The sequence below is a fragment of the Streptomyces sp. ACA25 genome (genome assembly GCF_028200735.1).
Lineage (GTDB): Bacteria > Actinomycetota > Actinomycetes > Streptomycetales > Streptomycetaceae > Streptomyces.
This window is the reverse complement of the sequence record NZ_JAQKPV010000003.1, coordinates 341011-398681: the sequence shown is the minus strand read 5'-3', so window position 1 is coordinate 398681 and position 57671 is coordinate 341011. Positions and strand designations below refer to the sequence as shown.

The 57671-nt window shown below is 72.3% G+C and carries 50 protein-coding genes (2 of these 50 only partly in view); 46 read left to right on the top strand and 4 right to left on the bottom strand.

Annotated elements, in window-relative coordinates; all coding sequences use genetic code 11:
* From PJ985_RS07965 to PJ985_RS07900, 14 genes are all read left to right on the top strand, one after another.
* Nucleotides 1–550: the end of a DNA-directed RNA polymerase subunit beta' gene (locus PJ985_RS07965; protein ID WP_271682899.1), read on the top strand. It extends 3365 nt beyond the left edge of the window; the window shows 550 of its 3915 coding nt (coding positions 3366–3915); its start codon lies beyond the left edge, outside the window; it ends in the stop codon at nt 548–550.
* A gap of 402 nt (nt 551–952) precedes the next feature.
* Nucleotides 953–1324 (top strand): 30S ribosomal protein S12, encoded by a 372-nt coding sequence (rpsL, locus tag PJ985_RS07960; protein WP_003948652.1) that lies wholly within the window; start codon nt 953–955, stop codon nt 1322–1324.
* A gap of 2 nt (nt 1325–1326) precedes the next feature.
* Nucleotides 1327–1797 carry a 30S ribosomal protein S7 gene (gene rpsG, locus PJ985_RS07955; RefSeq protein ID WP_271682871.1) on the top strand — a complete coding sequence of 157 codons (471 nt, stop codon included), beginning with the start codon at nt 1327–1329 and terminating at the stop codon, nt 1795–1797.
* A 39-nt stretch (nt 1798–1836) separates the two neighbouring features.
* Nucleotides 1837–3960 carry an elongation factor G gene (gene fusA, locus PJ985_RS07950; RefSeq protein WP_271682870.1) on the top strand — a complete coding sequence of 708 codons (2124 nt, stop codon included), beginning with the start codon at nt 1837–1839 and terminating at the stop codon, nt 3958–3960.
* A gap of 236 nt (nt 3961–4196) precedes the next feature.
* Nucleotides 4197–5390: an elongation factor Tu gene (tuf, locus tag PJ985_RS07945; RefSeq protein WP_271682869.1), complete on the top strand. Its 1194-nt coding sequence runs from the start codon at nt 4197–4199 to the stop codon at nt 5388–5390.
* A 148-nt stretch (nt 5391–5538) separates the two neighbouring features.
* Entirely contained in the window at nt 5539–5931 is a 393-nt protein-coding gene (locus PJ985_RS07940) for an ArsR/SmtB family transcription factor (protein ID WP_271682868.1), read from the top strand.
* The gene (locus tag PJ985_RS07935) at nt 5928–7889 is read left to right on the top strand and encodes a heavy metal translocating P-type ATPase (RefSeq protein WP_271682867.1); all 1962 of its coding nucleotides are present in this window, start codon (nt 5928–5930) and stop codon (nt 7887–7889) included. The genes PJ985_RS07940 and PJ985_RS07935 overlap by 4 nt, the downstream gene beginning before the upstream one ends.
* A 196-nt stretch (nt 7890–8085) precedes the next feature.
* Nucleotides 8086–9312 (top strand): class I SAM-dependent methyltransferase, encoded by a 1227-nt coding sequence (locus PJ985_RS07930; RefSeq protein ID WP_271682866.1) that lies wholly within the window; start codon nt 8086–8088, stop codon nt 9310–9312.
* A gap of 108 nt (nt 9313–9420) precedes the next feature.
* Nucleotides 9421–18204, top strand: a complete 8784-nt coding sequence (locus PJ985_RS07925) for a type I polyketide synthase (protein ID WP_271682865.1) — start codon at nt 9421–9423, stop codon at nt 18202–18204.
* Nucleotides 18201–19766 carry an ABC transporter substrate-binding protein gene (locus PJ985_RS07920; protein WP_271682864.1) on the top strand — a complete coding sequence of 522 codons (1566 nt, stop codon included), beginning with the start codon at nt 18201–18203 and terminating at the stop codon, nt 19764–19766. Before PJ985_RS07925 ends, PJ985_RS07920 begins: the two co-directional genes overlap by 4 nt.
* A complete protein-coding gene (locus PJ985_RS07915; RefSeq protein ID WP_271682863.1) occupies nt 19751–20818 on the top strand; it encodes an ABC transporter permease in 1068 nt (355 codons plus the stop codon). Before PJ985_RS07920 ends, PJ985_RS07915 begins: the two co-directional genes overlap by 16 nt.
* Nucleotides 20815–21660: an ABC transporter permease gene (locus tag PJ985_RS07910; RefSeq protein WP_271682862.1), complete on the top strand. Its 846-nt coding sequence runs from the start codon at nt 20815–20817 to the stop codon at nt 21658–21660. The genes PJ985_RS07915 and PJ985_RS07910 overlap by 4 nt, the downstream gene beginning before the upstream one ends.
* A complete protein-coding gene (locus PJ985_RS07905; RefSeq protein WP_271682861.1) occupies nt 21657–23285 on the top strand; it encodes an ABC transporter ATP-binding protein in 1629 nt (542 codons plus the stop codon). The genes PJ985_RS07910 and PJ985_RS07905 overlap by 4 nt, the downstream gene beginning before the upstream one ends.
* Complete coding sequence (locus PJ985_RS07900; RefSeq protein WP_271682860.1) at nt 23285–24340, top strand: ketoacyl-ACP synthase III family protein; 1056 nt, start codon at nt 23285–23287, stop codon at nt 24338–24340. Before PJ985_RS07905 ends, PJ985_RS07900 begins: the two co-directional genes overlap by 1 nt.
* Nucleotides 24341–24393: 53 nt before the next feature.
* Here PJ985_RS07900 and PJ985_RS07895 read toward each other — a convergent pair whose 3' ends face one another.
* The 3 genes from PJ985_RS07895 to PJ985_RS07885 are packed head-to-tail and all read right to left on the bottom strand — an operon-like array spanning nt 24394 to nt 29032.
* Nucleotides 24394–25329, bottom strand: coding sequence for an NAD(P)/FAD-dependent oxidoreductase (locus tag PJ985_RS07895; RefSeq protein WP_271682859.1), 936 nt, complete (start codon nt 25327–25329; stop codon nt 24394–24396).
* A gap of 56 nt (nt 25330–25385) precedes the next feature.
* Nucleotides 25386–27113 carry an ABC transporter ATP-binding protein gene (locus tag PJ985_RS07890; RefSeq protein WP_271682858.1) on the bottom strand — a complete coding sequence of 576 codons (1728 nt, stop codon included), beginning with the start codon at nt 27111–27113 and terminating at the stop codon, nt 25386–25388.
* On the bottom strand, nt 27110–29032 hold the full coding sequence (locus tag PJ985_RS07885) for an ABC transporter ATP-binding protein (protein WP_271682857.1): 1923 nt from the start codon (nt 29030–29032) through the stop codon (nt 27110–27112). The genes PJ985_RS07890 and PJ985_RS07885 overlap by 4 nt, the downstream gene beginning before the upstream one ends.
* Before the next feature lie 174 nt (nt 29033–29206).
* Here PJ985_RS07885 and PJ985_RS07880 point away from each other — a divergent pair, with 174 nt between their 5' ends.
* The 7 genes from PJ985_RS07880 (at nt 29207) to PJ985_RS07850 (ending at nt 42447) form a co-directional block, all read left to right on the top strand.
* On the top strand, nt 29207–35101 hold the full coding sequence (locus PJ985_RS07880) for a non-ribosomal peptide synthetase (protein WP_271682856.1): 5895 nt from the start codon (nt 29207–29209) through the stop codon (nt 35099–35101).
* Nucleotides 35102–35303: 202 nt separating this feature from the next.
* Nucleotides 35304–36554 carry an MFS transporter gene (locus PJ985_RS07875; RefSeq protein WP_271682855.1) on the top strand — a complete coding sequence of 417 codons (1251 nt, stop codon included), beginning with the start codon at nt 35304–35306 and terminating at the stop codon, nt 36552–36554.
* 292 nt (nt 36555–36846) lie between these two features.
* Nucleotides 36847–37230: a DUF485 domain-containing protein gene (locus tag PJ985_RS07870; protein ID WP_271682854.1), complete on the top strand. Its 384-nt coding sequence runs from the start codon at nt 36847–36849 to the stop codon at nt 37228–37230.
* Complete coding sequence (locus PJ985_RS07865) at nt 37227–38933, top strand: solute symporter family protein (protein WP_271682853.1); 1707 nt, start codon at nt 37227–37229, stop codon at nt 38931–38933. Before PJ985_RS07870 ends, PJ985_RS07865 begins: the two co-directional genes overlap by 4 nt.
* Before the next feature lie 248 nt (nt 38934–39181).
* Nucleotides 39182–40168, top strand: a complete 987-nt coding sequence (locus PJ985_RS07860; protein ID WP_271682852.1) for a carbohydrate ABC transporter permease — start codon at nt 39182–39184, stop codon at nt 40166–40168.
* Entirely contained in the window at nt 40165–40983 is an 819-nt protein-coding gene (locus PJ985_RS07855) for a carbohydrate ABC transporter permease (protein ID WP_271682851.1), read from the top strand. Before PJ985_RS07860 ends, PJ985_RS07855 begins: the two co-directional genes overlap by 4 nt.
* A 57-nt stretch (nt 40984–41040) precedes the next feature.
* Nucleotides 41041–42447 (top strand): ABC transporter substrate-binding protein, encoded by a 1407-nt coding sequence (locus tag PJ985_RS07850; protein WP_271682850.1) that lies wholly within the window; start codon nt 41041–41043, stop codon nt 42445–42447.
* A 143-nt stretch (nt 42448–42590) separates the two neighbouring features.
* On the opposite strand, the gene PJ985_RS07845 is transcribed toward PJ985_RS07850, so the two are convergent.
* Nucleotides 42591–43940, bottom strand: coding sequence for an MFS transporter (locus PJ985_RS07845; protein ID WP_271682849.1), 1350 nt, complete (start codon nt 43938–43940; stop codon nt 42591–42593).
* 219 nt (nt 43941–44159) lie between these two features.
* Here PJ985_RS07845 and PJ985_RS07840 point away from each other — a divergent pair, with 219 nt between their 5' ends.
* From PJ985_RS07840 to rplO, 25 genes are all read left to right on the top strand, one after another.
* Nucleotides 44160–45245 carry a sensor histidine kinase gene (locus PJ985_RS07840; RefSeq protein WP_271682848.1) on the top strand — a complete coding sequence of 362 codons (1086 nt, stop codon included), beginning with the start codon at nt 44160–44162 and terminating at the stop codon, nt 45243–45245.
* A gap of 11 nt (nt 45246–45256) precedes the next feature.
* The gene (locus PJ985_RS07835) at nt 45257–45997 is read left to right on the top strand and encodes a LytR/AlgR family response regulator transcription factor (RefSeq protein ID WP_271682847.1); all 741 of its coding nucleotides are present in this window, start codon (nt 45257–45259) and stop codon (nt 45995–45997) included.
* 4 nt (nt 45998–46001) lie between these two features.
* Entirely contained in the window at nt 46002–46373 is a 372-nt protein-coding gene (locus PJ985_RS07830; RefSeq protein ID WP_271682846.1) for a hypothetical protein, read from the top strand.
* Entirely contained in the window at nt 46370–47845 is a 1476-nt protein-coding gene (locus PJ985_RS07825; RefSeq protein WP_271682845.1) for a sodium/solute symporter, read from the top strand. The genes PJ985_RS07830 and PJ985_RS07825 overlap by 4 nt, the downstream gene beginning before the upstream one ends.
* Nucleotides 47846–48319: 474 nt before the next feature.
* Nucleotides 48320–48628 carry a 30S ribosomal protein S10 gene (rpsJ, locus tag PJ985_RS07820; protein WP_016473429.1) on the top strand — a complete coding sequence of 103 codons (309 nt, stop codon included), beginning with the start codon at nt 48320–48322 and terminating at the stop codon, nt 48626–48628.
* Nucleotides 48629–48645: 17 nt separating this feature from the next.
* A complete protein-coding gene (gene rplC / locus PJ985_RS07815) occupies nt 48646–49290 on the top strand; it encodes a 50S ribosomal protein L3 (protein WP_271682844.1) in 645 nt (214 codons plus the stop codon).
* Nucleotides 49291–49297: 7 nt separating this feature from the next.
* Nucleotides 49298–49972 (top strand): 50S ribosomal protein L4, encoded by a 675-nt coding sequence (gene rplD / locus PJ985_RS07810; RefSeq protein WP_271682843.1) that lies wholly within the window; start codon nt 49298–49300, stop codon nt 49970–49972.
* A complete protein-coding gene (gene rplW / locus PJ985_RS07805) occupies nt 49972–50313 on the top strand; it encodes a 50S ribosomal protein L23 (protein WP_271682842.1) in 342 nt (113 codons plus the stop codon). Before rplD ends, rplW begins: the two co-directional genes overlap by 1 nt.
* Nucleotides 50314–50351: 38 nt before the next feature.
* Entirely contained in the window at nt 50352–51188 is an 837-nt protein-coding gene (rplB, locus tag PJ985_RS07800) for a 50S ribosomal protein L2 (RefSeq protein ID WP_271682841.1), read from the top strand.
* 11 nt (nt 51189–51199) lie between these two features.
* Entirely contained in the window at nt 51200–51481 is a 282-nt protein-coding gene (gene rpsS, locus PJ985_RS07795) for a 30S ribosomal protein S19 (protein WP_271682840.1), read from the top strand.
* A 42-nt stretch (nt 51482–51523) separates the two neighbouring features.
* Nucleotides 51524–51871: a 50S ribosomal protein L22 gene (gene rplV / locus PJ985_RS07790; protein WP_271682898.1), complete on the top strand. Its 348-nt coding sequence runs from the start codon at nt 51524–51526 to the stop codon at nt 51869–51871.
* Entirely contained in the window at nt 51871–52719 is an 849-nt protein-coding gene (gene rpsC, locus PJ985_RS07785) for a 30S ribosomal protein S3 (protein WP_271682839.1), read from the top strand. The genes rplV and rpsC overlap by 1 nt, the downstream gene beginning before the upstream one ends.
* A 3-nt stretch (nt 52720–52722) precedes the next feature.
* The gene (gene rplP, locus PJ985_RS07780; RefSeq protein ID WP_271682838.1) at nt 52723–53142 is read left to right on the top strand and encodes a 50S ribosomal protein L16; all 420 of its coding nucleotides are present in this window, start codon (nt 52723–52725) and stop codon (nt 53140–53142) included.
* Nucleotides 53142–53366: a 50S ribosomal protein L29 gene (gene rpmC / locus PJ985_RS07775; protein ID WP_271682837.1), complete on the top strand. Its 225-nt coding sequence runs from the start codon at nt 53142–53144 to the stop codon at nt 53364–53366. Before rplP ends, rpmC begins: the two co-directional genes overlap by 1 nt.
* Nucleotides 53366–53659 (top strand): 30S ribosomal protein S17, encoded by a 294-nt coding sequence (gene rpsQ / locus PJ985_RS07770; protein ID WP_271682836.1) that lies wholly within the window; start codon nt 53366–53368, stop codon nt 53657–53659. The genes rpmC and rpsQ overlap by 1 nt, the downstream gene beginning before the upstream one ends.
* 100 nt (nt 53660–53759) lie before the next feature.
* A complete protein-coding gene (gene rplN / locus PJ985_RS07765; protein WP_019433424.1) occupies nt 53760–54128 on the top strand; it encodes a 50S ribosomal protein L14 in 369 nt (122 codons plus the stop codon).
* A gap of 3 nt (nt 54129–54131) precedes the next feature.
* The gene (gene rplX, locus PJ985_RS07760) at nt 54132–54455 is read left to right on the top strand and encodes a 50S ribosomal protein L24 (protein WP_271682835.1); all 324 of its coding nucleotides are present in this window, start codon (nt 54132–54134) and stop codon (nt 54453–54455) included.
* Nucleotides 54455–55018 (top strand): 50S ribosomal protein L5, encoded by a 564-nt coding sequence (rplE, locus tag PJ985_RS07755; protein WP_271682834.1) that lies wholly within the window; start codon nt 54455–54457, stop codon nt 55016–55018. The genes rplX and rplE overlap by 1 nt, the downstream gene beginning before the upstream one ends.
* Before the next feature lie 3 nt (nt 55019–55021).
* The gene (locus tag PJ985_RS07750; protein WP_271682833.1) at nt 55022–55207 is read left to right on the top strand and encodes a type Z 30S ribosomal protein S14; all 186 of its coding nucleotides are present in this window, start codon (nt 55022–55024) and stop codon (nt 55205–55207) included.
* Nucleotides 55208–55417: 210 nt separating this feature from the next.
* Entirely contained in the window at nt 55418–55816 is a 399-nt protein-coding gene (rpsH, locus tag PJ985_RS07745; protein WP_271682832.1) for a 30S ribosomal protein S8, read from the top strand.
* Between the two features lie 25 nt (nt 55817–55841).
* Nucleotides 55842–56381, top strand: coding sequence for a 50S ribosomal protein L6 (gene rplF / locus PJ985_RS07740; RefSeq protein ID WP_271682831.1), 540 nt, complete (start codon nt 55842–55844; stop codon nt 56379–56381).
* A gap of 3 nt (nt 56382–56384) precedes the next feature.
* A complete protein-coding gene (rplR, locus tag PJ985_RS07735; RefSeq protein ID WP_271682830.1) occupies nt 56385–56768 on the top strand; it encodes a 50S ribosomal protein L18 in 384 nt (127 codons plus the stop codon).
* 43 nt (nt 56769–56811) lie between these two features.
* Nucleotides 56812–57411: a 30S ribosomal protein S5 gene (rpsE, locus tag PJ985_RS07730; RefSeq protein WP_271682829.1), complete on the top strand. Its 600-nt coding sequence runs from the start codon at nt 56812–56814 to the stop codon at nt 57409–57411.
* Nucleotides 57411–57593 carry a 50S ribosomal protein L30 gene (gene rpmD, locus PJ985_RS07725; RefSeq protein ID WP_271682828.1) on the top strand — a complete coding sequence of 61 codons (183 nt, stop codon included), beginning with the start codon at nt 57411–57413 and terminating at the stop codon, nt 57591–57593. Before rpsE ends, rpmD begins: the two co-directional genes overlap by 1 nt.
* 1 nt (nt 57594) lies before the next feature.
* A protein-coding gene (gene rplO / locus PJ985_RS07720) for a 50S ribosomal protein L15 (protein ID WP_271682827.1) crosses the window boundary here: on the top strand, nt 57595–57671 show its beginning. The gene runs 379 nt beyond the window's last position; 77 of the gene's 456 nt are visible here — the first part of the coding sequence; it begins with the start codon at nt 57595–57597; the stop codon falls past the right edge of the window.

Genomic DNA, 57671 nt, shown 5'->3' with positions numbered 1-57671 from the left:
GGTCAACGAGGTGCAGAAGGTCTACAACTCGCAGGGTGTGGCCATCCACGACAAGCACATCGAGATCATCGTCCGGCAGATGCTGCGCCGGGTGACGATCATCGAGTCCGGGGATGCCGAGCTGCTGCCCGGCGAGCTGGTCGAGCGGGCGAAGTTCGAGAGCGAGAACCGCCGTGTGGTGGCGGAGAGCGGTCACCCGGCCTCCGGCCGTCCGCAGCTCATGGGCATCACCAAGGCCTCGCTGGCCACCGAGTCGTGGCTGTCGGCGGCGTCCTTCCAGGAGACCACCAGGGTCCTCACCGACGCGGCCATCAACGCCAAGTCGGACTCCCTGATCGGCCTCAAGGAGAACGTCATCATCGGTAAGCTCATCCCGGCCGGCACGGGCCTGTCCCGGTACCGGAACATCCGGGTGGAGCCCACCGAGGAGGCGAAGGCCGCGATGTACTCGGCCGTCGGATACGACGACATCGACTACTCGCCCTTCGGTACCGGCTCCGGCCAGGCGGTCCCGCTGGAGGACTACGATTACGGCCCGTACCAGGGCTGAGTCACGGATACTCCGGAACTTTCCGGTGTGAAAGGCCGGCGGGCCGGGCAGGTATCTGCTCGGCCCGCCGGCCTTTTCCGGCGCGTCCGACTCGCCCCCGCCGCTGAGGCATTGACGCCTCTGCCCGCAGGCTCCGGCCTCTTCTCCGGCGGTGCTCCCGCCCGGCCGTTTTGACCGGGGGCGCTTGGCCTGGGTACGCTCTGACCTTGTGCCTGGGGTGTCTCCTGCGCGCGTACACCCCGCTTCCGCGGGTGTGATCCGCGTTCGCCGGGACTCCGGAACCTGCATACGCTTCCACGCCTCGCGCGGGAGTGTGCAGCCTTCGACACACCCGACCGCGTGGGTCGGTGGAGTGGCTCAGGTTAGATGTATCGAGATCGGCACACAGAAACCGGAGAAACGGTGCCAACGATCCAGCAACTGGTCCGCAAGGGCCGCCAGGACAAGGTCGAGAAGAACAAGACGCCCGCGCTCGAGGGTTCTCCCCAGCGCCGTGGCGTCTGCACGCGTGTGTTCACGACCACCCCGAAGAAGCCGAACTCGGCCCTGCGTAAGGTCGCGCGTGTGCGTCTGACCAGCGGGATCGAGGTCACTGCTTACATTCCGGGTGAGGGCCACAACCTGCAGGAGCACTCCATCGTGCTCGTGCGTGGCGGCCGTGTGAAGGACCTTCCGGGTGTTCGCTACAAGATCATCCGTGGTTCCCTCGACACGCAGGGCGTCAAGAACCGCAAGCAGGCTCGCAGCCGCTACGGCGCCAAGAAGGAGAAGTAAGCATGCCTCGTAAGGGTCCTGCCCCGAAGCGCCCGGTCCACATCGATCCGGTCTACGGTTCTCCTCTTGTCACCTCGTTGATCAACAAGATCCTGCTGCACGGCAAGCGCTCCACCGCTGAGCGCATTGTCTACGGCGCCATGGAAGGCCTGCGGGAGAAGACCGGCAACGACCCGGTCATCACCCTCAAGCGCGCGCTGGAGAACGTGAAGCCGACCCTCGAGGTCCGCTCCCGCCGTGTGGGTGGCGCCACCTACCAGGTTCCGGTCGAGGTCCGCCCCGGCCGTTCCTCCACCCTCGCGCTGCGCTGGCTGGTGGGCTACTCCCGCGCCCGTCGCGAGAAGACCATGACCGAGCGCCTGATGAACGAGCTGCTCGACGCCTCCAACGGCCTCGGCGCCTCCGTCAAGAAGCGTGAGGACACGCACAAGATGGCCGAGTCCAACAAGGCGTTCGCGCACTACCGCTGGTAGTCGCGACACCTTCGAGACCGAGAGAAGACTGACAGCCTTATGGCTACCACTTCACTTGACCTGGCCAAGGTCCGCAACATCGGAATCATGGCCCACATTGACGCGGGCAAGACGACCACCACCGAGCGGATCCTGTACTACACGGGCGTCAGCTACAAGATCGGTGAGGTCCATGACGGCGCAGCCACCATGGACTGGATGGCGCAGGAGCAGGAGCGCGGCATCACGATCACGTCGGCCGCGACGACCTGCCACTGGCCGCTGGACGACATCGACCACACCATTAACATCATCGACACCCCGGGTCACGTCGACTTCACCGTCGAGGTGGAGCGTTCGCTGCGGGTGCTCGACGGAGCGGTGACGGTCTTCGACGGCGTCGCCGGTGTCGAGCCGCAGTCCGAGACGGTGTGGCGGCAGGCGGACCGGTACGGCGTACCCCGTATCTGTTTCGTCAACAAGCTGGACCGCACGGGCGCGGACTTCTTCCGCTGCGTCGACATGATCGTCGGGCGGCTGAACGCCACCCCGCTGGTCATGCAGCTCCCGATCGGCGCCGAAGCCGACTTCAAGGGCGTGGTGGACCTCGTCCAGATGAAGGCCCTGGTGTGGTCCGAGGACACCAAGCTCGGTGAGATGTACGACACCGTCGAGATCCCCGAGGACCTGCGGGCCGACGCCGACGAGTGGCGCGGCAAGCTGCTCGAGGCCGTCGCGGAGAACGACGAGGAGATGATGGAGCTGTACCTCGAGGGCCAGGAGCCCGCCGAGGAGCAGCTGCGTGCCGCGATCCGCCGGATCACCCTGGCGTCCACGGGCGCCGAGGGCACGACCACGGTCACCCCGGTGTTCTGCGGCACCGCGTTCAAGAACAAGGGCGTCCAGCCGCTGCTCGACTCCGTGGTGCGGTACCTGCCGTCGCCGCTGGACGTCGAGGCCATCGAGGGGCACTCCCCGAAGGACGCGGACGAGGTCATCATCCGCAAGCCGTCGGCGGACGAGCCGATGTCCGCGCTCGCCTTCAAGATTATGAGCGACCCGCACCTGGGCAAGCTCACCTTCATCCGGATCTACTCCGGGTTGCTGCAGACCGGCACCCAGGTGATGAACTCGGTGAAGGGCAAGAAGGAGCGCATCGGCAAGATCTACCGGATGCACGCGAACAAGCGTGAGGAGATCGAGAGCGTGGGTGCCGGCGACATCGTCGCCGTCATGGGTCTGAAGCAGACCACCACGGGCGAGACCCTCTGTGACGCGGGCAGTCAGGTGATCCTGGAGTCGATGGAGTTCCCGGCTCCGGTGATCGAGGTCGCCATCGAGCCCAAGTCGAAGGGCGACCAGGAGAAGCTGGGCATCGCCATCCAGCGGCTGGCCGAGGAGGACCCGTCCTTCCAGGTCAAGTCCGACGAGGAGACCGGCCAGACCATCATCTCGGGCATGGGCGAGCTGCACCTCGATGTGCTGGTCGACCGCATGAAGCGCGAGTTCAAGGTCGAGGCCAACGTCGGCAAGCCGCAGGTCGCCTACCGTGAGACGCTTCGCCGGAACGTCGACCGGGTCGACTACACCCACAAGAAGCAGACCGGTGGGTCCGGACAGTTCGCGAAGGTCCAGATCGCCATCGAGCCGCTCGAGGGTGACGGGTACGAGTTCGTCAACAAGGTCACCGGTGGCCGTATCCCGAGGGAGTACATTCCTTCGGTGGACGCCGGATGCCAGGAAGCGATGGACTTCGGCGTGCTCGCCGGGTACCCGCTGACCGGCGTCAAGGTGACCCTGCTCGACGGCGCCTACCATGACGTCGACTCCTCCGAGATGGCCTTCAAGATCGCCGGATCCATGGCGTTCAAGGAGGCTGCGAGGAAGGCCAGCCCGGCCATCCTCGAACCGCTGATGGCGGTGGAGGTCACCACGCCCGAGGACTACATGGGCGATGTGATCGGTGACATCAACTCCCGCCGTGGCCAGGTACAGGCCATGGAGGACCGGAGCGGTGCCAAGGTCGTCAAGGCCCTGGTCCCGCTGTCGGAGATGTTCGGTTACGTGGGTGACCTGCGCAGCAAGACCTCCGGTCGTGCGAGCTACAGCATGCAGTTCGATTCCTATGGCGAGGTTCCCAAGAGCGTCGCCGAAGAGATCATTGCGAAGGCCAAGGGCGAGTAACTCGGGTATCCCGGGATCTATCACCCCTTAAGCTGGAGCACCAGGCGTTCGGGGGCATTCCTCCCCGGTGAGCCGTCCGCACGTGATGCGGGCGACTCGCCGGGGGTGCCCCGGTCGCCCGCCCCCAAGCGAAACGGTCAAGGGCGTCCCCTAGGGGTCCTGGCCGGTTCTACAACCACCTGAACTCCTCCGCACACCGCGGAGGGCGTACAGCACCAGTCCACAGGAGGACCCCAGTGGCGAAGGCGAAGTTCGAGCGGACTAAGCCGCACGTCAACATCGGCACCATCGGTCACATCGACCACGGTAAGACGACTCTTACCGCGGCGATCACCAAGGTGCTGCACGACGCGTACCCCGACCTGAACGAGGCTTCGGCCTTCGACCAGATCGACAAGGCCCCGGAAGAGCGTCAGCGCGGTATTACGATCTCCATCGCGCATGTTGAGTACCAGACCGAGGGCCGTCACTACGCGCATGTCGACTGCCCCGGTCACGCGGACTACATCAAGAACATGATCACCGGTGCCGCCCAGATGGACGGCGCGATCCTGGTGGTCGCCGCGACCGACGGTCCGATGCCGCAGACCAAGGAGCACGTGCTCCTGGCCCGCCAGGTCGGCGTGCCGTACATCGTTGTCGCGCTGAACAAGGCCGACATGGTGGACGACGAGGAGATCATGGAGCTCGTCGAGCTCGAGGTCCGTGAGCTCCTCTCCGAGTACGAGTTCCCGGGCGACGAGCTCCCGGTCGTGAAGGTCTCGGCGCTCAAGGCGCTCGAGGGTGACGCGGAGTGGGGCAAGACCGTCCTCGACCTGATGAAGGCCGTCGACGAGTCGATCCCGCAGCCGGAGCGCGACGTCGAGAAGCCGTTCCTCATGCCCATCGAGGACGTCTTCACGATCACCGGTCGTGGCACCGTCGTCACCGGCCGTATCGAGCGCGGTGTTCTCAAGGTCAACGAGAACGTCGACATCATCGGTATCAAGGAGACCAAGACCTCCACCACGGTCACCGGTATCGAGATGTTCCGCAAGCTGCTCGACGAGGGCCAGGCCGGTGAGAACGTCGGTCTGCTCCTCCGTGGCATCAAGCGCGAGGATGTCGAGCGCGGCCAGGTCATCATCAAGCCGGGCTCCGTCACCCCGCACACCGAGTTCGAGGCTCAGGCCTACATCCTGTCGAAGGACGAGGGTGGCCGTCACACCCCCTTCTTCAACAACTACCGCCCGCAGTTCTACTTCCGTACCACGGACGTGACCGGCGTCGTGCACCTCCCCGAGGGCACCGAGATGGTCATGCCGGGCGACAACACCGAAATGCGCGTCGAGCTGATCCAGCCCGTCGCCATGGAGGAAGGCCTGAAGTTCGCCATCCGTGAGGGTGGCCGGACCGTGGGCGCCGGCCAGGTCACCAAGATCCTGACCTGATCCGCCGCTCCCCCGGAGCACCGCCGGCCCCGGCCGGTGCGGAAGGGCCCGTACGACCGCATCCTGCGGCCGTACGGGCCCTCTCGTCGTTCCGGAGCCACGCCGCTCCGGGTGGCATCTCATCGTTACGTATAGCTATCATCGTTCCATGACGATGAATAGGGCGGCGGGCGCGCCGCCGGCCGGCACCTCGTGCGGGGCGCCGTCGGCGGCGGTGGCCCTGTTCCGCTCCCTCGGCGACCCGGCCCGCCTCGCGATCCTGCTGCGCCTGGCCCGGGGCGAGGCCAGGGTCGTGGACCTGGTCGGCTGCGTGGGCCTGGCGCAGTCCACGGTCTCGGCGCACCTGTCCTGCCTGCGCGACTGCGGCCTGGTCGACTCCCGTCCGCAGGGCCGGGCCTCCTTGTACTTTCTGGCCCGTCCGGAACTGCTGGACCTGCTGGCCTCGGCCGAACAGTTGCTCACCGCGACCGGCGAGGCGGTTGACCTGTGCCCCGCCTACGGGGCGTCGGCGGCCCCGAAGGTCGAGGGGGGCGACCGATGAGCGACGCCTGCGGCTGCGGCGACGAGCAGCCGACCGTTGAGGGTGCGGAGCGGCGCGCGCCGGAGAAGCTGTGGGAGGTCGGTGAACTGCGGGCCGCCGCGGTGGCCGGCGTCCTGCTGCTGGCCGCGCTGACAGCGGGATGGACCGGCGCCTCCGGCACCGTGGTGACGGTGCTGAACGGGCTCGCCCTCGTGGTGGGTGCCTGGACCTTCGTTCCCGTCACGCTGCGCCGGCTGGCCAGGGGCAGGATCGGCGTCGGTACGCTGATGACGATCGCCGCCGTCGGCGCGGTCATCCTCGGCGAGGTCGGCGAGGCCGCCATGCTGGCCTTCCTCTACTCCATCAGCGAGGGCTTGGAGGAGTACTCCCTGGCCCGCACCCGCCGGGGACTGCGCGCTCTGCTGAACCTGGTCCCCGAGCAGGCGACCGTGGTGCGCGACGGTACCGAGCAGGCCGTCGCCCCGGCCGGGCTGCGCATCGGCGACACCATGGTGGTCAGGCCCGGTGAGCGGATCGCCACCGACGGCACCATCCGCGCCGGTCGCACCGCGTTGGACGTCTCCGCCATCACCGGCGAGTCCGTGCCGGTCGAGGCCGGTCCGGGCAGTGAGGTGTACGCGGGCGCGATCAACGGCACGGGCGTGCTGGAGGTCGAGGTCACCAGCACGGCCGAGGACAACTCCCTCGCCCGGATCGTGAGAATCGTGGAGGCCGAGCAGGCGCGCAAGGGCGCCGGCCAGCGGCTCGCCGACAGGATCGCCAAACCGCTGGTGCCCGGCATCATGGCCGTCGCCGTCCTGATCGCCCTGGTCGGCTCCCTGCTGGGGGACCCGTCCACCTGGATCGAGCGGGCGCTGGTCGTCCTGGTCGCCGCCTCCCCGTGTGCGCTGGCGATCTCCGTGCCCGTCACCGTGGTCGCCGCGATCGGCGCGGCCGGCAGGATGGGCGTCCTCGTCAAGGGGGGAGCCGCCCTCGAAGCTCTCGGCGCCGTACGTACCGTGGCGCTGGACAAGACCGGCACGCTCACCCGCAACCGGCCCGCCGTGGTCAGGGTCGCCACTGTGGACGGACACAGCCGCGACGAGGTGCTCGCCGTGGCCGCCGCTCTGGAGGCCCGCAGCGAACACCCCCTCGCCAAGGCCGTCCTGTCGGCCGCGCCCGAGGTGTCCGCCGCCACGGAGGTCGAAGCGGTCACCGGCGCCGGCCTCACCGGACGCCTGGACGGCCGCCCGGTCCGGCTCGGCCGGCCCGGCTGGATCGAGCCCGGCCCGCTGACCGAGGACATCACCGCGATGCAGGACGCGGGAGCGACGGCCGTCCTGGTCGAGAACGACGGACACGTGATCGGCGCCCTCGCGGTGCGCGACGAACTGCGCCCGGAGGCCCGTGAGGTCATCGACCGCCTTCACGCCCGCGGGTTGACGGTGGTGATGCTCACCGGCGACAACGAGCGCACTGCCAAGGCCCTCGCGGGCGAGGCCGGCATCGACCTTGTCCACGCGGACCTGCGCCCCGAGGACAAGGCGCGCCTCATCGGCGAACTGCGCAGCCGGCAGTTCACCGCGATGGTCGGCGACGGCATCAACGACGCCCCCGCCCTGGCCACCGCCGACCTCGGCGTCGCCATGGGCGCGTTGGGCGCCGATGTCGCCATCGAGACGGCCGACGTCGCCCTGATGGGCGAGGACCTGCGCCACCTGCCGCAGGCCCTGGAGCACGCCCGCCGGGCGCGGCGCATCATGCTGCAGAACCTCGGCCTGTCCCTCGCGGTCATCATCGGCCTGATGCCGCTCGCCCTGGCCGGCGTTCTCGGCCTTGCCGCCGTCGTCGCGGTCCACGAGCTCGCCGAGATCGTCATCATCGGCAACGGCGTCCGCGCCGGACGCACCAAGCCGCTGTCCCCGGCGCCCGCCCCGGTCCGGGGGAGCGCACCCGTGCCGGCCGAGGTCGCGGCGTGACGTCCAGCTGCCGCGAGGTCCGCCCGGCCGGCCGGAGGCCCCGGTTGCGGAACAGAAACAGTGGGCGGATCTCTTGCAAACGAAAACCGTTGTCATTATATGCTCGGGCTGTTGTCCCAGAGACACAGCTCGCGCCGGACCCGGTGGCTGAGCCCGTTACCGCTGCGCTGAACTCCGCGGCGACCAGGGAGCACGCGTGTACACCCAAGGACCGGCAGCCCCGGCGGACCGTCTCGAGAACGCCATGCGACAGGGGGCCGGCCCGGCTCTCTCCGGGGCCGACCCGCAGCGTCTGACGGCGCTCGCCGATGAACTCGACCGGGTCGCGCTGCTCTCCATGGCCCTGACGCTGCGCGGCCACGGGCTGTTCACCCGGGACGGCGCCGCCCACCGGTCCGACGACATCCTGTCCGCCCTGCGGGTGGCGTCCCGCCACCGCCGGGTGGTCCGCCGGTGGCTGGCCGCCCTGGTCCGGGCGGAGATGCTCACCGCATCGGCAGACGGCTCGTACACCGGGCTTGCCGCGGTGGACGCCGGGGATCTGGACCGGGCCGCGGCGGGCATGCACGAGGCGGGCCTTGCCCTCGGGCACGGCCCCGAGATGACGCGCTTCCTGCTGGACGCCGTCCGGTACCTCCCGCAGCTGCTGCGGGACGAAATAGCCCTGCAGACCCTGCTGTTCCCCGACGGCCGAATGGACACCGCGGACAGCACCTACCGCGAGAACACCATCAGCCGGTACGTGAACGCGATGGCCGCCGCCGCGCTGGCGGACTTCGCCGCCGGCCGTGACGCCCGGACCCCGCTGCGGGTGCTGGAGGTCGGTGCCGGGGTCGGCGGCACCACCACGGACCTGGTGGCCGCGCTCGCCCCGCACGCCGCAGGTCCGGGTGTCGATTACCTCTTCACCGATGTGTCGCGGTTCTTCTTCCTCGCCGCCCGGGAACGGCTGGCGGCCCTGCCCTGGATCCGGTACCGGCTGTTCGACATGAACGGCGACGCCGCCGCCCAGGGGTACGACCCGGCCTCCGCCGACGTGGTCGTGTGCGCCAACGTGCTGCACAACGCGCGGCACGTGGGGGAGGTACTGGCCGGGCTGCGGCGCCTGCTCACGCCCGGCGGCCTGCTCGTGGTGATCGAGACCTCCCGCGAGCACTGCCAGCTCATGACCTCGATGGAGTTCCTCATGTCGCCCGGACCACAGGAACCGGACCGGGACTTCGAGGACTTCCGGCGCGGACAGGACCGGATCTTCCTCACCCGGGAGGAGTGGCTCCGCGAGATCGCCGGCGCCGGCTTCGAGTCGGCCGTGTCCCTGCCCACTCCCGAGGAACCGATGGCCCGGCTCGGCCAGCACGTCCACGCGGCTTTCGCACCGACCGGTGGTCCAGCCGTCACCGGCGCCGCCCCCTCACCGGCCTGACCGCCACCTCCCCCCTTCTTCGTTTCCCTGTCACCACCCCAGCAGGAGCAGCCGCATGTCGTCCTCCCTTCCGCCCCGCCCAGCCGACGCCGTGCCGGAGGTGACCGGATGACCGGCCACGTCGCGGTGGTGGGCCTTGCCTGCCGCTTCCCGGGAGCACCCGACGCCGACGCCTTCTGGGACCTGCTGACCGAGGAACGCGAGGCCCTGACCCGCTTCACGGACGCGGAGCTCGCAGCCCGGGGCGTGCCCGTGGCCCTGCGCCGCAACCCGGCGTACGTGCCGGTCGGCGGGCTGCTGACCGACCAGGAGTCCTTCGACCCGGCCCCCTTCGGCATCGGCGAGGTCGAGGCCGAGCTGATGGACCCGCAGCAGCGCGTCTTCCTGGAAACCGCCTGGCACGCGCTGGAGCACGCGGGACACGGCGGCGTACGGGCGGCCGGCACCGTCGGCGTCTACGCAGGCGCCGCGCTCTCCGGGTACCTCGCCACCCACCTCGCCCACCGCTTCGACCCGCTGGGCGGCGCCGACCCGGTGGGGAGCCTGCAACTGCACACCGGGAACGTCGCCGACTACCTCCCGCTGCGCACCGCCCACCGGCTCGGCCTGACCGGCCCCGCGGTGGCGGTCGGCGCCACCTGTGCCACCTCTCTCGTCGCCGTGCACACCGCGGTGCAGGCCCTGCTGGCCGGGGAGTGCGACACCGCCCTCGCCGGAGGGGTGTCGCTGCGCGTACCGCAGGGCCTCGGCTACCTGCACGTCCCGGACGGGCCGTTCTCCGCGGACGGAAGCACCCGCCCGTACGCCCAGGACGCCCGGGGCACCGTGTTCACCCAGGGTGCCGGGGCAGTGGTGCTGCGCCGGCTCGAGGACGCGCTGGCGGACGGCGACACCGTGCACGCGGTGGTGCGCGGCTCCGCGGTCGCCAACGACGGGGCGGACCGGGCCGGGTTCACCGCGCCCTCCCCGCAGGGGCAGGCCCGGACGATCGCCGAGGCGCTCGCCGTCGCGGACCTCGGCCCCCGGGACATCGGATACATCGAGGGCCACGGCACCGGCACGCTGCTCGGCGACCCCATCGAGGTGCAGGCGCTGCGCCGGGTGTTCGGCCTCGCCCAGGAGCCCTGGTGCCTGCTCGGCTCGGTGAAGGGCAACATCGGGCACGCCGACTCGGCCGCCGGCATCGCGGGGTTCATCAAGGCCGTCCTGACGCTGCGGCACGGCACCGTACCGGCCAGCCTGCACGCCGGCACTCCCAACCCGGAGCTGGGGCTGGACGGATCCGCCTTCCGGATCGCCCGCCGCACGGAGGACTGGCACAGCCCGGGTCCGCGCCGGGCCGGGGTCAGCTCGTTCGGTATCGGCGGCACCAACTGCCACGTGGTGCTGGAGCAGGCGCCCGTCACCGCTCCCGTCGCGCAGGACGACCGGGCCCAGCTGCTCGTCGTCTCCGCGGCCACCGCCGCCGCGTGCCGCGCCACGGCCGGCCGGCTGGCCGACGCGATGCCCTCCGCTCCCGGCTCCGGCCTGGCCGACGCGGCGTACACCCTGGCCACCGGACGCGCCGGGCTGCCCGCACGGGCCGCTGTCGCCGTCGCGCCGGGTGAGGACGCCGCCGCAGCGCTACGGCGCGCGGCACCGGCGGTCGTCCCGGGAACCCCGCCCCGGGTGGTGCTCGCCTTCCCCGGCGGCGGCGCCCAGTACGCCGGCATGGCAGCGGACCTCTACCGCGAGGAACCGGCGTTCGCCGAGGTGGTGGACGAGCTGGCCGGGCTGTTCCGGCCGCTCATCGGCGCGGAGGTGCGGGACGTGCTGCTGGCCGACCCCGGTGACGCCGGGGCGCAGCGGCTGGCCCGCACCCCCGGCGTGGGCCTTCCCGCCCTGTTCACCGCCAGCGTGGCGACCGCCGAGCTGCTGGCGGCGCACGGGCTGGTGCCCGACGCGGTGCTCGGGCACAGCGTCGGCGAGTACGCCGCGGCCGTGGCCGCCGGTGTCCTGAGCCGCGCGGACGCCGCCCGGCTGGTGGCCGAACGCTCCGTCGGCATGGCGCACCTGCCGCCCGGCGGCATGCTCGCCGTCCCGCTGGGGGAGCGGGACGTGCGGACCCTGCTCGCCGGCCATCCTGACCTGGACGTGGCCGCGGTCAACGCCACCGACGCCTGCGCCGTGTCCGGGCCCGCGGAGGCCATCGGCCGGCTGCGCGAGGCGCTCACCGCGCGAGGGGTGACCGCCGAGCCGGTCGCGGTCGAGGTCGCCGCCCACTCCCGGCTCGTGGAGGCCGCGATGCCCGGGCTGCGGTCGGTGAGCGCGGGGTTGCGGCCCGCCGCGCCCCGGGTGCCGCTGGTGACCACCCTCACCGGAAAGGTGGCGACCGCGGAGGAGATCACTGACCCGGAGCACTGGGTGCGGCATCTGCGGGGCACCGTGCTGTTCGCCGACGCCCTGGAGACCGCGCTCGACGGCGGGCCCGCGGTGCTGGTCCAGGCGGGACCCGGCGGCATGCTCGCGGCGCTGGCCGCCCGGAAGGGCTCCACCACCGTTCCGGCAGCCGTCACCGTCTTCCCGCGAGCCGACGAGGGCGGGGACGGCCGGGCCGCGTTCCTGGCGGCGGTCGGCCGGCTGTGGGCCGCCGGGGTTCCGGTGGACCCGGCCGCGGGCCACCGGCCGGAGCGCCGGCGGCTGCCGCTGCCCGGGTACGCCTTCCAGCGCAGCCGCTTCTGGGTCGAGCCCGCGCCGCGCGCGGGCGGCCCCTCGGTGGGCCCGGCGCCCGCCGAACCCGACGCCACGCAGCCGTTGCAGCTGCCGGTGTGGCGCAGGCTGCCGCCCCTGCCGGGCCGGACGGGCACCGCCGGAGCGCCGGAAGCCGCAACCGGCCGCTGGCTGGTGCTCGGCGACGGCCCGTACGCCGCGCCGCTGCGTGCGGCGCTGCACGAGCGGGGGGCCGTCGCCCTGGACACGCCGCCCGCCGGTGACGGGTGGGCGGACCTCACAGCGGTGGTGTACTGCGCCTCCGCCCGGGACGGGTCCCCCGCTCAGGACAGTGCCGCGGTGCGCGACGAGATCCTCCGGCACGGACGGCTGGCCGCCGCCCTGCCTGCCGATCTCGCCGAGCGTTCGCTGCCCCTGCTGTACGTGACGGCCGGCGGGGAGCAGGTGACCGGCGCGGAGCACGTCGATCCGGTGGCCACCGCCGCGCGGGGCCTGCCGCGGGTGCTGGGCCAGGAGGCCCCCGCCGTGCGCTGGCGCTCGCTCGACCTGCCGCCGGGGCCGGCGGATCCCGCGCTCGTGGGCCGGATCCTCGCCGAGGCCGCGGACCTGAGCGCCACCGGGGAGCAGTCCGGGACGGCGTCGTGGGAGCTCGCCCTGCGCGGCGCGCACCGCTGGCTGCGGCAGTGGGAGCCCTGGCAGCCCGACGGTTCCCCGGCACTCCCGGAGCGGCCCGTCGTCGTGGTCACCGGCGGGCTGGGCAACGTCGGCCTCGCACTCGCCGGGCGGCTGTGCCGCGCACACGGCGCGCGGATGGTCCTGATCGGCCGCACCGGCCTGCCGGCGGCCGGTGCCGCCGACGCGGAGCCGCGGCTGCTGCACCGTGCCGAGACGGTACGGCGGCTGCGGGAGGAGGGTCATGACGTACGGGTCGAGGTGGCGGACGCCACCGACAGCGCGGAACTCATGGGCATCCTGGACGCCACGGCCCGCAGCCACGGCCGCGTCGACCTCGTCGTGCACGCCCCGGTCGTGGTGGAGCTCGCCGCACTGGCCGAGAGCGATGCCCAGGTCACCGACACCGTCCTCACCCCGAAGACCGCCGCCGCCCTCGCGCTGCACGAGGCGGTCAGTGCGCTGCCCGCCTCCGCGCGTCCCGGCACCGTGCTGCTGATGGCCTCCGCGGCGGCGACCATCGGCGGATTCGGACTCGGCGCGTACGTCGCCGCCAGCCGCTACCTGGGCGGTCTCGCCCACACCCTGGACCGTCCCGACGGCACGCGCTGGATGGCTGTCGACTGGGACCGCTGGCGGTTCGGTACCGACGAGGAGCGGGCCGTCGCGGCGGAGATCACCATGCGGAACGCGCTGGACGCCTCCGACGCCCTGGACGCGCTGCTCCGCACAGCCGGTCTGGCCCGTGACCCCGCCACCCCCTGCCACCTGGCGGTTTCCCCCGCCGAGCTGAACACCCGTTCCCTGGCGCTGGCCGCCCGCAGCGTGCGGACCGCGGAGGTGGGCGGCGACGCGCCCGCCACCGGGGCAGAACGGCTGGTGGCCGCCGTGTACGCCGAGGTTCTCGGCCGCCCGGTGAACAGCCGGGACGCCGACTTCTTCGCGCTCGGCGGACACTCGCTGCTCGCCACCCGCGTCCTGGCCCGGCTGCGGGACGAGCACGGCGTGCTGCTGCGCCTCCGCGACCTTCTCTCCCGTCCCACCGTCGGGGCGCTGGCGGAACTGCTGCCGGAGGACACCGGTACCGGCACCGCCGCCGGGGAGCGGTCCTCCCCGGCCGGGGCACCGCTCCGTCCCGCGACCGAGGAGGGTGCCCCGTTCCCGCTGACCCGCGTGCAGCACGCCTACCGGGTCGGCCGCTCCACCGCCCTGGACCTCGGCGGGGTGGGCTGCCACTTCTACCTCGAACACCACTGTTCCGACCTGGACCTGCCGCGGTACCAGCAGGCGTGGAACGCGGTGATCGCGCGGCACGGCATGCTCCGCGCGGTGATCACCCCGGAGGGGACGAATCTCGTTCTCCCCGAGGTGCCCGCGTACCGCATTCCCTTCACCGACCTGTCCGCCCGCACCCCCGCCGAGGCGCAGGAGCAGCTCGCCGCACTGCGGGACAGGCTCTCCCGGCGGGTCGCCGTCCCCGACCGGTGGCCGCTGATCGAGGTGCACGCGGTCCGGCTCCCGGAGGGGTGGCGGGTGCTGCTCTCGGTCGACGTCCTGGTCTGCGACTCCGCCAGCTACCTGCTGGTCGACCGGGAGCTCCGGGCCCTGTACGAGGACCCGGAGGCGGAACTGCCGCCCGTCGGCTGCACGTTCGCCGACTGCGTGGATGCTCTCGCCGAACGCCGGGACGGCCCGGCGTACGAGCGGGCCGCCGCCTACTGGCGCGGCCGGGCGGACACCCTTCCCGGGCCGCCCGCGCTGCCGGTCCGTGAACAGCGGGACGCCCCCCGGTTCGGGCGGCGCCGTCACGTGCTCGACGCCGGCCGGTGGCAGGCCCTGCGGGAGCGGGCCGCCGGTCTCGGCGCCACCCCGACCGCCGTGCTGCTCACCGTCTACGCCGACGTGCTCGCCGCCTGGTCCGCGGACCGGCACTTCGCGCTGACCCTGACCGTCTTCGACCGGCCCCCGGTGCACCCGGACGTCGACCGGGTGGTCGGCGAGTTCTCCTCCCTGCTGCTGCACGAGGTCGACCGGCGGGCGGACGTCCCCTTCGCCGAGCGGGTGCAGGCCGCGCAACGGCAGCTGTTCGAGGACCTCGACCACCGCGAGTTCTCCGGCCTGGAGATGCTGGCCGAGCAGGCGTCCCGCACCGGGGTCCAGCGGAATGTTCCGGTGGTGTTCACGGGCATGCTGGGCCTCGACCGCTTCGGCGGGGACGGGGGCCCGCACGACCACGAGTGGCTGGGCCCCGTCGTCCACGGGGTCAGCCAGACCCCGCAGGTATGGCTGGACCACCAGGCGTACGAGCACCGGGGCGACCTGGTTCTGCAGTGGGACGTCGCGGAGAACGTGCTCGACCCGCAGGAAGCGGACGCGGCTTTCGCCGCCTCCACGGCCTGGCTGGAGGATCTCGCGGCGCGGCCCGAGCTCTGGGAGGCCCCCGGAGCCGGCCCGCGGCTCACCGCCGGGGCGGAAGGCGGGACGGAACCGGCCGCGTCGCCGGCCGCCGCCCCCGGTACCGACGGGCAGCCGGACGACACGGTGCCGGAGACCCTGCGCGCGGTCTGGGCGGAGCTGCTCGACCTGGAGCCCGCGGCGATCCCGGCCGACGCCACCTTCCTCAGCCTGGGCGGTGACTCGCTGCTCGCGGTACGGATGGCCGCGCTGGTGCGGCAGCGGCTCGACGTCGTGCTCGCCCTGCCGGAAGTGCGCTCCGACCTGACGCTCAGCCATCTGACCGGCCTTGTCCGTGGGCGCGGCACGGGCGCGCCGGGCCCCCGGGCGCTGCCCCTCCGGGTCGGGCGCCGGAGTGCACCGGAGGAGCCGTTCGCGCTCCTGCCGCTGCAGCAGGCGTACTTCGTCGGACAGCAGGGCGGCTGGGAGCTGTCCTACGACTCGGTGCACTACTACACCGACGTCGGCCTGCACGGAGTGGACGCGGACACCGCTCCCGCCGCGCTCACCGACGCACTGCGGCGGCTCGTCTCGGCGCAGCCCATGCTGCGGGCGCGGGTGCTGCCCGACGGGCGGCAGCGCATCCTGCCGGCGCACGACCCGGCCGCGCAGGAGCTTCCGCTCGACCTCACCGACCTGCGGGACCGCACCGAGCCGGAGGCCGAGGCGGAGCTGGCACGAGTCCGGGAACGCATCAGCGCCACCGGCCCCGACCCGGTTCACGGCCCGGGCTTCGCGGTGCGGCTCACCCTGCTTCCCGGGGGCCGGGGGCGGCTCCACATCGCCTTCAGCCTCATGGTGGCCGACGGCTGGTCGGCGCAGCTCTTCGCCCGCCGGCTGCTCTCCTACGCCGCCGACCCCAACGCGGTCCTCGCCCCGCTCACCATTGACTTCGGCGACTACGTGGCGGCCATGGAGGAGGCCCGGGAGACGGAGGCCTGGCAGGCGGACCGGGACTGGTGGTGGGAGCGGCTGGACGCCCTGCCCGCCGCTCCGCCGCTGCCGCTGCTCGCCGACCCGGGAGCGGTCACGGCCGCGGGGATGACGGGCCGGGAGGCGCGGCTGCCCGCGGAGCGCTGGGAGGCGCTGCGTGCGGAGTGCGCCGCCCACGGCCTGACGCCGTCCGCGGTGCTCGCCGCCGTCTACGCGGTCGCCGTGGCGCGGCTGTCGCAGACGCCGCGGTTCGTCCTCAACACCCTCCAGTCGAACCGTCATCCGCTGCACCCGGACGTGGACCGGATGATCGGTGCCTTCTCCTCGACGGCGCTGGTCCCGGTGGACCTGACGGGGGACGCGGGGTTCGCGGAGCTCGCCGGGCGGGTGCAGGAGCAGATCACCGGCTCGCTGTCGCACAGCCTGGTCACCGGTGTGGAGGTGGCCCGGGAACTGGCCCGCCGCAGCGGCAGCCGGCGTCCGGTGGCGCCCGTGGTGTTCCAGAGCACCCTGGGTCTGGGGGCCGCCCTCGGCGGAGACCTGGACCCGGTCGCGGGGCCGCTGGGCACCGTGGACGAGGCCGATCACCACCAGCGGATCCGCACCCCGCAGGTGGTGCTCGAACTGCGGCTCTACGAGGTGCAGGGCGAGCTGCTACTGGCGCTGGCCTCGGTGGACGAGCTGTTCCGGCCGGGAGACCTGGACCGGCTGTTCGACGAGGTGGTGCGGACCACGGGGCGGCTGGCCGACGGTTCCGGCTGGCAGGAGCGGGCCGGCCTGCCGTCCGCGGTGCCGGCGGCCCCGGCCCCGCAGCTGACCGCCGCCGCGGGCGGGCCGGCCGGTCACCAGCCCGGTGCCCCGCGCGACGGCCTCGAGCGGAGCGTCGCCGGATGCTGGGCGGAGATCCTGGGCGTCCCGGCGGAGGAGATCGACCGCGCCGCCGACTTCTTCAGCCTGGGCGGCGACTCGCTGCTGGCCGTGCGGATGCTCACCCGGTGGGCGAAGGAGCAGGGCGGCTCCCTCGCTCCGCGGGAGTTCCTCGCGGACCCGAGCGTCGCCGGATTCGCCGCCGCGCTGGTGGCTGCGGACGCTCGCGCGGAGCCGGAGCCGGAGCCGGAGCCGGAGCCGGGGGAGCGGGCCGCGCGGGAGGAGCCCTCGCCGTCCGCGGGGCCCCTGCCGCGGGAGGAGGTCCCTCCGTCGGAGATCGCGATACCGCTCCGTGACGGCAGCGGGCCGCCCCTCTTCCTCCTCCACCCGTCCGGCGGGGACGTGCTCTGCTACGTGGAACTGGCCCGGCGGCTCTCCGCTCCCCATCCGCTGATCGCGCTCGCCGACCCCGGTCTGTCCGGGTATCCGGGGCAGGAGGACATCGCCGGCATGGTCCGGCAGTACGCCGCGGTCGTGCGTCACCATCAGCCGCACGGCCCCTACCTGCTGGGCGGTTGGTCGATGGGCGGCACCGTCGCCCACGAACTCGCCCGCTTCCTCCGCGAGGAAGGGGAACAGGTCGCCCTGCTGGTGATGATCGACTCCAACAGCCCGGACCGGATCACGGCCCTGGAGGGGCTCGACCGGCAGCGCACCACCCGGGAGGTACGGCTGCGCTACCTGCGTTCGCTGGAGGCCTACCTCGATCTCGACCTCGGCGCCCACGGCGCCGACGGGGACCCGGACATGCTGGAGCGCGCGTTGCGCGACCAGCGCCTGCTCGGCCCCGGGGAGGCTTTGAGCGAACGGACCGAGGTCTTCGCCCGGCACCTGCGCGGCCTCGCCGCCCACCGGGCCGGCCCGCTCGACGGGACCGTGCCGGTACTGCTGCTCAGGGCCGCCCTCACCTCGCCGCGCAACGGCCGGATCGGCATGGGCGTCGACGACGCCTTCGACGACGAGGCGCTGGGCTGGCGTCCGCATGTCCACGGGCACCTGGACATCCATCCGGTGGCCGGACACCACTACGCCATGCTCCGCGACCCGGCCGTGGCCGACATCGCCGCCCACCTCGACCGCGCCCTGGCGGCCTGCGCTCCCGCAGCCGCCCCCCGTACCGACCACCGCACGGAAGCAGAGAACGACATGAACGCTCACCAGCCCGCCGCCTCGCCCACCCCGGGAGACCCCCGGTGAACGGATATCTCCCGCACCGCCGGCAGGTCCTGCTGTCCGCGCTCGCGCTCACCGGTGGCGCCGCCCTCACCGCCTGCGGCCAGGACGGCTCGGGCAGCCCGGAGAAGAGCCCGGCCGCCACGCCGGCCGGGGAGCCGACGCCCGGTGGTGTCCTGCGGTACGGCACCGTCGCCGCCGGCGGCGGGTCCGCGGCGACCGACCCGCACGGCATCCTGTTCAACCAGTCGGACTGGATCCGGCTGGCCGCCCTCTACGACGTGCTCGTGGCGCCCGCCGGGAAGGGCGGGGTGGAGCCGCGGCTGGCGCTGTCCTGGGAGGCCGAGGAGAACGCGACCCGCTGGCGGTTCCGGCTGCGTGACGACGCCCGGTTCACCGACGGCAGCCCGGTGCGGGCGGCCGACGTGCTCCACTCGATGAAGCGCATGGCCGAACAGTCCATGATGAACGGCGACCGGCTCGGCACCGTGGACATCGAGGGCTGCGCGGCCGAGGACGACCACACGCTGCTGGTCACCACCAGCGAGCCGGACGCGGAGCTGCCCCGCACCCTGGCCGGGGTGGTGTTCGTGGTCCCGGAAGGCACCGAGGACTTCGACGAGCCGGTGGGTTCGGGCCCCTTCCGCCTCACCGCCCTCGGCGGGCAGAGCGCCACGCTGGCCCGCAACGACGACTGGTGGGGCGAACCCCCGCACCTCGACGGGCTGGAGATCCGCGGCTTCGCCGACCCGCAGGCACTCGCCGCGGCGGTCACCTCCGGGGAGATCGACGTGGCGAGCGACGTGGCGCCGGCCGCCGCCAGGACCGCGGACCAGGACGACCGGCTGGGCGTGCTCAGCCGCTCCGCCGCCAACGGCTACCCGCTGCTGATGCGGCTGGACCAGGCGCCGTTCGACCAGGAGAAGGTCCGGCAGGCGGTGAAGCTCGCCGTCGACCGGCAGGCCCTGGTGGACGCCGTGTTCCTCGGCTACGGCACCCCCGGCAACGACGCGCCGTGCGCCGACGACCCGTCGTATCCCGACAGCCTGCAGCCGCCGGAGCGGGACCTGGACGCCGCCCGTGCCCTGCTGGCGGAGGCCGGGCACCCCGACGGCCTCGACGTGGAGCTGCACACCACGACCGCCTACCCGGCGATGTCCACCGCGGCGGCCCTGCTCGAGCGGCAGCTCGGCGAAGCCGGCCTGCACGTCACGGTCCGCGAGCACCCGCCGGAGACCTACTGGAGCGAGGTCTACCTGCAGGAGCCGCTGTGCACCGGGGTGTACGCGGGGGTCGGGTTCCCGACCTGGGCGCGGCAGACCGCCCTGTCCTCGTCCGCCTACAACGAGACGGGCCGGCGTGACGAGGCGTTCGACGAGGCCTTCGCCTCCGCCATGGCGGAGGAGGACGAGGACCGGCGGGTCGAGCAGGTCACCGCCCTGCAGGAAGAGATCGCCACCGAGGGCGGCCTGGTGGCCTGGGGCGCGGGGGACGGCCTCGACGTGCACGACGCCCGGGTGCACGGCCTGCCCGACGGCACCGGCTATGCCCGGATGCTGCTCGACCGCGTGTGGCTGGAGCAGTGACGGGCGGCCGGATCCCCGGCGATCCGGAGGATCCGGCCGGCAGCACCGGGCCCGGTGGGGTGGCCAAGGCCGTCCCCCCGGGCCCGGCGACGGGGGCGCACCGGCTGCCCCGGGCGCTGGTGTCGCACGGTCTGCGCTGGTCCGCCGTGCTGTTCGTGGTGTGCGTGGTGGTCTTCGCGGTGACGTCGCTGCTGCCCGGGGACGCGGCCACCGCCGTGGCGGGCGCGCAGGCGGACCCCGAGCGGCTGGCCCGGCTCCGCGCCGAGGCGGGTCTCGACCGGCCGGCCTGGCAGCGCTTCGCCGACTGGCTCGGCGGACTGGCCCGCGGCGACCTCGGCCAGTCCCTGGTGGACGGCCGGCCGGTGGGCGCCCTGCTGCGCGACCGGCTCGCCGCTTCCCTGCTGATCGCCGTGCCCTCCTGGGTACTCGCCCTGCTCCTCGGCACCACGGCGGCGGTCCTGATCGCCCAGGCCCCCGCCGCACGGCGGAGCCGGGCCGGCGCGGCGGTCGCCGCGGCGGCGGCGGCCGTACCGGACACCGCCCTGGTCGTGCTGCTGGTCATGCTGCTCTCGGTGGCTCTGGGGTGGCTTCCCGCCGTTTCCCTCGTGCCGGTGGGCGGCTCGGGCTGGGACCGGCCGGAGATCCTCCTGCTGCCCGTGATCGCCCTGACCCTGCCCGCCGCCGCCTGGACCACCCGCATGCTCATGGGGCCGGCCGCGGACATCTTCCGGCGGAGGTTCGTCCGGGACGCGCTGCTGCGGGGCGTACCCCCGGCGCGCTGCGTCCGCCGCCATGTCCTGCCCCATCTCGCGGCGCCGCTCGGACAGGCCGCGGCGGTGCTGGCCGGCGCGCTGCTGGCCGGGACGGCGGTGGTGGAGTCGCTGCTGGGCTACCCGGGCCTGGGCCAGCAGCTCGCCACGTCGGTCGCCGCCCGGGACGTGCCCGTCGTCCAGGGCACGGCCCTGCTGCTCGCCGCCGTCGTGCTGACCGCCGTGACCGGGGCCGACGCGCTCGCCGCCCGCGCCGCCCGCCGGGCCGGGGCGGCCCGGTGAGCCCGCCCGGAACCCGGCCACGCCCCGCCGCACGCAAACCCCGGCGCGCACCGTGGGCAACGTCTTGTGAGGCGGCCGCCCTGCTGCTCCTGCTGGCCGCCGTCCTCGCCGGACCCCTGCTCGCACCCGGGGACCCCGCGCAACCTCAGGGCCTGCCGTGGAGCCCGCCGGACGGCGGGCACTGGCTGGGCACCGATGTGCTCGGGCGGGACGTGCTCTCCCGGCTGGTGGCCGGCGGATCGGGCCTGCTGGCCGTCGCGCTGCCCGCCGGGCTGGCCGCGAGCGCCCTGGGCACCGCCGCCGGCCTGGCCGCCACCCGGCACGCACGGACCGCGCGGGTGGTGCTGCGCGGCGGGGCCGGGCTGCTCGCCGTTCCCGGGCTCCTCGTCGTCCTGGTGTGCGCGCTCGCCTTCGACGCGCGGACCGCTGTGCTCGCCGGGATGCTGCTCGTCGGCACCCCGCTGTCCGCCCGGGTGGTGTACGCCACCGCGGCCCCACTGGCCCGGGCCGGTTTCGTCCAGGCAGCCGTGGTGCGGGGTGAGGGTCCGGTGGCGATCGCGGTGCGCGAACTGCTGCCCGCGGTCAGCGGCACCGTCCTGGCCGACGCCGGCCTCCGGGTCGTGGGGGCACTGCAACTCACCGCCGCGGTCAGCGTGCTCGGCCTCGGCCCGCAGCCGCCGGCCACCGACTGGGCTCTGATGATCAAGGAGAACCTGCCCGCCGTGTCCCTCAACCCCGCCGCGGCCCTGGCCCCCGCGCTGGCGCTCGCGCTGCTCGCCACCACGATCGCCGTCGGCCTCGACCTCCTGGCCCGGCGGCTGTCCCCGGAGACCGGCCGGTGACGCCCGTGCTGGAGATCGACGACGTCGAGTTGTGGGACTCCCCGCGCGGCACCCGGCTGCCCTGCCCCCGGTTCACGCTGGCGGCGGGGGAGGCGGTGGTGCTCGCCGGACCCTCCGGTGCCGGCAAGACCACCGTTCTGCACCTGCTGCTCGCGGAGCCGCGCGCGGGGGTCGAGGTCGTGGCCGGCGCGGTCCGGTGGGAGGGCACCCCGCTGCCCCCGGCCGGCACCCGGGCGGCCCGGCGCTGGCGGAGCCGCCACGTCGGCTACCTCGCCCAGGATCCCGCCGGAACCCTCGACCCGCTGCGCCGGGCCGGCCGCGCGGTCGCCGAAGGGCTGCCGCCCGGCACGCGTCGCCGCGACCGGGCCCGGCGCAGCGCCGAACTGCTGACCCGGCTGGGCCTGCCCGAGGACGCGGCGCGCCGCCTGCCGCACCAGCTGTCCGGGGGCCAGGCCCAGCGGGTGGCCCTGGCCCGCGCGGTCGCCGGCCGGCCCCGCCTGCTCCTGCTGGACGAGCCGACCAGTGGGCTCGACGAGGTCAGCGCCCGGCTGGTGGCCGCGGAACTCGGGCGCCATCTGGCGCGCGGCGGCGTCGCGGTGGTGGTCAGTCACGACCGGGACTGGGCGGCCGGGCTGGGGCACCGGGTCGTGGAACTGCGCGCCGCCCCCGGGGGCGGCGCGGACCCCGTAGCCGTCCTCCGGAACGCCACGGCCCTGCCGCAGGGCACCGCCGGCGGCGCGGCGGGGGCCCCGCCCCGTCGGCCGGCCGCTCCCCGGCCGACCCGGACCGGACCCGTCGGCGACCCGGCCGTCGAGGTGCCGCCCCCGGGCGCGCCCGGGGAGGACGGCACGGTGCTGCGGACCCACGACCTGACCATCGGCCCGCCGGGCGGTTCGGGGGAGCCGTTGCTGTCCGGGGTCGGACTCGTCCTCCGGCGCGGGGAGCTGGTGGCCCTCCTCGGCCCTTCCGGGTCGGGCAAGAGCACCCTGCTGAAGACCCTGGCCGGGCTGCACCCGCCGGCCGCCGGCCGTGCCCTGCTGCACGGCACCGAACTGGCCATGGCCGGCCCGGACGGCAGGCCTGCCGCCCGGGACCGTGCGACCCGGGCGGCCGTGCAACTGCTGGGGCAGGACCCGGACGCCGAGCTCAACCCCGCTCACCGGCTGCTCGGGGCGGTCGCCCGGCCCGTCCGCGTGCTGCGCGGGGCTTCCCGGCAGGAGGCCCGGCAGGTGGCGGCCGGGCTGCTGGCCGAGGTGGGGCTGGACAGCGCGGTGACGGGCCGCCGCCCGGGGGCCTGCTCCGGAGGGCAGCGTCAGCGCGCGGCGCTCGCCCGGTCGCTGGCCGCCGAACCGGCGGTGCTGCTCGCCGACGAGCCGACCTCCGCGCTGGACGCGGCGACGGCCGCCGCGCTGCTGGACGCGCTCGACCGGCGCCGCGCACTGGGCACCGCGGTGCTGATGGTGACGCACGACGTGGCGGTCGCGGCCCGCGCCGACCGGGTGCACGTGCTGGACGGCGGCACGTTCACGGCCCGGATCCCCGGCCCGGCCCCGTACCCCGGCGCGGCCGTCCCCGCCCGGCAACCGTTCCCCGGACGTACCGGGTTCGAGGAGGAGAAGGCGTAATGCGTTGCGAGGATCTGTGGATCACCGGCACCGGCAGTGTGCTCGGGGACCTGGTGCCGGTGGCCGAGGCGGTGGCCGACGGCCGGTACGCTCCCGCCGACGCGGCGGAGGCCGGCCTGGTGTCGGTGTCGCACTGCGAGGAGCCGGCGCCGGAGCTCGCCGTCCGGGCTGGACGGGCCGCCCTGCGCGCGTCCGGCGAAGCTGCCCCCCGGATCGCGCTGCACCTGCACGGCGCCTGCTGGTTCCAGGGGCTGGACATGTGGTCGGCGGCCTGCCGGGTGGCCGACGAAGTGCTCGGCGGGGCCCCGCTGCCGGGGCTCTCGGTCCAGGTGTCCGCCCTGTCCAACGGGTCACTCGCCTGCCTCGAACTGGCGGCCGGCCTGCTGGCCGGGCGCCCCGATGTGCCGGCCGCGCTGGTCACCGCGGCCGACCGCTTCCACCCGGCCGGACTCGACCGCTGGAACTTCGACTCCGGGGTGGTGCTGGGCGACGGTGCCGGAGCCGCCGTACTGACCAGGGGCACCGGGCCGGGGTCCGTGGAACCGGGGGCGGCAGGTGCCCGGCTGCGTCTGCTGAGCTGCGCCTCTTGGAGCGATCCCGGGCTGGAGGGACTTCAGCGCGGCACCACCCCGCCGTCCGACCGGCCCGGCGCCGACCCCCGTCCGCTGGTCGTGCGCGAGCGGGCCCGGCAGTTCTTCAGCCTCGGCCCGCACACCCCCGCCTCGGTGCTTCACCGCCATGTCGAGGGTGTCCACCGGGTGGTCACCACGGCGCTGCGGGACGCCGGGAGCACGGTCGACGACCTGCGGTGGGTCGTCACCCCGTTCGTCGGTCAGGCGGTGTTCCGGGCCGGCTACGCCGACGTGCTCGGGCTCGACCACCGGCGCACCCTGCACGAGTTCGGCCGGCGCGTCGGCCATCTCGGTTCCGCCGACCAACTGGTGGGCCTGGACCACCTGGTGCGCGGCGGGGAGTTGCGGCCGGGTGACCGGATCTGCCTGATCGGGGTGGGCGCCGGGTTCACCTTCAGCGCCGCCGTCCTCGAAGCGGCCTGAGCCCGCGGGGGGCTGCCGGGGCCGGCAGCCCCCCGCAGCCCCCCGCGCTCCCGTCAGCCGGCCGTCTCCCGGTCGCCGTCCTCCAGGCCCGACAGGAACAGCTCCTGGTCGATCCAGATGGCGGCCCGGGTGCCGTCGGCCGCCCCGGTGATCACGAAGGCGAGCGCCACCGGCAGCGCCTCCAGCCGGGCCATGTCGCCGGCCGCGAAGACCCCGGGCACCGTGGTGCGCTGCTGCTCGTCGATCTTCACCGCCCCGTCGTCGAGCAGCGCGCAGCCCAGCTTCTCCGCCAGTGCGGAGTGCTGGCCGTGCGCCGGGCGGTGGTAGCAGGCGCCCCGGTCCAGGGCCGGGCCCTCGTCGAAGTGCACGCGGACGGCCGTGCCGGCCCGCTCGATCCTCCGCACCGGCTCCTCCCGCACCGTGATGCCGTGCCGGGCGAGCCGCTCCCGCTGCTCCTCGGGGGCCGGGCCGCCCAGCGTGCACAGCACCACATCGGCCGAGAAGCGGTCCTTCAGGTAGACGGCGAGCATGGCGTGCGAGCAGTCCCCGCCGAGCACTGCCAGCGGCTGGTCCCGCGTCTCGTACCCGTGGCAGAACGGGCAGTGGTAGATCCCCCGGCCGAACAGCGCGGGGAATCCCTCGATGTCCGGGAGCCGGTCGACCTGACCGGTCGCGAGGAGGACCCGCCGGGCACGCACCTGCTCCCCTCCCGCGAGCACCGCCGTGAAGTCGTCCCGCTCACCGGAGAGCGAGGTCACCTCGGTTCCGCGTATCTGCACGGTGGGGTAGTCCTCGAGCTCCTGCTGCGCGATGCGGCGCAGCTCCGATGGCGGCAGCCCGTCGCGGCTGAGGAACATGTGCATGGTCTCGGCGGGTGCGTTGCGCGGACGCCCGCCGTCCACCACGAGCACCCGGCGGCGCTGCCGGCCGAGCGGCAGTGCCGCCCCGAGGCCTGCGGGCCCCCCGCCGATGATCAGGACGTCGTACATAGTGCTTCTCTCCTCTGTAGGGGTGCGGCGTGGCTGGTGCGTGCGTGGCTGGTGCGCTAGGGAACGAGCGTTCGCCAGCCACGGGTGCGGTCCCGCTCGGACCAGAGCGCCGCGTAGGCACCGCCCCGGGCCAGCAGTTCCGCGTGCCGGCCCTCCTCCACCACCCGTCCGCCGTCCAGGACGACGACCCGGTCCGCCCGCTGCACGGTCTCCAGGCGGTGCGCGATGACCAGCACGGTGCGGTCGGCGGTCAGGGCCTCGACGGCGTCGACGACGGCGGCCTCGTTCTCCGCGTCCAGGGCGGCGGTCGCCTCGTCCAGCAGCACGATCGGTGCGTCCTTCAGCAGCGCCCGGGCCACCGAGACCCGCTGCCGCTCCCCGCCGGAGAGTTGCGCCCCGCCCTCGCCGACCGGGGTGTCCCAGCCCCCGGGCAGCCGGGCGGCGATCTCGTCGACGCGGGCACCGCGCGCCGCGGCGAGCAGCTCGGCCTCGGAGGCGTCCGGGCGGCCCAGCCGGACGTTGTCCTTGAGCGTGCCGTCGAAGAGGTGGACGTCCTGGAAGACCAGGGCCAGCTGCTCCATCAACTGCCGCTGGGGCAGGTGCCGGACGTCCGTGCCGCCGACTCTGACCGCCCCGTCGTGCACGTCGAAGAAGCGGGCGATGAGCCGGGTGACGGTGGTTTTTCCCGACCCCGAGGGCCCCACCAGCGCGGTGGTGGTCCCGGCCGGAACCCGCAGGGACACCTCGTGCAGCACTGGCCCGTCGCCGTAGCCGAAGCTGACCCGGTCGACCTCGACGGACGCGTCCCGCACCGTCCCCGGGGCCGCCGGTTCGGGGAGCGGCTCGGTGTCCAGCACCTGCTGGATGCGGAGCACCGAGTTGCCGGCCATGCGCAGGGCGGCGCCCAGCTCCGCGGCGGACGACAGCGGCTCCGCGGACCGGGCCGCCAGCACCAGCAGGGCCAGCACGGCCGGGGCGTCGACCGTGCCGTCCACCGCCAGCAGGGTGCCCAGCATGAGCAGCAGACTGAACGATGCCTGCACCACGAGGGTGAAGCCGGTGAGGCCGGGCAGGGCCACCCGGAGCATCCGGCGCCCGGCCCGCCGCTGTGCGTCCAGCGCGTCGTCCAGCTCCCGTACCCCCTCGACGGTCCGGCCGTGGGCGCGCAGCACCGGCTGCTCCTGGGCGAATTCCACGACCCGGGCCCCCGCCTCCGCCGCGGCGGTGTCCGCGGCGTGCTCGGCGCGCTGCACCAGCCTGCCCGTCACGCGGTAGGCGAGGACGATCACCGGCACGCAGGCGAGCGCGGCCAGTCCGAGGCGCAGGTCGACGGCGCACATCACCAGCACCATGGCGGCGGGCGTGACCAGGGCCTTGACCAGCGGCTCCAGGAGATGTGCCGGGACACTCATCACGTTCATCACGTCGTGGGTGACGAGCCGGCCCACCGAGCCCACCCGGCTGCCGGTGAACCATCCGAGCGGGAGCCGGACCAGCCGGTCCCCGATCCGGTCGTGCAGGGCGTGGGAGAGCGCGTACCCGGTGTTGCGGGCGGCGACCACCGCGGGGTAGGAGACCGCCGCGTACGCCAGGGTCACGGCGGCGAGCAGGGCCAGCCACGGCCAGGCCCGCTCCGGGCGGTCGCCGAGGAGCTCGCGGAGCACCGGTACCAGGAGGGCGAATGCCGCTCCCTGCAGTACCGACGCCAGGGCGGTGCCCCACAGCACCCGGTGCAGCCGGGCCCGGTCCCCGGGCTCCAGCAGGGCGGACAGCCGGCGTATCACTGGGGTTCCCTCCTGTCGTCGCCCGGCGCCGTGCCGGGGACCTCCTCCCCGGGGAGGAGGGGCACGGCCGTGTCCCGGCCGCGCTGAGCCCGCCAGAGGGCCGCGTACCGGCCGTTCCGCGCGAGGAGTTCGGTGTGGCGGCCCGCTTCGACCAGCCGTCCGCGGTCGAGCACCACGATCCGGTCGGCGTGCACGATCGTGGCCAGCCGGTGCGCGACGACCAGCACGGTCCGGCCGGTGAGGAGGGTGGCCAGCGCCTCGTGGATGGCGGCCTCCGACTCGGGATCGGTGGCGGCGGTCGCCTCGTCCAGCACCAGGACCGGCCGGTCGGCCAGCAGGGCCCGGGCGAGCGTCACCCGCTGGGCCTCACCGCCCGACAGGGCGGTGCCGTCCCCGAGGACGGTGTCGTAGCCGTGCGGAAGCGCGGTGATCCGGTCGTGGATGCGGGCGGCCCGGGCGGCGGACTCGATCTCGGCGTCGCTCGCGTCCGGGCGGCCGAGCCGGATGTTGTCGCGCACGCTGCCGCGCCGCAGCCGGGTGTCCTGGAAGACGAACCCCACCTGCCGGTACAACTCCGCCACCGGGATGTCCCGGACGTCCGCCCCGCCGATCCGTACCGCGCCCGCGGTCACGTCGTGGAACCGGGCGGGCAGTGTGGCCAGTGTGGACTTGCCCGCACCGGAGGACCCGACCAGGGCGGTGACGGTTCCGGGTTCGAGCGTCAGGTCGATCCCGTGCAGGACGTCGGTGCGGCCGTCGTAGGAGAAGCGCACGCCGTCGAACTCCACCCGGGCACCGGTGGGGAGGCGTGGACGGGACGGCTCCGGCAGGGGCGGTTCGGCGAACATGTCGCGGAGCCGGGCGGCGGCGCTCTGCGCGGTGCGCAGGTCCTGGGTGGCGTAACCGAGGGCCAGGACGGGCGCGGTGAGCGCGAGCCCCAGCAGAAGGAAGGGCAGCAGGTCCGGTGGGTCCAGGCGGCCGGACTGGATGAGGGCGGTGCCGCCCAGCAGCACGGTGAGCAGCACGGCCGGGGGCGAGAGGGCGATCTGGCTCCCGGCCGTGCACCGGGTCACCGAGCGGGCCCAGTCGGCGACGAACGCGGCGTAGCGGGCGGCGGCCTCCCGGAAGCTGTGGTGGGCCTCCCCGGCCCGCCCGAAGGTCTTGACCACGGCGATGCCGCGGACGAACTCCACCCCGGCCGAGTTCAGCTGCCCGACGGCTGCGTGATACTCCGTCATCCGGCCGGTGGCGAGGGACAGCGCCCTGCGGTGCAGCAGCAGCCCGGCGGTCACCGGGAGCAGGGTGATCAGGGTCATCGCCGGGTCGACGGTGAACAGGTACACCAGCGCCGCGACCGGTGCGACGACGGAGGCGACCAGGTCGAGCAGGGCGTGCCCGATCACGTGGTGCAGCGCCGACACGTCGTCGGACACCGCCTTCTTCAGGGCGCCGGCGCCACCGCCCCCGAGGCGGCCGAGCGGCAGCCGCCCGGCGTGGTGCACCAGGCGGCGCCGCAGCTGATGCTGCAGGTCGTTGTCGGCGAGGTGGGCGAGCATCGTCGCCAGAGCCAGGAGGACGGCCCGCACCAGCAGGGCGGCGACCCCGACGCCCGCCGCCAGCCAGGCTCGCGTGGAGTCGCCCTGGTACAGGGCGCGGCCGAGTTCGGCCACTGCCACGAACGGCACCAGGCCGGCCACGGTGGCGAGCGCCTGACTGGTCACCGCGAGGGCGAGCCGGCCGTACACGGGCCGCACCAGGCGCAGCAGTTCCCAGGAGGTGTCGCGGCTCTCCCGCCCGCCCCCTTCCCGTTCCGGGGTGTCCGGGCTGTCCGGGGGGACGGTGGCTTCCCGGGCCGGGACGGTGGCCGGGCCGCCCGCGGCGGGGTCCGGGGCGGCGGTGGTCGACCGGGTGTCGGTCACAACGAAAGAACCTCTGGAGGGTGGGGCGGCACGGTGCGGACCGGGAGGTCCCCGGGGCACTTCACCTCCCACCCTAATTGACAACCGTTTTCGTTGTCGATAACTCTGGGCTCCGGGCGAGGGCCGGCACGAGCTGCGCCAGGTCTGCCACATGCGAACGGGAGATTTCCACCAATGAGCAGGTCCACCGCATCACTTGACGACAGACCCGAGCCTGCGGGGGACGCCTCGCCGGAGTTCCCCGCGGCGGCGGCGCCCCTGCTGGCCCAGGTGGCCGACGCCGCAGGCCGCGCCACGACGGAACTGCGACCCGGTCAGCGCTTCGCCGATCTCGGCGTGGACTCCTTCGGCGCTCTCCGCCTGCGCCGGGCGGTCGCCCGGCACACGGGCGTGGAGCTGCCGCTCCCCGCGTTTCTCGGCGACCGCACGGTCGGCGCTCTGTGCGCGGACTGGGCGCTGGCGGAACCGGGAACGACGCACGCCCCGGAGCCCGCCGCCCCGCCGCTGCCCGCCCCGCCGGACGACGAGGACGGCAGCGCCCCGCTCACCGCCGTGCAGGCGGCCTACTGGGCGGGACGCGGTGACGACTTCCCGCTCGGCGGAGTGGCCACCTTCTGGTACCACGAGTACGACCGCCACCCCGGTGACCGCCGTGGGTCCGACGCCCTCGCCGATCTCGAGCGGCTGGAAGAGGCGTGGAACAGCCTGATCCGGCACCACGCCATGCTCCGTACCGTGATCGGCCGGGACGGCCGGCAGCGCACCCTCCCCGCACCCCCGCCCTACACCCTCGGCCGGACGGACCTGCGGGCCGCCGGCCCGGAACAGGTGGCGGCCACCCTGGCGGAGCTCCGGGAGGAACGCTCCCACCAGGTCCGCCCGCCGCACCGGTGGCCGCTCTTCGACCTGCATGCCGTACTGCTCCCGGACGGCCGCACCCGGCTGCTGGTCGGCTTCGACGTCCTCGTCATCGACTTCGCGAGCTGGCGGCTGCTCATGCGCCAGTGGAGCCGGCTCGCGGCCCATCCGGGGACGCGGCTTCCCTCTGCAAGCAGGGAGTTCACCGAGATTGTCCGACGCCGGGAGACCGACCCGGCTGAGCGTGCCCGCCACCGCAGGGACCGCGCCCACTGGCAGGAGCGGCTGGCCACCCTGCCCGACGGCCCACGGCTTCCGTACGCCGTCGACCCGGCCACGCTCAGCGGCACCCGCTTCGCCCGGCACTCCCGGCGACTGGACGCTGCCGCCTGGCAGGAGCTGGGGAAGCGGGCCGCCCGGCACGGCATCTCGCCGACCGCCGTACTCCTCGGGGCCTTCAGCCTGGTGATGGCCCGATGGGGGGCCACCGAACCGTTCGCGGTCAACACCACGCTCTACGACCGGCCCGAGGACGTCGCCGGTGTGGAGCACCTCGTCGGCGACTTCACCACCACCGCCCTGGTCGCCGTCACCCCGCCCGACCCGCTGTCCTGGAACGGTTTCGCCGAGCACGCCCGCGCGGTGAACCACACGCTGTGGGAGGCCATCGACCACCGCTCCTTCTCCGGCGTGGAAGTACTGCGCGAGCCTGCCGCCCGCCCGGACCCGGCAGCGGAAACGGTCCGGCATCCCGTGGTGTTCACCTCCGGGCTGGGGATCGGCGACGACACACCGCCCGCCCGCGGAATCGGTACCGAGGTCTTCGGGGTCTCCCAGACCCCCCAGGTCCTCATGGACCACCTGGTGTGGCAGGAGGACGGGGACCTCCGCCTGCTGTGGGACGTGGCCGAGGAGGCGTTCCCCGCCGGGTTCGTCGACGGCCTGGCCGAGGCCCAGTACCGGCTGCTCCGCCTGCTGGCCGAGGACGACGACGCGTGGAACCGCACCGACCTGGGCTGGGACCCGGCCTTCCGGCTGCCCGAACCGCTGGACTGCGCCCCGTTCGGGGACTGCGGTCCGCTGCTCGACGCCCCGCTCCGGCAGGCGGCGCGCGAGCGTCCGGACGCTCCGGCGGTACTGTCGGGAGACCTCGCGTGGACGCACGGCGAGCTGGACGCCCGGGCGGCGAGGCTGGCCGCCCGGCTGACGGCTGGCGGGGCGGGACCCGGCTGGATGGTCCTGGTGGCGCTCCCCAAGGGCCCGGCGCAGATCGCCGCTGTCCTGGCGGTCAGCCGCACCGGCGCCGGATACGTTCCGGTGGACCCGTCCTGGCCCGCGTCCCGGATCGCAGCCGTGTGCAGCCGCGCGGAGGTGCGGCTCGCCCTGGTGCCGCACGGAACCGCCGTTCCGCTGCCCGCCGGCGTCCATGCGCTCGCGGTGGACCGGGACGCCCGGGCGGCCGACGACGCTCCCGTCCCGCCGCACCACGAGGCCCCGGGGGCCGCCCGGACGGCGCGGCCGGACGAACTCGCCTACGCCATCTTCACCTCCGGCTCCACCGGTGCCCCCAAGGGGGTGGCCGTCGAACACCGGGCGGCCCGCACCACCGTGGACGACATCACCGACCGCTTCGGCATCACCGCCGGGGACCGTGTCCTGGGCCTGTCCGCACTCAGCTTCGACCTGTCCGTCTACGACATCTACGGCCTGCTCGGGGCCGGCGGAGCCCTGGTGCTCCCCGACGCCGAGCACCAGCGGGACCCCGAGCACTGGTGCACCCTCCTCGAGCGCCACCGCGTCACCGTGTGGAACACCGCCCCGGCGCTGCTGGAGATGCTGGTGGAGTTCGCGGAGGCCGACCCCGACCTGGCGTCCCGCCGCTTCGCCTCCCTCCGGCTGGTGATGCTCTCCGGGGACTGGATACCGGTGACGCTGCCCGACCGGCTGCGGGCGCTGGCCCCCGGAGCCCGGGTGATGAGCCTCGGCGGCGCCACCGAGGCATCGATCTGGTCCATCACCTTTCCGGTGGAAGAGGTCGATCCCGGCTGGCGGAGCATCCCCTACGGCCGCCCGCTGCGCGGACAGTTCTTCCATGTGCTCGACTCGGCAGGCGGGCCGTGCCCGGTCGGCGAGGTGGGTGAGCTGTTCATCGCGGGGGACGGTCTCGCCCGCGGCTACCTCGGGGACGAGGCCCAGACCGCCGACAGGTTCGCCCGCCATCCCGTGCTCGGTGAACGGCTCTACCGCACCGGCGACCTCGGCCGGCGGCGCAGCGACGGGCAGATCGAGTTCCTGGGCCGCACCGACCGGCAGGTCAAGGTCCGCGGCCACCGGATAGAACTGGGCGACATCGAAGCCGCCCTGGACCGGCTGCCCGGCGTCCGGCAGGCAGCCGCCGGAGCGGTGCCCGGTCCGGACAGCCGCCCCCGGCTCGTGGTGTACGTGGCCCCGGCGTCGGGCGCCGTCCTCCAGGACCGGGAGCTGACCGGGGCCCTCGCCGAACGGCTGCCGGAGTACATGCTGCCCTCCCGCATCGTGCACCTGGAAGCGCTCCCCGTGACCGCCAACGGCAAGGTGGACCACAAGGCGCTGCCCAACCCGTTCCGCTCCCGGGGCCCCGCCGCCGCCCGGCCCGCGGAACCGGTGACCGATCCGGCCGGGCCCGCCCCTGCCGTTCCGCCCCCGCCCGCTCTCCCGCTCCCCCCGCCCCCGGCCCGCCCTTCCCCGGCGGAGCCGCCCGCCGGGCCCGCCGGTCTGGAGGCGGTGGCCCGTGAGGTACTGGGGCCGGACGCGGATCTCACCGCGGGGCTGCTCGCTCAGGGAGCGACCTCCCTCGACATCGTCCGGCTGGCCAACGCCATCGAGGACCGCACCGGCACCCGGCCGTCCTTCCGTGCCCTGGTGGCCTTCCCCTCCGTGACCGCCCTGCTCGACGCCTGCGCACCACCGGCTCCGGAGCCGCCCGCCCACGTCCGCACGGAGCCGCCCGCCCCGGTCCGCACCGTGCCGCCCGCCGACGCCTCCGGCGGTACCCCGACGCCGGGGGACGGGGCCGGCTGGCCCGCCCCCGGTGGGCTCGACGCGTCCGTGCGCCTGCGCCCGGCCGAGAACCAGGACCCGGCGGAAGCGCTCGAGGCCGCGGCACGCTGGCTGCGCGGCCTCCGCGAGTGGGCACAGGACGGCGGACACCGGCTCTTCGACGTCCGCGTCGCCTCGGGCGACGCCCTGCTGGAGCTCTCCGTGGCCGGCCCCGCTCCCGCCCAGGCCCCTGTGGTCCAGGACCCTGCCCCCGTGCCGGCCGGTCCGCTCTCCGTGCCGACGCCACCGGGGCCCCGGAGCGCCTCCGCTCCTCCCGCGGAGCCCGTTCTTCCGGCGGTCCCCAGTCCTCCCGTGGCACCCCCTCCTCCCACGGACCCCGCACCCTCCGGACCGTTCGCCCTGTCGGAGATGCAGCTGGCCTACCTCGTCGGCCGGGCGGACACCTGGCTCGGTGACGCCGTGGGTCCGCACTACTACACCGAGGTCGACCTGGAGGACCTCGACACCGACCGGCTCGAGGCCGCCCTGCACCGGATCGTCCAGCGGCACCCGATGCTGCGGGCCACCGTCACCGACGACACCCGTCAGACCGTCCTCGACCGGCCGTCCCTGCCCCGGATCGAGGTCCGGGACCTGCGCGGACTGAGCGCGGAAGCGGCGGAAGCGGCCCTGCACCGGCTGCGGCGCGAGCGCTCGCACCGGGTCCTGGATCCGGCGCGGTGCCCGATGCTCCACCTGGCGGCCACCCGGATCGACGAGCACCGCTGGCGCCTCCACTTCGGACTCGACCTGTTGTTCTGCGACGCCCAGAGCGCCGTCCTGCTCGCCGGGGAACTCCTCACCGGCTACCGGGACCTCGGGAGCCTGCCCGCACCGCCCGCCGCCGCGTTCGCCGACTGGATACACGAACGCGCCCGCGCCGCCGGAACCGCGGCGCGGGAAGCCGCCACCGCCTACTGGAACGACCGGTCGGCCGTCCTGCCCGACGGGCCCGCCCTGCCGGTCCGGCCCCCGGGGCCCGGACGCGTGCGGTTCACCCGCCGCCGTGCCGTCCTGGACGCGGACCGCTGGAACGCTCTGCGCCTCCTGGCCCGCCGCCACCGGGTCACCCCGACGGCCGTCCTGCTGACCGTCTTCGCCGACGTGCTCCGGCACGCCACCGGGAGCGAGCAGTTCACCCTCGTCGTCACCGCCTTCGACCGCCCGGCTCGGCATGCCGGAGTGATCGGCGACTACACGTCGACCGTACTGCTCGGCGTCGAGACCGGCGCCTCCACTCCGGCGGGGCGGATGCGCGACGTCCAGGACCGGCTGCTGCAGGACCTGGAGCACGCCTCCGGCCCGGCCGGCGTGCACGGGAACGAGGTCCTGCGGAACCTGACGGCCCGCCGGGGCCGGCAGGTGCTCCTCCCCGCGGTCTTCTCCAGCGGGCTCGGCAGCACGGCGTCCACCGGCGGACCCGCGGACGCCTCCGAGCTGCTCGCCGGGTTCGGCCGCACGGTGCACGCCATCAGCCAGACCCCGCACGTCGTGCTGGACCACCAGGTCTTCGAGCAGGACGGCGAGCTGCGGATCAACTGGGACGCGGTCGAGGCCGCGTTCCCACCGGGATACCTGGACGCCCTGTTCACCGCCTGCACCGAGCTGCTGACCCTGCTGGCGGACAGCGCGCAGGCGTGGGAGGACGGCGATCCCGCCCGGCTCGCCGAGCGCGGCCTGGCGGAGACCGGCCGGGCCGCCGCGCCGCACGAGGAGCTGCTGCCGTCAGTTCGTCCGGTCACGACCGGCCCGGCCGGAGTCCGGCGCGACCCGGAGGTGGAGCAGCGCATCGCCGCCACACTGGGCCGGCTGCTCGGTGCCGAGCCGGCGGACCTCGATCCGCTCCGCTCCTTCTTCGAGATCGGGGCGACCTCCCTCACCCTGGTGCGCGCCCACCGGGAGCTGCGAGCAGAGCTGGACGACAGCCTGTCCGTGCTGGATCTCTTCGCCCACCCCTCGATCAGCGCGCTGGCGGCCCACCTCGGCAGCAACGGGGCCCCCTCCGCCGGGGCCGTCCGCTCCGCCGAGGGTGCCCGTGACGCGGGAGCGGAACAGCCCGCGGACCAGCTGCTCGCGGATGCCCGGAGGCGCGCGGCGCGGCGCCGCACGGCCGTCGCGGCCAACCGCCGGTGAGGCCCGGCCCCCGCAGGGCCACCGGCCGTGCGGGGGTCGGCGCGGACCTCGGGCCGGTGCCGTGCCGCAGCGGTACCGCGCCCCGGGGCGGGGCGGCAGCAGCCAGGGGCTTCAGCCGCGCCTAGGCGGCGCCTCATCTCTTCACCGACGGCGGGGGCGACGCTGGGGGAGCCACTCCCCTCGAACGTGCTGCGGAGATCCGATGACCCATGAGGTGACAGCCCACGTACCGGCCCGCCCGGCTGTGCCCGACGAGCAGCGACCACCCATCGGCCGGGCCTGGACCCTGCGCTTCGCGTGTGCGAGCACCGGCATGTGGCTGGCCGTTCTCACTCCGATCCAGGTCCAGTTGGCCCGGCAGGCGGAGCTGTTCGCTCCGGCGAGCAAGGAGGCCGTGCTCGGGCTGGCGACCGGTCTCGGGGCCGCCGTCACCGTCGCGATGGTGCCGTTGTTCGGGGCGCTGAGCGACCGTACGCGTTCGCGGTTCGGCCGTCGCCGGCCGTGGGTGGCCTTCGGCAGCGTCCTCGCCGCGCTCGGTCTCCTGCTGCTGGCGACGGCGGACGGGGTCGGTGGCATGCTGCTCGGCTGGCTGGTGGCCCAGATCGGCCTGTCGTCCGTGCAGGCGGGGCTCTATGCGACGATCCCCGACCAGGTGCCGCGCCCGCAGCTGGGCACCCTGGCCGGCTGGGCGGGCATGACACAGATGCTCGGCGCGCTGCTGGGCACCCTGGTGGTGAACCAGCTGGTGCCCGGGCTGGCCGGGGGATACGTGGCATGCGCGGTCCTCGTGCTCTGCGCCGTGCTCCCGTTCCTCCTGGGACACCGGGAGGCCGACTCGCGAACGGGACCGGCCGTGCGGCTGCCGGCCGCGGACCGGCGGCCCCGGGTCCCGCGGTCGCCCGATCTGCTGTGGACCTGGGTGAGCCGGTTCCTCGTCGTCCTCGGCTTCGCCATGATCAGCCAGTACCTGCTGTTCTACCTGACGGATGAGCTCCTGGTCGCGGACCCGCAGCGCGCGGTCATGACGATCACCGGGGTGACCGTCCTGTGCGCCATGACGGCCGCGATGACCGCCGGCCGCTGGTCCGACCGGGTCGGGCGCCGCCGGGTGTTCGTGGTCGGCGGTGGGGTGCTGATGGGCGTGGGGGCGGTGGCCATGGCGCTGTTCCCCGTGTGGCCGGTCGCCCTGTTCGCCGCCGTCGTGGTCGGCCTGGGCTTCGGCACCTTCCTCGCGGTGGACCTCGCCGTGATCGCCTCGGTGCTTCCCTCGGCCGAGGACGCGGGGCGGGACCTCGGCTTCTTCGCCATCGCCGCGGCGGCGCCGCAGATCGTGGCGCCGGCCCTGGCGGTGCCGGTGCTCGCGGTGGCGGGCTACGGCGGCCTCTACCTCCTCACCGCGGCCGTCAGCGCGGTGGGCGGAGCGCTGGTCCTGAAGGTGCGGTCGGTGGTCTGAGCCGGACGGCGTCCGCGGTCCGGTTCCGGACATCTCGCCGGCATCGGCTCCGTGGGGCGGGACGGCGGTCGCCCTCACTGTCCGTGAGTGAACGGCACTCGGTGGTGAACCGGGTGCCGTTCGTCGCGTCCGGCGACCGTTCGGCGGAATCCGGTCGACCGTTCGGCGCGAGGAGACCGCGTTCGGCGACTCGGAAGGTGTGGGCTCTGCCACAGGGCAGCGTCCGTACTTACATTCCCCGAACACCCGCCGTTCACCCGGCCGAAACACATCCCACGATCCAGGAGCCGGCATGAGCAACACCCCGTCCTTCTCCACAACGACCGAGCCACCGGGCGGTGACCTGCGGTCCCGCTCGGTGACCATGCACGAGGACGCACGTTTCCTCGAGCTTCGCAGCCGGCTGCTGCGTTTCGTGGTTCCGATGAGCGTCGGCTTCCTCGCCTGGTACCTGCTCTACGTCCTGATGTCCGCTTATGCCCGCGACGTGATGGCCTTCCAGATCGTGGGCAACTTCAACTTCGCGCTGGTCTTCGGCCTTCTGCAGTTCGCGTCCACCTTCGGCATCGCCGTCTGGTACGCGAGATACGCCAACCGCCGGCTCGACCCGCTCGCGGACGAGCTGCGGGCGGAACTCCAGAACGGTGGCTCGCAGCGCACGGAGGCAGGCGCATGAACGACGTCATTCTGCTCGCCGCGACCAGCTCCCAGAGTCGCCTGATCACCGTCATCATGTTCACCGCCATGGTCGCCGCGACCCTGGCCATCACCGTGTGGGCCAGCCGGCAGGTGAAGTCGGCCACCGACTTCCACTCCGGCGGCCGCGGCTTCTCCGGTATGCAGAACGGCTTCGCCATCGGCAGCGACTACATGTCGGCGGCCTCCTTCCTCGGCATCGCCGGCATGATCGCCCTGTTCGGTTACGACGGCTTCCTGTACTCCATCGGCTTCCTGGTGGCCTGGCTGGTGGCCCTGCTGCTCGTCGCCGAACTGCTCCGGAACTCCGGCCGGTTCACCATGGCGGACGTGCTGTCCTACCGGATGCGGCAGCGCCCGGTGCGGACCGCCGCCTCGGTCTCCACCCTCACCGTCTCGATCTTCTACCTGCTGGCCCAGATGGTCGGCGCCGGTGCCCTGATCGCCCTTCTGCTGGGCATCCAGCCGGGGGAGACCTACCTCGGCATGAGCGCCGAGGTGGCGAAGATCGTCGGCATCATCGTCGTCGGCATCCTGATGATCGTCTATGTCACCTTCGGTGGCATGAAGGGCACCACCTGGGTGCAGATCGTCAAGGCCGTGATGCTGATGGGCGGCGCCGCGATCCTCACGATCATGGTGCTGGCCATCTACGGCTTCAACCTCGGTGCTCTGATGAGCGACGCGGCAGACGCCAGCGGGGTCGGCAACGCCTTCCTGGAACCGGGTCAGCGCTACGGCGTGGACGTCGCCGGGGACGCCTGGCAGAGCATGATCAACAAGCTGGACCTGATCAGCCTCGGCCTCGCTCTGGTGCTCGGCACCGCCGGCCTGCCGCACATCCTGATCCGCTTCTACACCGTTCCGGACTCCAAGGCGGCACGTAAGTCCGTCAACTGGGGCATCGGCCTGATCGGCTCCTTCTACCTGATGACCCTGGTCCTCGGCTTCGGTGCCGCGGCCCTCGTCGGACGGGACGCCATCACCGCCCAGAACGCGGCAGGCAACACCGCTGCACCACAGCTCGCCGAGGAAGTCGGCATGCGGTTGGGCGGAGATCTCATGGGCGCGGTGATGCTCGCCCTGATCGCCGCGGTCGCCTTCGCCGCGATCCTGTCGACCGTCGCCGGTCTGACCATCGCCTCCTCGTCCTCGCTGGCGCACGACTTCTACAACAACGTGCTCCGCAAGGGCAAGGCGACCGAGCGGGAGGAAATCAGGGTCGCCAAGCTGGCCGCCTTCGCGGTCGGCGTCATCGCGATCATCCTGGCGATCTTCGCGCAGAACCTGAACGTCGCCTTCCTGGTCGCCCTGGCGTTCGCGATCGCCGCGTCCGCCAACCTTCCGACCATCCTGCTCAGCCTCTTCTGGAAGCGGTTCAACACCACCGGGGCCCTCGCCGGCATCTACGGCGGCCTGGCCGGCGCGGTCGGTCTGGTCTTCTTCTCGCCGGTCGTGTCCGGCAAGGTGAACGCCGACGGCGACAGCCTGTCGCTGTTCCCCGCGGGCGTCGACTTCGCCTGGTTCCCGCTGGAGAACCCCGGCCTGGTCTCCATCCCCCTCGGCCTCGTGTGCGCCGTCGTCGGCACCCTGGTCTCCAAGGAGTCCGACCCGGACCGCTTCGCGGTGCTCCAGGTCCGTGCCCTCACCGGCGCGGGCGCGGAGGGCGCCGGCAACCACTGACCCCCGTCCGCGGCGGCCGGAGCTCTCCGGCCGCCTGAACCACCAGCGTCCCCCCACCCCAGATCGCCGGCCGCCCCGCCGGGACCGGACACCCCTCGTGTCCCGCAGTCCGGTCCCACGGGGCGGTCGCGCCGTGTCCACACCTTCTCCACCCCTTTCACTTCTTTCACTTCGCCGGTGGGTTCCGTTGGGACCCCGTTCCACTGTGGGGATTGACGACTTCACCTGGCGTGTTCATGCTGCGGAGCGTGCCCACATCAACCACCCTCGACGGCGAAACCCGAGGCGGGAGGCCTGCCCGGCCCCGGCCCGCGGTCCCGCCGGTTTCCCGCCGACGACGTGACGGACCCGGACGGACGGGACCCCGCCGGGACAATCTCCTCGCCTGGGTCTTCCTCGCCCCCTCCGTCACCGTCTTCGCTCTCTTCCTGCTCTATCCGCTCGGCAGAACCGTGTATCTGTCCATGCACGGCAACGACATCATCGGACGGCCTTCCCGCTTCGTCGGGCTGAGCCACTTTCAGGAGATGATGTCCGCCGATTTCGGCAAAGTGCTCCTCACCACCGCGCTGTTCACGGTCGGAGTGGTGGTGCCCGGAGTGATCGGCGCCCTCGCCGTGGTGCTCCTGCTGGAGTCGAAGGTGCGAGCCCAGCGGTTCTTCCGCAGCGCCTTCGCCCTGCCGTTCGCCTTCTCGGTGGCCAGCGCCTCGGTCATCTTCGCGGTCTTCTACAACCCGGCCAGCGGCGTACTCAACGGCATCCTTCACCACCTGGGAATGAGCCAGGTCGCCTGGCTCACCTCCCAGGAGATGGCGCTGCTGTCGATCTGCCTCACCACCGTCTGGATGAACCTGGGCTACGGAGTCCTGGTGCTGGCGGCCGGCGTCGGCGCGATCCCCCGGGAGGTGAACGAGGCCGCCCTGCTCGACGGTGCCACCGGCCCCCGGCGGGCCTGGTACATCACCGTTCCGCTGCTCGGCCCCCAGCTGTTCTTCCTGATCGTCATCTCCACGATCAACGCGCTGCAGGGCTTCGGCCAGATCCACATCCTCACCCAGGGCGGCCCGGTCGGCTCGACCACCACCCTGGTGTACTCGATCTACCAGCACGCCTTCGCCTACGGCACCAGCGACTTCGGCCGCGCCAGCGCGCAGGCCCTGGTCCTGCTGCTCATGGTGCTCCTCTGCACCGCGCTCCAGTTCGGCGTCATCGAGCGGAAGGTGCATTACTCATGAGGACGGCCCTGAGCCGGGTCATCGTCTACGGGGTGCTGCTGCTGGCCCTCGTCCCGGTGCTCTTCCCGGTCTACTACGTCTTCGCGGGCACCTTCATGCAGCCCCGCGAACTGTCCACGTTCCCACCGCAGCTGGTCCCCACCGGCTTCCACCTGGACAACATCCAGCGGGTCCTGGACGCGGTCCCCCTGATGCGGATGTACGGCAACTCGCTGGTCATGGCCGGAATCATCACGGCTGCTCAGCTGGCGACCTCGGTACTGGCCGCCTACGCCTTCGTCTTCCTCCGCTTCCGGGGCAGCGCCGTGATCTTCGCGCTCTTCCTGTCGACCCTGATGATCCCCGCCGAGGCCACCTTCATCCCCAACTACCTGACGCTGTCCGACTGGGGACTGAACAACACCTACGGCGGACTGGTGCTCCCCTTCCTGGCCTACGCCTTCGGCACCTTCCTGCTCCGGCAGAGCTTCCGGCAGTTCCCCGGCGAACTGCGGGACGCGGCAAGGATGGACGGCATGGGACACCTTCGGTTCCTCTGGACCATCCTGCTGCCGCTGAACAAGCCGGCGCTCAGCGCGGTCGGGGTCTACGTCTTCATCAGCTCCTGGAACATGTACTTCTGGCCGCTGATCATGACGCGCACCACCGACATGCAGACCCTGCAGATCGGCCTCAACAGCCTCAAGAACGCCGAGTCCGCCAACCCGGGACTCTGGCTCGCCGGGGCAGCTCTGTCGGTGCTGCCCACCCTCGCGCTGGTCCTCTTCGGACAGCGCTTCATCGTCCGCGGTCTCACCGCGGGCGCGGTCAAGTAGCACCGCGAACCCCCTGCGCCCCACGCACCCTCAGCAACAAGGACGGGATACCACGCAATGCGGATAACCAAGACATCCGGTCGCACGGCCCTGGTGGCCGGCGTCTCGGCACTGGCACTCACCCTCAGCGCCTGCGGCAGCGATGACGCCGGCGGAGCGGGCGGCCAGGACCTGAGCGCCCCCGGCCCCGAAGTGCTCGATGATCTCGACTCGGCCGTGGAAGTCGAGTTCTGGCACAGCATGGACAGCACCAACGGCCAGGTGCTCGACTCGCTCATCGACGAGTTCAACGCCGGCAACCCGGACCGGATCAAGGTCACCGGCTCGTTCCAGGGCGACTACGACACCACCCTCGCCCAGCACCGGGCCGCGATCCAGCAGGGCGACACCGCCAACCTGATCATGATCTACGACCTGGGCACCCAGTTCATGATCGACTCCGCGCAGACGGTGCCCGCCCAGTCCTTCGTCGACCGGGACGACTACGACCTGGACCCGCTCGAGGACGCCCTGCTGAACTACTTCACCGTCGACAGCGAGCTGCGTTCCTTCCCGTTCAACAACTCCACCCCGCTGATGTACATCAACCGGGACGCCTTCGAGGAGGCCGGCCTCGACCCGGACCAGCCGCCGAAGGACCTCGCGGAGATCCGCGAGCACGCCGAGGCCCTCACCGTCCGCGGCGCGGACGGGCAGATCGAGCAGTACGGCTTCGGGGCGCCGGTCTACGGCTGGTTCGTCGAGCAGTTCATGGCCCGCGCGGCGGTGCCCTACTGCGACAACGGGAACGGCCGCGAGGGACGTGCCGGGGAGGTGCTCTTCGACGACCGGAAGATCGTCGACATGGTCGAGTGGTGGCAGGGCATGATCGACGACGAGCTCGCGGTGCAGATCGGCCGCAGCACCGACGACGGCCAGGCGGCCTTCACCTCCGGCCGGGCCGCGATGACCCTGCAGTCCACCGGAAGCCTCGGCGGCTTCCTGGAGCAGTCCGACTTCGAGGTCGGCGCGGGCTATTTCCCGCTGATCGCCGCCGGTGACCCGGGTGGTTCGATCATCGGCGGCGCCTCCCTCTGGATCAACGGCGAGGGCCACAGCGAGCAGGAGGTCCGCGCCTCCTGGGAGTTCGTGCAGTTCCTGCTCACCGCCGAGTCGCAGTCGAAGTGGCACGCCGGCACCGGGTACCTCTCGGTGAACACCGAGGGCTACGACGGCGACGAGGCCAGGGAACGCGCCGAGCAGTACCCGCAGTTCTCGGTCGCCGCCGCACAGCTGGCCGACTCCGAGACCAACGTCAACACGGCCGGCTGCATGATGGGCGTCATGGCCGAGGCCCGGGTCGCCGCGGAGGAGGGCTGGGAGCAGGCACTGACCTCCAGCACCCCCGCCGAACAGGCGATGAGCGAGGCCACCCGGTCCGTCCAGCAGAAGATCGACGAGTACAACGCCTCGGTCGGCGACTGACCCACCCACGGGCCGTCACCGCCCGCCCCTTCGGTCCGCCGCCCGTCCGCCCGCCCAGCGGGCGGACGGGCGGCGGACCCTTCGCCGGTACCGGGCCGGTGCCGGTGCCGGGCCGGTTCCGGAGTCCGGAGGCCGCGCCGCGGTCATGCTTCCGCCCGTCCGGGCTCCTGCTCGCGGGCCGCCCGCGCCGCCCGGTCGATGCCCGAGTGCAGGTCCCGGGGGAACCACAGGCCGGCCGCGCCCACCAGCGCCACGGCCGCCGCGCCGGTCAGGACCGGGACGATGCCCACCCTGGCCGCCAGCGCACCGCCGGCCAGGGCACCGACCGGCAGGGTCGCGGTGAGCGCCGCTTGGAGAAACGCGTTGACCCGCCCCAGCAGACGGGTGGGCGTGACGAGCTGCCGTCCGGTGATCATGGCGATCATCCAGACGGTGGCCAGCAGGCCGAAGCACAGCTCGTAGAGCAACAGGACGGCGAAGGCCGGCCCCACCGAGGCAACCGGAAGCAGGAAGAGCGATGCCCCCGCCCCGACCGCGCACAACTGTGTGGTCCGGCCCATGCCGAGGACCCGGGTGACGGGGGTGGCCACCAGGACGCCCACTCCGGCGGCGACCGCGTACGCCGCGTAGACGGCGCCGAGCTGCCAGGCGGGCAGCCCGAGGTCGCGGCCGGCGTACAGGACGAACAGCGCGCCCGCCGCGCCCCCGCCCAGGTTGAGTCCCGCGGCGGCCAGGGCTTGCCGGCGCAGCAGTGTCTCGTGCCGCAGCACGTCGAGTCCCTCGCGCAGCGAGTCCATCTGGGACCGGGCGGACGGGCCGGTCCCCCCGGCCGGGGTGTTCAGCCGGGCGGGCAGCCCGAGGAAGAGCAGGACTGCCAGGGCGTAGGCGGCGCACTCCACGAGCAGCGCGGGGGCGGGCCCCGCCACCCCGATGAGCACACCGCCCAGGGCGGGGCCGCCGATCAGCCCGGCGGTCCTGGTGCCGGTCAGGACGGAGTTGGCCCGCATCAGCCGGCCCGGGCGGACCACCCGCGGCAGCGCCGACTGCAGGGCGACGGTCACGGTGGCGGTCAGGGCACCGGACAGGGCGGCCACGGCGAACAGTTGCGGCCAGCCGAAGCCGCCGACCGCCACGGTGAGCGGGACACTGCCGATGACGAGGACGTGGAGCGCGGTGAGGGCGGCGAGCAGCCTGCGCAGCCGGGCCCGGTCCACCAGCACGCCGATGAAGGGGCTGAGCAGGACCGCCGGCAGATAGGTGAGGGCCATGAGGGACGCGGCGCCCAGCGGGCCGGCGTCGAGGCGGGTGATCGCCAGCAGGGGCAGCGCCAGGGCGGTCACCGCCCGCCCCCCGGAACTCGTGGCCTGTTCGGCACAGAGCAGGAGGAAGGGGCGGTGTCTGCGGAGCGGGACCTCCGGACCGGCACCGTGCTCCGGGGCGTCGGGTGAGTCCCGGTGTGCGGGCGCGGGGGAGGAGGCGGAGGAAGGAGGCACGGTCGGAGACTGCACACCCGAGGGAGAAAGAATGCGCCTGGCCGCAATACCCGTCGGAACGGTCCCCGTGCACGGGGACACACGCCCGCTGCCCCCGGCCCTCCCGTCCCGGGGCGCGCAGATCGCGCAGCCCTGGCGAGGCCCGTGTCTCCTTCGCGGCGCAATCGTGTCGTCCGCGAGAGCTGACCGTGCCCTCGGCCAGCGCTTAATCTCGGAAGTATGCTGCAGCGTCTGCACCGCCGTCCGCCGTCCGCCGGTGAAACCGCCGCGGTGCTGACAGCTGCTCTGGACGTCGATGCCGCGCTGCGGGACGGGCTGCACGGCTCGGGCTCCGCGGCTGCCGCCCGCAGGCTGCGACGGCTGCTCCGGTGCGACACCGTGGTGCTCGCCGACCTGGACGGTCCGGTGGCGGTGGCCGGGCCGAGGCCCGCCGAGGACGAGCTGACCACGCTGCTGGCCCAGGCGTACGAGGACGGCACGCCCGCCCACCGTCCGCCCTGGTCCGCGGTGCCGCTGATCGTCGCCGGAGAGCTCACCGGGGCACTGATCGCCCGCGGTGCGGGGGAGGCGGAGCTGACCGTGACGGGCCGGCACGTCGCCCTGTCCCTGGACCACGCGGCGCTGCAGCGGGCCCGCAGCCGCATCGCACAGGCCGACCTCCGCACCCTGCGGGCGCAGATCTCGCCGCACTTTCTGCACAATGCCCTGGCGGTCATCGCCGCCCGCATCCGGGTGGATCCGGACCGGGCCCGGACACTGCTCAACGACTTCGCCGACTACCTGCGCTACAGCTTTTCCACGCAGGGTGACTACGCGACGGTCGCGGCCGAGCTCCAGGCCATCCAGACGTACCTCGAACTGCAGCGGGCACGGTTCGACGACCGGATGGAGCTCACCGTGCGGATGGCCCCGGAGATCCTGCCGGTCGCCCTGCCGTTCCTGGTGGTGCAGCCGATCGTGGAGAACGCCGTCCGGCACGGTCTGGAGCCGAAGCCGGGAAAGGGCAGCATCTCCGTTTCCGGCTACGGCGAGGGGCCGCTGTGCGTCATCGAGGTGGAGGATGACGGGGTGGGTATGGACCCCGCGCTGGCCAGGGCCCTGCTCGCCGGCAGGCCGTCGCGCGGACCCGGCCGGGCCACCCGCACGGACGGGAGCTCGGGGTCGGTGGGGCTCGCCAACGTCGACCGGCGGCTGCGCACCGTCTACGGCCCGGAGTACGGGCTGGTCATCGAGACAGCGCCAGGAAGCGGTACCAAGGTGGTCATCCGGGTGCCCCGGTTCATGCGAGGAGTCGTTGCCGAATGAGGTGCGCAAGCATGCGTGTGCTGGTGGTGGAGGACGAGACGTTCACCCGCGAGGAGCTCGCCGACATGCTGGCCGGACTGCCCGGCATCACCGAAGTGACCGCGGCGGACAGCGGCGAGTCCGCGGTCCGGCTGCTGGGCACCAAGAGCTACGACGCGGTCTTCCTGGACATCTCCATGCCCGGCCTCGACGGCATGGAGGTCGCCCGCATCCTGGGCATGCTGTCCGCGCCGCCGGCCATAGTCTTCGTCACGGCGTCGGAGAGCCATGCCGTCGAGGCGTTCGGCATAGGGGCCGCCGACTACCTGCTCAAGCCCATCCGCCCCGAGCGGCTGGCCGAAGCCGTCAGCCGGGTCCGCTCCCTGCACCGGTCCGGGCCGGAGCCGGAGGCCCAGCCCGTCGACGACCTCGCGGTGGTCCAGATCGAGACCGGGCGGCACACCGTCTTCGTGCACCGGGACGACATCCAGTTCGCCGAGGCGCACGGTGACTACGTCCGGCTGCACACCGCGGACGACGCCCATCTCATCCGGCTGCCGCTGTCCCATCTGGAGGAGGTGTGGGGGCCGGCCGGCTTCGTCCGGGCTCACCGCGGGTACCTGGTGGCCGTCCGCTGGGTCCGCGATCTGCGGGTCACCAGCTCCTCCGGTCTGCTCGCCAGTACCCCCGCCGGTGATGTGCCGGTCAGCCGGCGGCACGCCCGCACGCTGAAGGAGCGGCTGCTCAGCGCCGTCCGGAACGAAACGAGATGACCACGTGACCTCCGGCCGCCGGGTCCGTGTCACCAGTCCGCAGACCCGGATCGCGCTGTCCCGCAGGCACCGCCCGGCGCAGCATCTGCTGCCGCTGCCCGAACCGGGTGAGGACACGGACACCGTCGCAGGCCGGGCGGTCTTCGCGCGGCAGCGCCGGCTCGCGCTGCACACCCTGGGGCAGCTCGGGCTGCTGCTGTTCGGCCTCAGCGGGCTGCTCGCCGCCGCGCCGGCGCTGGGCCGGATCACCCTCGGCGGTGTCCCGGTCTCCTGGATGCTGCTGATGGCCGCCAGCTACCCGATGCTGCTGGTCATCGCCGTGCTGCACGTACGCCGGGCGGAGCGCATCGAGGACGGCGCGGAGCGGCCGGGATGACGGGGCTGCTCGCCATCGGCCTGCTGCTCTGCGCAAGCATGATCATCGGCCTGTACGGGGTCCGGGCAGCCCGCAGCACCCCTGACTTCCTGATCGCCTCGCACCGGGTGAAGCCGGGCTGGAACGCGATGGCCATCGCCGGCGAGTACATCTCGGCTGCCTCCGTGCTCGGGCTGGCCGGGCTGATGCTCAAGAACGGCATCGGCACGCTGTGGTACGCGGTCGGCTTCACCGCCGGCTACGTGGCGGTGGCCGCGCTGGTGGCCGGGCCGATGCGCCGCTCCGGCGCCTACACGGTGCCGGACTTCGCCGACTACCGGCTCGGCTCGCAGGCGATCCGCAAGCTCTGCGCCGTCATCGTGCTGGTCATCATGTGGCTCTATCTGGTCCCGCAGTTCAAGGGGGCCGGGGTGGTGCTGCAACTGGTCAGCGGGACGCCCTACTGGGTGGGCGTGGTGCTGGCCGGCCTGGTGGTGAGTGTGTCGATCGCGGCCGGCGGGATGCGCTCGGCCACCTATGTCCAGGCCTTCCACTACCTGGTGAAACTGCTGTTCATCGCGGTGCCCGCGGTGGTGCTGCTGCTCCGGGCCGGGGAGGGGGCCCGGACCGAGGCGCTGCGGGTGGACGTCACCGACTGGGGCCGCCCGCTGCTGGACCTGGACGGCTCCGGCCTGCCGCTGCTCGCCACCTGGTCGGTGCTGCTGGCCACCACGCTGGGCGCGGTCGGCCTGCCGCACGTGATCATGCGGTTCCACACCAGCCCCACGGCCCGGGTGGCCCGGCGGGTGGCGGTCGGGGTGATCGTGCTGCTGGGCGTCTTCTATCTGTTCCCGGCCGTCTACGGCCTGCTGGGCCGGGTGTTCACCCCGGAGTTGGCGAACACCGGCGACACCGACACCGTCGCCGTGGTGCTGCCGAGCCAGATCGTGCCGGGAACCTGGGGTGCGGTGCTGACCGCGCTGGTGGCGGCCGGGGCCTTCGCGGCGTTCCTGTCCACGTCCTCCGGGCTGCTGCTCGCCCTGGCGGGCGGGCTCTCGCACGACCTGTCCCGCACCGGCTCCTCGGGGGTGAACCGGTTGCGGCTGGCGGTGGCCGCCGGCGCGCTGGTGGCGGTGCTGCTGTCCCTTCCGGCCGAAGGCGTCGACATCAATGTGCTGGTGGGCTGGGCCTTCGCGGTCGCGGCCTCCACCTTCTGTCCTCTTCTCGTGCTGGGCATCTGGTGGCGAGGGCTGACGGTGACCGGAGCGGCGGCCGGGCTGGTGGCCGGCGTGTGCACCGCTACCGGGGCGGCCCTGGCCTCGGTGGTGGCGAACCCGGGAACCGGATGGCTCGTGGTGATGCTGGCCCAGCCCGCGGCCTGGACCGTGCCACTGGCGTTCGCGGTCATGATGGGGGTCTCGCTGCTGGGCAGGCCACCGGAGTGGGCCGAACGGGCGGTGCTGCGGCTGCACCTGCCCGGTCAGCCGCAGTGAACCCGGCCGGCCGCGGCGCGCCTGTGCCGCACATGTGCCGCGGAACCGGCGGTGGTGGTGGCGGTGGCGGTGAGTAGCATCACAGGCCAAGGCTCGATTGGCGACGGCTGTGTCCGGTATGGCACACTGTCCAGGTTGCTCGGCTGTGCGTCGATGCTGCGCGTCTCCCGCCGGGAGGACCGGAAGCGAGTCCCACTGTATTCGTCGCCCCACTGTTCGCCCTGATCATGAGGGCAGGGGCGGAAGTACCGGGATCTTCCGGGAAGCGTGGGCGGGGCGTCAGCCAGGCACCCGGTGGAAGTCCACCCCCCTCAAAATGTTCCGAAACGTACTGGCCTCGGCTGGTCCGCTGTCAGGTTTTCCCTGCGGTGAAGTCCGGGGCAGAAGGCGACACGCCCGACCGCGTGGGTCGGAGCAGGGGCGGACGGAAGCGGGTTCCAGAGCGTTGACGAGAGACAGGACTACGAAGTAGCCATGGCGGGACAGAAGATCCGCATCCGGCTCAAGGCCTACGACCACGAGGTCATCGACAACTCGGCGAAGAAGATCGTCGAGACGGTGACGCGTACTGGTGCGTCGGTCGCGGGCCCGGTGCCGCTGCCCACTGAGAAGAACGTGTACTGCGTCATCAAGTCGCCGCACAAGTACAAGGACTCGCGCGAGCACTTCGAGATGCGTACCCACAAGCGTCTGATCGACATCCTCGACCCGACTCCCAAGACCGTTGACTCGCTGATGCGCCTGGACCTTCCGGCCGGCGTTGACATCGAGATCAAGCTCTGAGAGGCGCGGGGATCAAGATGGCTAAGCAGATCAAGGGAGTCCTGGGCGAGAAGCTCGGCATGACTCAGGTCTGGGACGAGAACAACCGCATCGTCCCGGTGACCGTCGTCAAGGCCGGGCCCTGTGTCGTGACCCAGGTGCGCACCAATGACAGGGACGGCTACGACGCCGTCCAGATCGCCTTCGGCGAGATCGACCCGCGCAAGGTGAACAAGCCCCTCAAGGGCCACTTCGCCAAGGCCGACGTCACCCCGCGCCGCCACCTGGTGGAGCTGCGGACCAACGACGCCGGTGAGTACACGCTCGGTCAGGAAGTCACTGCCGAGGTGTTCGAGTCCGGCCTCAAGGTCGACGTGACCGGCAAGACCAAGGGCAAGGGCACCGCCGGTGTCATGAAGCGCCATGGTTTCGCCGGTGGCAAGGCCTCCCACGGCGCCCACCGCGTGCACCGCAAGCCCGGTTCCATCGGTGGCTGCGCCACTCCGGGCCGCGTGTTCAAGGGCATGCGGATGGCCGGCCGGATGGGTAACGAGCGGGTCACCACCCAGAACCTGACCGTCCATGCCGTTGACGCGGAGAAGGGCCTGCTGCTCATCAAGGGCGCAGTCCCCGGTCCGAACGGCGGCCTCGTCCTGGTCCGTACCGCGGCCAAGGGGGCCTGAGGTAACGATGAGCACCATTGACATCCTTTCGCCGGCAGGCGACAAGGCCGGGACCGTCGAGCTCCCCGCGGAGATCTTCGACGTGCAGGTCAGCATTCCGCTGATCCACCAGGTCGTTGTCGCACAGCTGGCCGCTGCCCGTCAGGGCACGCACAAGACCAAGACCCGCGCCGAGGTCCGTGGCGGTGGCCGCAAGCCGTACCGCCAGAAGGGCACCGGCCGCGCCCGTCAGGGTTCGACCCGCGCGCCGCAGTTCGCCGGCGGTGGCGTCGTGCACGGCCCTGTGCCGCGCGACTACTCGCAGCGGACCCCCAAGAAGATGAAGGCCGCCGCCCTGCGCGGTGCCCTCTCCGACCGGGCGCGCCACGACCGCATCCACGTCGTTACCGGCGTGGTCGAGGGCGAGATCTCCACCAAGGTCGCCAAGACCCTGTTCGGCAGGATCAGCGAGCGCAAGAACGTGCTCCTGGTCGTCGAGCGGTCCGACGAGGCCGCGTGGCTCTCCGCCCGTAACCTGCCCCAGGTCCACATCCTGGACCCGGGACAGCTGAACACCTACGACGTACTCGTCTCCGACGACGTGGTCTTCACGAAGACCGCCTTCGACAGCTTCGTGGCCGGTCCGGCCGCGGCCGGGAAGGCCGTCGCCTCCGAGTCCGAGCTCGAAGGGAGCGACGCCTGATGAGCGAGGCAACTCCGATCACCGTCGAGGGCGTGACCAGCAAGACGTTCACGGACCCCCGTGACGTGCTGATCAAGCCGGTGGTCTCCGAGAAGAGCTACGCGCTGCTCGACGAGAACAAGTACACGTTCCTCGTCGACCCGCGGGCCAACAAGACCCAGATCAAGCAGGCCGTCGAGGCGATCTTCACGGTCAAGGTCACCGGGGTCAACACCATCAACCGGCAGGGCAAGCGCAAGCGGACCCGCACCGGTTACGGCAAGCGCGCAGACACCAAGCGCGCCATCGTGACCCTCGCCGAGGGCGACAGCATCGACATCTTCGGCGGCCCGGTCTCCTGACGGAGCCGAGTCGTCCGATATCGGACGAGGACTGAGAAATGGGAATCCGCAAGTACAAGCCGACGACCCCGGGCCGTCGTGGCTCCAGCGTCGCCGACTTCGTCGAGATCACGCGGTCCACGCCGGAGAAGTCGCTGGTCCGCCCGCTGCACAGCAAGGGCGGCCGTAACAACGCCGGTCGTGTGACCGCCCGACACCAGGGTGGTGGCCACAAGCGCGCCTACCGCGTGATCGACTTCCGTCGACACGACAAGGACGGCGTGCCGGCCAAGGTCGCGCACATCGAGTACGACCCCAACCGCACCGCGCGCATCGCGCTCCTGCACTACGTGGACGGTGAGAAGCGGTACATCATCGCTCCCGCCGGCCTGAAGCAGGGCGACCGCGTGGAGAACGGCCCCGGCTCGGACATCAAGCCGGGCAACAACCTTCCGCTCCGCCACATCCCGGTGGGTACGGTCATCCACGCCATCGAGCTGCGGCCCGGTGGCGGCGCGAAGTTCGCCCGCTCCGCGGGTGCCTCCGTGCAGCTGCTGGCGCGGGAGGGCACGATGGCCCACCTGCGTATGCCCTCCGGTGAGATCCGGCTGGTCGACTCCCGCTGCCGCGCCACTGTGGGCGAGGTCGGCAACGCCGAGCAGTCGAACATCAACTGGGGCAAGGCCGGCCGGATGCGCTGGAAGGGCGTCCGCCCGACCGTCCGCGGCGTGGTCATGAACCCCGTCGACCACCCCCACGGTGGTGGTGAGGGCAAGACTTCCGGTGGTCGCCACCCGGTCTCGCCCTGGGGCAAGAAGGAAGGACGTACGCGCTCGCCGAAGAAGGCCAGCAACAAGTACATCGTCCGCCGCCGCAAGACGAACAAGAAGCGCTAGGAGCGGGTTAGATGCCGCGCAGTCTCAAGAAGGGGCCCTTCGTCGACGACCACCTGACCAAGAAGGTGGACGTACAGAACGAGGCAGGCACCAAGAACGTCATCAAGACCTGGTCCCGGCGCTCGATGATCGTCCCGGACATGCTCGGGCACACGATCGCGGTGCATGACGGTCGGAAGCACGTCCCGGTGTTCGTCACCGAGTCGATGGTCGGCCACAAGCTCGGCGAGTTCGCGCCGACCCGCACCTTCCGTGGCCACGTGAAGGACGACCGCAAATCGCGGCGTCGCTGACCGGCGGGTGTGAAGACTATGACTGACACCGAAGGGACAACCATGGAAGCCAGGGCCCAGGCGCGGTACATCCGCGTCACGCCCATGAAGGCCCGCCGGGTGGTGGACCTCATCCGTGGCATGAGCGCCACGGAGGCTCAGGCGGTCCTGCGCTTCGCCCCGCAGGCCGCCAGCGTGCCGGTGGGCAAGGTGCTGGACAGCGCCATTGCCAACGCCGCGCACAACCACGACCACACCGACATCGACGGTCTCGTCATTTCCGAGGCATACGTCGACGAGGGCCCGACGCTCAAGCGGTTCCGGCCGCGCGCCCAGGGGCGTGCCTTCCGGATCCGCAAGCGGACCAGCCACATCACCGTGGTCGTCAGCAGCAAGGAAGGAACCCGGTAATGGGCCAGAAGGTAAACCCGCACGGGTTCCGGCTCGGCATCACCACCGACTTCAAGTCGCGTTGGTACGCCGACAAGCTGTACAAGGACTACGTCAAGGAAGACGTCGCGATCCGCCGCATGCTCACGCAGGGCATGGAGCGGGCCGGCATCTCCAAGGTGGAGATCGAGCGCACCCGTGACCGCGTTCGCGTCGACGTCCACACCGCCCGGCCGGGCATCGTCATCGGCCGCCGCGGCGCGGAGGCCGACCGGCTCCGGGGCAACCTGGAGAAGCTGACCGGGAAGCAGATCCAGTTCAACATCCTCGAGGTCAAGAACCCCGAGCTGGACGCGCAGCTGGTGGCCCAGGCCGTCGCTGAGCAGCTGTCCTCCCGCGTCTCCTTCCGCCGTGCGATGCGCAAGAGCATGCAGAGCACCATGAAGGCCGGCGCCAAGGGCATCAAGATCCAGTGCGGCGGCCGTCTCGGCGGTGCCGAGATGTCCCGCTCCGAGTTCTACCGCGAGGGCCGGGTTCCCCTGCACACCCTGCGCGCGAACGTGGACTACGGCTTCTTCGAGGCCAAGACCACCTTCGGCCGCATCGGTGTGAAGGTCTGGATCTACAAGGGCGACGTCAAGAACATCTCCGAGGTGCGCGCGGAGAACGCCGCTGCCCGGGCGGGCAACCGCCCGTCGCGTGGCGGTGCCGGCGCCGGTGGCGACCGCGCCCCGCGCGGCCGTGGCGAGCGCGGGGGCCGTGGCCGCAAGCCGCAGCAGGCCCCGGCCGCCGAGGCCAAGGCCGAGGCTCCGAAGGCCGAGTCCGCTCCGGCGGAGGCGTCCTCGGGTAACGCTGGAAAGGAAGGCTGACTCATGCTGATCCCGCGCAGGGTCAAGCACCGCAAGCAGCACCACCCGAAGCGCAAGGGCATGGCCAAGGGCGGCACCGAGGTTGCGTTCGGTGAGTACGGTATCCAGGCCGTCACCGCGGCTTATGTGACGAACCGGCAGATCGAGGCAGCTCGTATCTCCATGACCCGTCACATCAAGCGTGGCGGCAAGGTGTGGATCAACATCTACCCGGACCGTCCGCTGACCAAGAAGCCCGCCGAGACCCGCATGGGTTCCGGTAAGGGCTCGCCCGAGTGGTGGGTCGCGAACGTCAAGCCGGGACGGGTGATGTTCGAGCTGTCGTACCCCAACGAGAAGATTGCTCGTGAGGCGCTCATCCGCGCTGCTCACAAGCTTCCGATGAAGTGCCGGATCGTTCGGCGCGAGGCAGGTGAGTCGTGATGGCGGTCGGTACCAAGGTGACCGAGCTGCGGGAGCTGAACAACGAGGAACTCGTGGTGAAGCTGCGTGAGGCCAAGGAGGAGCTGTTTCGGCTCCGTTTCCAGGCCGCGACCGGACAGCTGGAGAACAACAGCCGGCTGAAGGCCGTCCGTAAGGACATCGCCCGCATCTACACCCTCATGCGTGAGCGCGAGCTCGGTATCGAGGCGGTGGAAAGCTCCTGATGAGCGAGAAGAAGATGACTGAGACGACTGAAGACATTGCCGCGCGCGGCCGGCGCAAGACCCGAGAGGGCCTCGTCGTCAGCGACAAGATGGACAAGACCGTCGTCGTCGCTGTCGAGGACCGTGTCAAGCACGCCCTCTACGGCAAGATCATCCGCCGTACCAACAAGCTCAAGGCTCACGACGAGCAGAACGCTGCGGGCATCGGTGACCGGGTTCTCCTGATGGAGACCCGTCCCCTGTCCGCGACCAAGCGCTGGCGCATCGTCGAGATCCTCGAGAAGGCCAAGTAATTCCTGAGTTCCCTCAGGACCAGTTCCGCCAGGCTCGGTGGGGCAGGGCCCCAGCAGGTCCGGACCCCACCGGGAACCGGCAGACGATCAGGAGACAGACGTGATCCAGCAGGAGTCGCGACTGCGTGTCGCCGACAACACTGGTGCGAAGGAAATCCTTTGCATCCGTGTTCTCGGCGGCTCCGGTCGCCGCTACGCGGGTATCGGCGACGTGATCGTTGCCACCGTCAAGGACGCGATCCCCGGTGGCAACGTGAAGAAGGGTGACGTCGTCAAGGCCGTCATCGTGCGTGCCGTCAAGGAGCGCCGTCGTCCCGACGGTTCCTACATCCGCTTCGACGAGAACGCCGCCGTCATTCTCAAGAACGACGGCGACCCCCGCGGTACCCGCATCTTCGGCCCGGTGGGCCGTGAACTGCGCGAGAAGAAGTTCATGAAGATCATCTCGCTCGCGCCGGAGGTGCTGTAACCGATGAAGATCAAGAAGGGCGACCTGGTCCAGGTCATCACCGGCAAGGACCGGGGCAAGCAGGGCAAGGTCATTGTGGCCTACCCCCGCGAGGACCGAGTCCTGGTCGAAGGCGTCAACCGGGTCAAGAAGCACACCAAGGCCGGCCAGACCGCTCGCGGTTCGCAGACCGGTGGCATCGTGACGACCGAGGCTCCGGTCCACGTGAGCAATGTCGCGCTCGTCGTGGAGAAGGACGGCCAGAAGGTCCCCACCCGTGTCGGCTACCGCTTCGACGAAGAGGGCAACAAGATCCGCGTTGCCAAGCGAACCGGTGAGGACATCTGATGACGACCGCTACGCCGACCCAGCCGCGTCTGAAGACGCGCTACCGCGAGGAGATCGCGGGCAAGCTGCGTGACCAGTTCCAGTACGAGAACATCATGCAGACCCCCGGTCTCACCAAGATCGTGGTCAACATGGGCGTGGGCGACGCAGCCCGCGACTCCAAGCTGATCGAGGGCGCCATCCGCGACCTCGCCACGATCACCGGCCAGAAGCCCGCCGTGACCAAGGCCCGGAAGTCGATCGCGCAGTTCAAGCTGCGCGAGGGCCAGCCGATCGGTGCCCACGTCACCCTGCGGGGCGACCGCATGTGGGAGTTCCTCGACCGCCTGCTGTCGCTCGCGCTGCCGCGCATCCGCGACTTCCGCGGGCTGTCGCCGAAGCAGTTCGACGGCCGGGGCAACTACACCTTCGGTCTGACCGAGCAGGTCATGTTCCACGAGATCGACCAGGACAAGCTCGACCGGGTCCGGGGCATGGACATCACCGTGGTGACCACGGCGACCAACGACGAGGAAGGCCGCGCCCTGCTGCGTCACCTCGGATTCCCGTTCAAGGAGGCGTGAGCCGTGGCGAAAAAGTCCCTGATTGCCAAGGCCAACCGCAAGCCCAAGTTCGCGGTGCGTGGCTACACGCGCTGCCAGCGTTGCGGCCGGCCCCACTCCGTCTACCGCAAGTTCGGCCTGTGCCGTGTGTGCCTTCGTGAGATGGCCCACCGCGGCGAGCTGCCGGGCGTGACCAAGAGCTCCTGGTAACCAGCCCCAACAGGCTGCCCAGGGCTCTCGGTAAGCAGATGGATGGCGGGCGGACCCGACCTGATCACCTAGAGTGGAAGGGTTGGGCGCCCGCCGCCCATGACCGTCTTACTACGCCGTAGGTCCCCGCACCGCACCCGTCCCGCTCTTCAGCGGGGAGAGGGATGGCGCAGACAGGAAACCCCGGCGAGAGAGGCCGAAGGCCATCACATGACCATGACCGATCCGATCGCAGACATGCTGACTCGTCTGCGAAACGCGAACTCGGCGTATCACGACTCCGTCGCGATGCCGCACAGCAAGATCAAGTCGCACATCGCGGAGATTCTCCAGCAGGAGGGCTACATCACCGGCTGGCGTACCGAGGACGCCGCGGTGGGCAGCAATCTCGTGCTCGAGCTGAAGTTCGGCCCGAACCGTGAGCGCTCGATCGCCGGCATCAAGCGGATTTCGAAGCCGGGCCTTCGGGTCTACGCAAAGTCCACCAACCTGCCGAAGGTGCTCGGCGGCCTGGGCGTGGCGATCATCTCCACGTCCTACGGTCTACTCACCGACAAGCAGGCGAACAAGAAGGGTGTGGGTGGGGAAGTCCTCGCCTACGTCTGGTAACGGAAGGGAACGGAGGAGAACAGCAATGTCGCGTATCGGCAAGCTCCCCATCCAGGTTCCCGCCGGTGTGGACGTCACCATCGATGGGCAGACAGTCGAGGTGAAGGGTCCCAAGGGGTCCCTGGCGCACACTGTCGCCACGCCCATCGCGGTCGCCAAGGGTGAGGACGGCGCGGTCGTCGTCACCCGTCCGAACGACGAGCGTCAGAACAGGGCCCTGCACGGCCTGTCCCGCACGCTGGTGGCGAACATGATCACTGGCGTGACCGAGGGATACCGCAAGAATCTCGAGATCAGCGGCGTGGGTTACCGCGTACTGGCGAAGGGCTCGAACCTCGAGTTCTCGCTGGGCTACAGCCACTCGATCGTGGTGGAGGCCCCCGAGGGGATTTCCTTCAAGGTCGAATCTCCGACCAAGCTGAGTGTCGAGGGTATCGACAAGCAGAAGGTCGGCGAGGTTGCCGCCAACATCCGCAAGCTGCGCAAGCCCGACCCGTACAAGGCCAAGGGCGTCAAGTACGCGGGCGAAGTCATCCGCCGCAAGGTCGGAAAGGCTGGTAAGTAAGCCATGGCATACGGTGTGAAGATTGCCAAGGGTGACGCCCGCAAGCGGACGGCCACCAAGCGCCGTCACATCCGCATCCGCAAGAAGGTCTCGGGTACCCCCGAGCGCCCGCGGCTGGTCGTGACGCGCTCCAACCGCCACATGGTGGCGCAGGTCGTCGATGACGTGCAGGGCCACACGCTGGCCTCCGCCTCGTCGCTCGACGCATCCATCCGCGGTGCCGAGGGCGACAAGAGCGCTCAGGCCAAGCAGGTCGGCGCACTGGTCGCCGAGCGTGCCAAGGCAGCCGGCATCGAAGCCGTCGTGTTCGACCGCGGCGGTAACAAATACGCAGGGCGGATTGCCGCTCTGGCTGACGCCGCCCGCGAGGCCGGGCTCAAGTTCTGAGCCGGTTCCGCACGCGCGGACGTAAACGAGAGAGGTAATTCCAATGGCTGGACCCCAGCGCCGCGGTGGCGGCGCCGGTGGCGACCGCCGGGACCGCAAGGGCCGGGACGGCGGCGCCGCCGCCGAGAAGACCGCGTACGTCGAACGAGTCGTCGCGATCAACCGTGTCGCCAAGGTTGTGAAGGGTGGTCGTCGCTTCAGCTTTACCGCGCTGGTCGTGGTGGGCGACGGTGACGGCACCGTGGGTGTCGGATATGGCAAGGCCAAGGAAGTTCCGGCCGCCATTGCCAAGGGTGTCGAGGAGGCCAAGAAGAACTTCTTCAAGGTCCCCAAGATCCAGGGCACCATTCCGCACCCCATCCAGGGTGAGAAGGCAGCCGGTGTCGTGCTGCTCAAGCCGGCTTCCCCCGGTACCGGTGTGATCGCCGGTGGTCCGGTGCGCGCCGTGCTGGAGTGCGCCGGTATCCACGACGTGCTGAGCAAGTCGCTCGGCTCGTCCAACCCGATCAACATCGTGCACGCCACGGTGGCCGCTCTGCAGGGGCTTCAGCGCCCCGAGGAGATCGCGGCCCGCCGCGGCCTGCCGCTGGAGGACGTGGCTCCCGCCGCTCTGCTGCGGGCGCGTGCCGGGGTGGGTGCGTAATGGCCCGCCTGAAGATCACGCAGAACAAGTCCTACATCGGCAGCAAGCAGAACCACCGCGACACGCTGCGCTCGCTCGGGCTGCGGCGCGTCAACGATGTGGTCGTCAAGGAGGACCGCCCCGAGATCCGCGGCATGGCCAACGCCGTGCGGCACCTCGTGTCGGTCGAGGAGGTCGACTGAGATGGCGGAGAACAAGCCGCTGAAGGTCCACAACCTCCGGCCCGCCCCGGGCGCCAAGACCGCCAAGACCCGGGTCGG

Excerpts from the sequence above, each read along its gene's own strand:
- rpsG (WP_271682871.1), top strand. The coding sequence starts at position 1,327 with ATGCCTCGTAAGGGTCCTGCCCCGAAGCGCCCGGTCCACATCGATCCG.
- fusA (WP_271682870.1), top strand. The coding sequence starts at position 1,837 with ATGGCTACCACTTCACTTGACCTGGCCAAGGTCCGCAACATCGGAATC.
- PJ985_RS07940 (WP_271682868.1), top strand. The coding sequence starts at position 5,539 with ATGACGATGAATAGGGCGGCGGGCGCGCCGCCGGCCGGCACCTCGTGC.
- PJ985_RS07935 (WP_271682867.1), top strand. The coding sequence starts at position 5,928 with ATGAGCGACGCCTGCGGCTGCGGCGACGAGCAGCCGACCGTTGAGGGT.
- PJ985_RS07925 (WP_271682865.1), top strand. The coding sequence starts at position 9,421 with ATGACCGGCCACGTCGCGGTGGTGGGCCTTGCCTGCCGCTTCCCGGGA.
- PJ985_RS07900 (WP_271682860.1), top strand. The coding sequence starts at position 23,285 with ATGCGTTGCGAGGATCTGTGGATCACCGGCACCGGCAGTGTGCTCGGG.
- PJ985_RS07895 (WP_271682859.1), bottom strand. The coding sequence starts at position 25,329 with ATGTACGACGTCCTGATCATCGGCGGGGGGCCCGCAGGCCTCGGGGCG.
- PJ985_RS07880 (WP_271682856.1), top strand. The coding sequence starts at position 29,207 with ATGAGCAGGTCCACCGCATCACTTGACGACAGACCCGAGCCTGCGGGG.
- PJ985_RS07875 (WP_271682855.1), top strand. The coding sequence starts at position 35,304 with ATGACCCATGAGGTGACAGCCCACGTACCGGCCCGCCCGGCTGTGCCC.
- PJ985_RS07870 (WP_271682854.1), top strand. The coding sequence starts at position 36,847 with ATGAGCAACACCCCGTCCTTCTCCACAACGACCGAGCCACCGGGCGGT.
- PJ985_RS07865 (WP_271682853.1), top strand. The coding sequence starts at position 37,227 with ATGAACGACGTCATTCTGCTCGCCGCGACCAGCTCCCAGAGTCGCCTG.
- PJ985_RS07855 (WP_271682851.1), top strand. The coding sequence starts at position 40,165 with ATGAGGACGGCCCTGAGCCGGGTCATCGTCTACGGGGTGCTGCTGCTG.
- PJ985_RS07850 (WP_271682850.1), top strand. The coding sequence starts at position 41,041 with ATGCGGATAACCAAGACATCCGGTCGCACGGCCCTGGTGGCCGGCGTC.
- PJ985_RS07840 (WP_271682848.1), top strand. The coding sequence starts at position 44,160 with ATGCTGCAGCGTCTGCACCGCCGTCCGCCGTCCGCCGGTGAAACCGCC.
- PJ985_RS07835 (WP_271682847.1), top strand. The coding sequence starts at position 45,257 with ATGCGTGTGCTGGTGGTGGAGGACGAGACGTTCACCCGCGAGGAGCTC.
- PJ985_RS07825 (WP_271682845.1), top strand. The coding sequence starts at position 46,370 with ATGACGGGGCTGCTCGCCATCGGCCTGCTGCTCTGCGCAAGCATGATC.
- rpsJ (WP_016473429.1), top strand. The coding sequence starts at position 48,320 with ATGGCGGGACAGAAGATCCGCATCCGGCTCAAGGCCTACGACCACGAG.
- rplC (WP_271682844.1), top strand. The coding sequence starts at position 48,646 with ATGGCTAAGCAGATCAAGGGAGTCCTGGGCGAGAAGCTCGGCATGACT.
- rplD (WP_271682843.1), top strand. The coding sequence starts at position 49,298 with ATGAGCACCATTGACATCCTTTCGCCGGCAGGCGACAAGGCCGGGACC.
- rplW (WP_271682842.1), top strand. The coding sequence starts at position 49,972 with ATGAGCGAGGCAACTCCGATCACCGTCGAGGGCGTGACCAGCAAGACG.
- rplB (WP_271682841.1), top strand. The coding sequence starts at position 50,352 with ATGGGAATCCGCAAGTACAAGCCGACGACCCCGGGCCGTCGTGGCTCC.
- rpsS (WP_271682840.1), top strand. The coding sequence starts at position 51,200 with ATGCCGCGCAGTCTCAAGAAGGGGCCCTTCGTCGACGACCACCTGACC.
- rplV (WP_271682898.1), top strand. The coding sequence starts at position 51,524 with ATGGAAGCCAGGGCCCAGGCGCGGTACATCCGCGTCACGCCCATGAAG.
- rpsC (WP_271682839.1), top strand. The coding sequence starts at position 51,871 with ATGGGCCAGAAGGTAAACCCGCACGGGTTCCGGCTCGGCATCACCACC.
- rplP (WP_271682838.1), top strand. The coding sequence starts at position 52,723 with ATGCTGATCCCGCGCAGGGTCAAGCACCGCAAGCAGCACCACCCGAAG.
- rpmC (WP_271682837.1), top strand. The coding sequence starts at position 53,142 with ATGGCGGTCGGTACCAAGGTGACCGAGCTGCGGGAGCTGAACAACGAG.
- rpsQ (WP_271682836.1), top strand. The coding sequence starts at position 53,366 with ATGAGCGAGAAGAAGATGACTGAGACGACTGAAGACATTGCCGCGCGC.
- rplX (WP_271682835.1), top strand. The coding sequence starts at position 54,132 with ATGAAGATCAAGAAGGGCGACCTGGTCCAGGTCATCACCGGCAAGGAC.
- rplE (WP_271682834.1), top strand. The coding sequence starts at position 54,455 with ATGACGACCGCTACGCCGACCCAGCCGCGTCTGAAGACGCGCTACCGC.
- rpsH (WP_271682832.1), top strand. The coding sequence starts at position 55,418 with ATGACCATGACCGATCCGATCGCAGACATGCTGACTCGTCTGCGAAAC.
- rplF (WP_271682831.1), top strand. The coding sequence starts at position 55,842 with ATGTCGCGTATCGGCAAGCTCCCCATCCAGGTTCCCGCCGGTGTGGAC.
- rplR (WP_271682830.1), top strand. The coding sequence starts at position 56,385 with ATGGCATACGGTGTGAAGATTGCCAAGGGTGACGCCCGCAAGCGGACG.
- rpsE (WP_271682829.1), top strand. The coding sequence starts at position 56,812 with ATGGCTGGACCCCAGCGCCGCGGTGGCGGCGCCGGTGGCGACCGCCGG.
- rpmD (WP_271682828.1), top strand. The coding sequence starts at position 57,411 with ATGGCCCGCCTGAAGATCACGCAGAACAAGTCCTACATCGGCAGCAAG.